Below are 57,671 nucleotides of genomic sequence, written 5' to 3'. Positions count from 1 at the left end.
GTTCCGGTACTGCACGATGGCGACCTGGTCGGCATCGTCACTTCCCGTGACGTGCGTTTCGAGAACCGTCTTGAAGTCACCGTCCGCGAAGTGATGACGCCTAAAGAGCGCCTCGTGACTGTCAAGGAAGGCGCCGACAAGAACGACGTGCGCGAACTGCTGCACAAGCACCGCATCGAGCGCGTGCTGATCGTCGACGACAAATTCGCCCTCAAAGGGATGATGACCGTCAACGACATCGAAAAAGCCAAGGCTTACCCGCTGGCCAGCAAGGATGACCAAGGTCGTCTGCGCGTCGGCGCTGCGGTCGGTACCGGCAAAGACACTGGCGACCGCGTGGCGGCCCTGGTGGCTGCCGGCGTTGACGTGGTAGTGGTCGACACTGCCCACGGCCACTCCAAAGGCGTGATCGACCGCGTGCGTTGGGTCAAGCAGAACTTCCCTGAGGTGCAGGTGATCGGCGGCAATATTGCCACCGGCGCTGCCGCCAAGGCCCTGGCCGAAGCCGGTGCCGATGCGGTCAAGGTCGGTATCGGCCCTGGCTCGATCTGCACCACGCGTATCGTTGCCGGTGTGGGCGTGCCGCAAATCAGCGCCATCGCCAACGTCGCCGCGGCCCTTGAAGGCACTGGCGTACCGTTGATCGCCGACGGCGGCATCCGTTTCTCCGGTGACCTGTCCAAGGCCATCGTTGCCGGTGCTTCCTGCGTGATGATGGGCTCGATGTTCGCCGGTACCGAAGAAGCGCCGGGCGAGATCGAACTGTTCCAGGGCCGTTCCTACAAGGCTTACCGCGGCATGGGTTCGCTGGGCGCCATGTCCCAGGCTCAAGGCTCGTCCGACCGTTACTTCCAGGACTCCTCGGCAGGCGCCGAGAAGCTCGTGCCGGAAGGCATCGAAGGCCGTGTGCCGTACAAGGGCACCCTGAGCGCCATCATCCATCAACTGATGGGCGGCCTGCGTTCCTCGATGGGCTACACCGGCAGCGCCGACATCGAAGAAATGCGCACCAAGCCAGAGTTCGTACGGATCACCGGCGCAGGCATGGCTGAATCCCATGTCCACGACGTGCAGATCACCAAGGAAGCGCCAAACTACCGCGTAGGTTGAGGCTTCCAGCAAAATGTTAAGTAACCGGGGCTGTTCTTCAGCCCCGAGTTGTTTCTGATTCATTAGACGAGACTGACTTCATGGCCCTCGACATTCACGCCCACCGCATCCTGATCCTCGACTTCGGTTCCCAGTACACCCAACTGATCGCCCGCCGCGTGCGTGAAATCGGCGTGTACTGCGAACTGCACCCGTTCGACATGGATGACGAAGCGATCCGCGAATTCGCACCGAAAGGCGTCATCCTCGCCGGTGGCCCCGAGTCCGTGCACGAAGCCAACAGCCCGCGTTGCCCGCAAGCCGTGTTCGACCTGGGCGTGCCGGTCTTCGGAATTTGCTACGGCATGCAGACCATGGCCGAGCAACTGGGCGGCAAGGTTGAAGGTTCCGAGCTGCGTGAATTCGGTTATGCCCGTGTCGACGTGGTCGGCAAGAGCCGCCTGCTGGACGGCATCGAAGACCACATCGACGCCGATGGCCTGTTCGGCCTCGACGTATGGATGAGCCACGGTGACAAGGTCACCAGGATGCCGGAAGACTTCCACATCCTGGCCAGCACCCCGAGCTGCCCGATCGCCGGCATGTTCAGCGACGAGCGTCGTTACTACGGCGTGCAGTTCCACCCGGAAGTGACCCACACCAAGCAAGGCGGGCGCATCCTGTCGCGCTTCATCCTCGACATCTGCGAGTGTGAAGCCCTGTGGACCCCGTCGAAAATCGCTGAAGACGCGATCGCCAACGTACGCGCCCAGGTCGGCACCGACAACGTGCTGCTCGGTCTGTCCGGCGGCGTTGACTCCTCCGTGGTCGCTGCGCTGCTGCACAAGGCCATCGGCGACCAACTGACCTGCGTGTTCGTCGACAACGGCCTGCTGCGCCTGCATGAAGGCGAGCAGGTAATGGCCATGTTCGCCGAGAACATGGGCGTCAAGGTGATCCGCGCCAACGCCGAAGAGCAGTTCTTGAACAACCTGGCCGGCGAATCCGACCCGGAGAAGAAGCGCAAGATCATCGGCCGCACTTTCATCGACGTATTCGATGCCCAGTCCAACAAGCTGGACAACATCAAGTACCTCGCCCAGGGCACCATCTACCCCGACGTGATCGAGTCGGCCGGTGCCAAGAGCGGCAAGGCCCACGTGATCAAGTCCCACCACAACGTGGGTGGCCTGCCTGAGGAGATGAACCTCAAGCTGGTAGAACCACTGCGCGAACTGTTCAAGGACGAAGTCCGCCGTCTTGGCCTGGAACTGGGCCTGCCGTACGACATGGTCTACCGCCACCCATTCCCCGGCCCGGGCCTGGGCGTGCGCATCCTCGGTGAAGTGAAAAAGGAATACGCCGACCTGCTGCGCCGTGCCGACCACATCTTCATCGAAGAACTGCGCAAGGCCGACTGGTACCACAAGGTCAGCCAGGCGTTCGTGGTGTTCCAGCCGGTTAAGTCCGTAGGCGTTGTAGGCGATGGCCGTCGTTACGCCTGGGTCGTGGCCCTGCGTGCCGTGGAAACCATCGACTTCATGACCGCCCGTTGGGCACACCTGCCGTACGAACTGCTGGAAACCGTCAGCGGCCGTATCATCAATGAGATCGAAGGTATTTCGCGCGTTACTTATGACGTGTCGAGCAAGCCGCCGGCGACGATTGAGTGGGAATAAGCAAGGCGAGCCTGAATGGCCTGCGTTGAGTGAGTAAAAAACCTGGCCTCGGCCAGGTTTTTTATTGCCTGTCAGGCAGGAAGCCGACTTTGCAGGCTCATGCCCATATTGGTAAGGGCGCTGGACAGCTGTTCCAGCGTGGGGAACCGTATGTCATGCACGCCTGCCCAGGCCGGGCGGTCGATGTAAAAGCTGCCGTCGGCCAGTCGATTGATGGGGGTCGCAACGATGCCCCTGTCTCTGCTGTGGTGCCGCAGGGTGTAGTTGCCCTGGTTTTTGTCGATCAGGTACATGCCCTTGCGAAACAGCAGTCGCTGCTGTTGCTCCAGCGTCCTGTGCACCGGCGGGGCTTCCACTTGTACGCGTAGGTCGGCATTCAAGGTGTCGAAGCTGTCGCCGACGCTTTCATGACTGGGGGCGTTGTCGCGATCAATGGCGATGCCGGGGTCGATACGCACCTCGTTGCCTTGCCCCGGAAAGACCTCTTCTATACGCAGCCCGATACCTCCTTCCAGTTCACTGAGACCGGCGAATCCATTAAAGGTATTGATGTTTCTGGCCCCGGTCAGTACCAGCCATTTACCGCCGCCGTTCAGCGCTATGTCGGCTTGGATAAGGAGGTGGGCGAGGTAATTGCTCATCACCTGCTCTGAAAGATCGGCGATAGGGGTGGGGTATTTGTAATGGGCTGCGCAATCGATAGCCTGCACGCGTATGCCATTGGCCCTGGCGGTCTTGACCAGTTCCAGTTCATTGAACTGCCCGGATGGATCGGTGCCCAGCTTGCCAAGGTAGCTTTCCAGGTCCTCCGGCATCTTGCCGGTCTGGAAGTAGTGGTTCAGATCATCCTGGGCGAAGTCGTTGAGCAGGCGCCGCATATACAGGGTTTTCACGCCCTTGCGCGCGAAGAGCGGCATGTTGTTGATCAGCAGGCGGGTGCTGCTGATACGGTCCAGGGTTTCGCCGATGACGTAGCCCGGTAGGTCTTCGGGCAGGCGTTCGAGGACTTCTTCGAAGGCCGTTGTCGGTTCAAAGGTGGGGATGTCCGGACGAGGTGGCAGGCGGGTCCAGGACAGTTCCTTGTAGAAGTCTTGCGCCGATTGCAGCAGTTTGCGGTGCGTTTCGCCGAAGTAGTAGGTGAAGCGGTCAATACGGCCGAAGCGGCTGTGAACATGGGTTTCAGTGAGGCCCATTGCCCAGCGTTTCACTTCCGGGCGGGTGGATGGCGGGGTATCGAAGGGGCTGGTCACCCTGCGCAGCGAGTGGGGTGGCGTGGTCATCGCTTGTGGCGGTGGCGGGACCCGCGAGGGGGCCGGCCCCCGGGCGCTTTTGCTGGAGTTTCCCCCGCCGCCTTTCAACCCGTTGCTGTGGGGCACAGGTTCCCATTCGTTGAGTTCGTTCAGGCGCACCGGCAGCGCGCCGGAAAAGCCATGGGGGTTGTTCGGGTCGACAATCGCCCAATGCCCACGACCGTTGGGGGCGGCTTCGTAGCGCACGTAATAGGCTTGATCGTTCATCAGGATGGCTTGCTGAGGCATGCCGTCGGAGGTCCGCAGGCTATAGACCTGCTGGAATTTTCCGGGGGCGGTATCCAGGTGTTCTCCTTCCAGTATCAGGTTGGCCTGGTAGGTGGCAGGTACCGCAGGCTCAGGCACCGGCGGTGCGCTGGCGGGCGCTGTGGGCGGCGTCAACTCAATGGGCTCCACTGCGAGGGTGTCGGCCGCTTCGGCGATATCGGGCATGACCCCGTCGGCTTTCAACAGTGCCAGGTTAAACAGCGTATCGATGGCACTGAATACCGCGCCCAGCTCCCCGGCGTGGCGTTCGGCCGGGGTCTTGCCGTTGATGGCCTGGTCGATGTTCAGGCCAAGATTTGCCGCACTGGCCCCCACGACCACCAACGCCACCGGTCAGCCGACCACGGCCATCGGGCCAAAGGTTTTGCCAAAGGCGTTCAGGTAGCCGATCCAGAGTTTCTTGCGCAGGTCGCCATTGCTGCGCAGGGAAAAATCCGCGTCATTGCGCATGCGCGTCTGACTCGATTGCGCCAGCCAGGTAAAGGCATCGTCCTCGATGGCCTGGTCGGCTTGATTGATCAGGCGGTGGTCCCAGGTGCCCCAGTCGACAAACAACTGGTCGAGTTGGTGGGACAGGCCCTTGTCCACCCAGTCCGGCGGCAGGGTACCCGCCAGGGCCTGGGCGGTGCGATAGATCAGCACGGGGGTGAGCAGCATCTGTTTCCACGTCACGGCAGCGGTGTCGTCCTGCTGGATCTGCGCCGACAGCGGGAAATGGGCCATGAAGCGGGCGCGGTTATCCGGGTGGCTGGTCTGGTTCAGCAGCCAGAAATGCAGGTCGGCAGGGGTCTCGAAACAGTGGAAGGCCTGTGACTCGCCCGGTACATAAAGGATTTGCCGCCCATCGCCGTCGACGATGCGCAGGATATCCGTGGCGGTATGTCCACCGATATCCAGCGCCGCCACACGCAGCCCGCCGGCTGAAGTGGCCTTGGCCTGCAGGTTGGACAGGGTTGGGGGCCAGCACAGATTGCTGGCCAGGGCCCGAATCACCGTCTGCAACTGCGACGTGGTGAGATCCCCGGCTTGTCGTGCTTGCAGGGCCTCGGCCAGGCAGTTGACCTTGGCCAGGGTGCGAAAATCATCGAAGTGAGCGCTCCAGAATGCATCCATGCGCGTGGTGTAGCGATCGCTGAAATTGATCGCCCAGAAGTCCTTGAGCACCGCGCTGGCGGACAGCCGCACTTCGTTATGCTGATCGAATAACCGCGCCTCGGCACCCTCGCGATAAAAGCCACCATCACCGTCGAGCAGGTCGGCATTGTCCTGGTCATGTACCTCGAAGCGGTGAATGACCAGCTGCGTCAGCGTCATCGACGCCTGGGGTTTTTCGTTGTGGCTCCAGCCCGTAAACGTCGCCGGGTCACCGACACCGCCGGTGAAGCGGTGCCAGTGCACGTGATCGGGATCCAGGGTCGCCAGACCGTGTTTTGCGAGAATCTCGCGGGCGGCCTCGATGGCCATCCTCTGCATGTTCGGGCACGCATCCAGCACGATGGGCGCCAGGGCCCTGAGTTGTTGCTGAGCGGCGGGGGAGGTGTCGGCAAGCGGCATGCTGCTCTCCTTAAGGGGGAAGAGCCGAGCATGCCAAGCCGTTTAGACGGGCGATGGGTAGATAGTTAGCGCCTGGCGATATCGGAGAAGTAAAACTTATCCAACGTATGCCGCGACTCGGTGTACTCGAACTGTCGCCCGTCCTGCAAAAACGTCTGGTTGCTCACCACGATCACATGGCTTTGCCCTTCGAGGTCCAGGTGCGTCTGGTCGTCCTTGCTGCGGGGCAGGGCTTCGATGGTGCGCTGGGCGTAGCTGATCTGCAGTTGCAAGGTCTGCTCGATGAAGGCGTAGATCGACTGTTCGGCGATCGCCTGGTCCAGGCCTGGGATCAGGTCGGCGACGAAGTGGTTGATGTCGAGGATCACCCGTTTGCCGCCGATGCGCCGTACCCGTTTGATGCGTGTGATGAGGCTGCCGGGTTCGGCCTCGATGTGTTGCAACAATGGGCCTTCCAGGGGGAGCTGGGTGAATTCGACCACTTCGGTGCGTACGTCATCGCCCAGGTCGGCGTGGGTTTCGTGGAAGCTGACGATGCCGCCGAGTTGGAACTCAATCGGGTTGGGCGAGAGCACGAAGGTGCCCTTGCCGTGGATCTTTTGCGCAAACCCACGTTCCTGCAGTTGCTCGATGGCGCGACGCACGGTGCCTCGGCTGGCCTGGTAGCTGTCCATCAATTCGGTTTCGGAGGGCAGGCGCGTGCCGCGTTGCAGGCGTTCGGTGGTGATGCTGGCAAGCAGATCGGTATAGATCTGGTTGTATTTGCTCATGGATAGGGCTCTGTGCCGCGTTGGCGTTCAAGGCAGGAACCTTAGAGGCAGAGCGGGAGTTTGTCCATTAGACCCATGGATTTCTGCGGCTTGCAGTGCAGCGGTGTCCTGCAGGGAATAAACAAAATCAAACTCGTACAGACGAGTTGTTGCTTTAACTCGTCTGTACGAGTACTTTTGCCTTCGGCGTGCTGCCAATGACTGCCCCCAATAAAAAAAATCAAAGTGGAAACCAAGCATGAGCCACGACTATTCCAACATTGCCCGCGAGATCCTCGAGCACCTCGGGGGCAGCGACAACCTTGAGCAAGCTGCCCACTGCGTGACCCGCCTGCGCCTGGCGCTCAAGGATCCGAGCCTGGTCAACAACAGCGCGTTGAACCAGGTCGAACTGGTCAAGGGCTCGTTCTTCACCGGCGGTTTGTTCCAGGTGGTGATCGGCCCCGGCGAAGTGGAAAAGGTCTACGCCGCCCTGCGCGAACAGACCGGCCTCGCCGCCGCCACCATCGCCGATGTGAAGAAGAAGGGCGCCGACAAGACCAACGCCATGCAGCGCCTGGTACGGGTGTTCTCCGATGTGTTCATGCCGATCCTGCCCGCGTTGATCATCGCCGGCCTGCTGATGGGCGTGAACAACCTGATGGGCGCCAAGGGCATGTTCATCGAGGGCCAGACGCTGCTGGAGGCGTATCCGAACCTGGATGGCCTGTGGAGCCTGATCAACCTGATGGCCAACACCTCGTTCGTGTTCCTGCCGGCGTTGGTGGGTTGGTCGGCGGCCAAGCGCTTTGGCGGCAGTGAAATCCTCGGCATCGTGCTCGGCCTGATGCTGGTGCATCCCGATCTGCTCAATGCCTGGAACTACGGCAAGGCGGTCGCCGGGCTCGACGGCCAGAGCCTGCCGTACTTCGATATTTTCGGTTGGTTCAAGATCGAGAAAGTCGGCTACCAGGGGCAGATCCTGCCGATCCTGATGGCGGCGTATGTCATGAGCGTCATCGAGAAATGGCTGCGCGCTCGTGTGCCCAACGCCATTCAATTGCTGGTCGTGCCAATCACCACCATCGTCGTCACCGGCGTGCTCGCGTTGGCGATCATCGGCCCGGTGACCCGTCACCTCGGCATCCTGATCACCGAAGGCGTGGTCACCCTGTTTGACCTGGCGCCGATGGTTGGCGGAGCGATTTTCGGGCTGCTGTACGCGCCGCTGGTGATCACCGGCATGCACCACATGTTCCTCGCCGTGGACCTGCAACTGATCTCCACCCAGGGCGGCACGTTTATCTGGCCGATGATCGTGATGTCCAACCTGGCCCAGGGCAGCGCCGCGCTCGCGGTGTTCTACACCACCCGCAATGCGCGGGATAAAAGCATGGCCTCGACCTCAGCGATTTCCGCGTACTTCGGCATCACGGAACCGGCGATGTTCGGGGTGAACCTGCGCTTCAAGTTTCCGTTTTACGCGGCCCTGGTGGGCTCGGCGCTGGGCAGCATTTTCCTGTCGCTGAACAAGGTGCAGGCCTCGGCCATCGGCGTCGGTGGTTTACCTGGGTTTATCTCGATCGTGCCGCAATCCATCGCGATGTTTGTGATCGGGATGGTCATCGCGATGGTCGTGCCGTTTGTACTGACCTGTGCGTTGAGCATGAAGATTGTTCGGCCGGGTTATCGCGTCGCCTGATCAATCGCCATCGAGGCCCGAGAGGCCAGCACAAAACTCTACTGAAGGAACCCACCATGCAAGACTGGCAACACTCGGTGATCTACCAGATCTACCCCAAGAGCTTCCACAGCCACGCGGGTAACGCCACCGGTGACCTGCTGGGCATCGTGGACAAACTCGACTACCTCAAATGGCTGGGCGTGGATTGCCTGTGGATCACCCCGTTCCTGCGCTCGCCGCAACGGGACAACGGCTACGACATCAGCGACTACTACGCCATCGATCCCAGCTACGGGACCATGGCCGACTGCGACCTGCTGATCAGCGAAGCGGCCAAGCGTGGCATCAAGCTGATGCTCGACATTGTGGTCAACCACACCTCCATCGAGCATGAGTGGTTCCAGCAGGCGCGCAGCAGCCTCGACAACCCCTACCGCGACTTCTACATCTGGCGCGACCAGCCGAACAACTGGGAGTCCAAGTTCGGCGGTTCGGCCTGGGAATACGAGGCGCAAACCGGCCAGTACTTCCTGCACCTGTTCGACCACACCCAGGCCGACCTCAATTGGGACAACCCCCAGGTGCGTGCCGAGGTGTTCAAGTTGATGCGCTTCTGGCGCGACAAGGGCGTGGGCGGTTTCCGCCTGGATGTGATCAACCTGATCTCCAAGCCCGCCGACTTCCCCGAAGACAGCAGCGACGGCCGCCGCTTCTACACCGACGGCCCGAACGTGCATGAATACCTGCAGGAGATGCACCGCGAAGTCTTTGAAGGCCATGACCTGATCAACGTCGGCGAGATGTCGTCCACCAGCCTTGAGCATTGCATTCGCTACTCGCGGCCAGAGTCGAAAGAGCTGTCGATGACCTTCAACTTTCATCACCTGAAAGTCGATTACCCGAACCTGCAGAAGTGGGTGAAGGCTGACTTCGACTTCCTGCAACTCAAGCAGATCCTCTCCGACTGGCAACTGGGCATGCAGGCCGGTGGCGGCTGGAACGCGCTGTTCTGGTGTAACCACGATCAACCCCGGGTGGTCTCGCGGTTTGGTGACGACGGTGAGCATCGCGTGGTCTCGGCCAAGATGCTCGCCACCGCGCTGCACTTCCTCCAGGGCACGCCGTTCGTGTACCAGGGCGAAGAACTGGGCATGACCAATCCGGGCTTTGACAGCATCGATCAGTACCGCGATGTGGAGACCCTGAACATCTTCCGCCTCAAGCGCGATGCCGGTGAATCCGAAGCGGCGAGCATGGCGGCGATCATGCAGAAGTCCCGCGACAACGGCCGTACGCCGATGCAGTGGAACGCGCAGCCGAATGCGGGTTTCAGTAGCGGCGAGCCCTGGATCGGCCTCCCGGCGAATGCCGCGCAGATCAACGTTGAACACCAGCGCGACGATCCCGACTCCGTGCTGCATCACTACCGCGCACTGATCGCCCTGCGCCGTCACGAACCGCTGATTCAAGAGGGGGTTTACCGCCAACTGCTGCAAGACCATTTGCAGGTCTGGGCGTACCTGCGCGAAGGCCACGGCGAGCGCCTGCTGGTGCTGAACAACTTCTACGGCCAGCCCTGTGAGGTCCAGCTGCCTGGCGACGTGATCGAGGCCGCGACCGAGCAACGCCTGCTGATCAGCAACTACCCCGACTGCCCGCGACGCTCGGCCACGGTCGTCTTGCGTCCCTACGAATCGTTCGTGCTGCACCTGATTGATTGATACGCCCCCTGTAGGAGCGAGCTTGCTCGCGAAAAACCTGAGAGCGCCGCGTTAAACCAGTATCGCTGCGTAATCGTTGGCGTTCTTCGCGAGCAAGCTCGCTCCTACAGGGAATCGTGTCGTGCAAGGACAGTAATAAAACAATAAAAATAGAAGGAGCATTCATGAAAACAACAATAAAGCTGGGCCTCGTTGCATCCTGCCTGAGCCTGCCATTCGGCGCACAGGCCCTGGAATTTGCCGGTTACTTGCGCAGCGGCGCGGGGACGTCGACAGGCAGTGGCAAGCAGCAATGTTTCCAGTTGCCGGGGGCGCAAACCAAATACCGACTGGGCAACGAATGCGAGCAGTACGCCGAACTGGAACTGCGTCAGGACCTGCTGACCCTCGACGATGGCTCGGTGCTCAGCGTCGACGCCATGGCGTCGCTGTACAACCAATACGACCGCGCCCTTAAATTCCAGGGCGAAGACAACGGCTCGGCGCGCATGCCGCAGATGTATGCGCAGTGGTCGAACCTGCCTGCCCTCAATGGCGGTTCGCTGTGGGCCGGTCGGCGTTACTACAAACGCAATGACATCCATATTTCCGACTTCTACTACTGGAACCAGAGCGGCACCGGCGGCGGTATCGAGGACGTGCTGATCGGCGACCTCAAGTACAGCTACGCCATTTCGCGCAAGGACAACCTGTACCAGAAGGAATACGCCACCCGTCACGACTTCAACGTCGCGGGCTTCAAGACCAACCCCGGCGGCGAGCTGGAGCTGGGCTTGAGCCATATCGAAAAGGCCGGCGGGCGCGACACCCACAGCGGCTGGGCGCTCACCGCGCAGCATGTGCAAAAAAACTTCCTGGGCGGCAAGAACAAATTCGCTTTGCAGTACGGCGAAGGCCCCGGCACCGGCCTGGGCTACACCGGCAATACCTTCCTGGATAACAGCAGCAAAAGTTATCGCGCCGTGGAGTTCTTCGACTGGCAGGTGACCCCGCGTTTTGGTGGGCAGATCGAGGCGGTGTACCAGAAGGATATTCGCCCCGGCAGCCAGGACCAGACCTGGATGTCCATCGGCGTGCGCCCTGCGTATGCGATCAGCGAACAATTCAAGTTGGTCACCGAGCTTGGGCATGATCAGGTCGATGCCACCGGCGGCACGCGCAAGCTGAGCAAATTTACCTTTGCCCCGACCTGGTCGCCCAACGGCCCGGATTTCTGGGCGCGGCCGGAAGTGCGTTTGTACTACACCTATGCGACCTGGAACGAAGCGGCCAAGCGTGCAGCGAATGAACTGGCGGCGGGCTCGGCGTTGTCCGACACCGGCGCCTATGGCACCGCGCGGCATGGGTCGAACGTTGGCGTGCAGGTTGAATACTGGTGGAAATAAGTCATCCATGGGATAGGCATCCACCCAAGGATCTTTACAGAACAAAACAGCAGGTGACGTCATGACCGCAACTCAACCCCTGGAACTGCTGGCGCCCTTGTCCGGCGTGCTGCTGGCACTGGACAAGGTGCCTGACCCGGTGTTCGCCAGCCGCATGATCGGCGACGGCCTGTGCATCGATCCCACCTCGCAGACCCTGTGCGCCCCCCTGGCCGGGGTGATCAGCAATATCCAGGACAGTGGGCATGCGGTCAGCGTCACCGACGACAACGGCGTGCAGGTGCTGATGCATATCGGCCTGGACACCGTGAGCCTGGCCGGCAAGGGCTTCACCCGCCTGGTCGAGGAAGGCCAGCGGGTAGAAGCCGGGCAAGCCTTGATCGAATTCGATGCCGACTATGTGGCACTCCACGCACGCAGTTTGCTGACCTTGATGCTGGTGGTCAGCGGCGAGCCGTTCACGCCGTTGGCAAGCGGCCTGGTGGAACGGGGCCAGCCGGTGTTGCAGGTAGCGCCCGGCAACCGGGTAGAGGAGGCCGATGAGGAGGAGGGCGATGCACGCTTCTCAAAGCCGTTGACCTTACCCAACGCCAACGGTTTACACGCGCGCCCGGCCGCCGTGTTTGCACAAGCCGCGAAAGGTTTTAACGCGAGCATTTACCTGCACAAGCAAACCCAGAGTGCCAACGCCAAGTCGCTGGTGGCGATCATGGCGCTGCAAACCGTGCAGGGCGATACCTTGCAAGTGAGTGCGGCCGGTGACGATGCCGAGGCGGCGATCCAAGCTTTGGTCGCGCTGTTGCTTGAAGGCTGCGGCGAGGCCATTGCGGCGCCGGCTGCACAGCTTGAAGCGCCCGTGCCGGTATCGTCGGCGACGCTGCTGCGAGGCGTTTGCGCATCGCCGGGATCGGCGTTTGGCCAGGTGGTCCAGATTGCTGAGCCCGAGCTGAAGGTGACTGAACAGGGCGCTGGCGAGGCGTTCGAGCGCGGCGCTTTGGACCGTGGCTTGCTGGCTGCAACCGAAGCGCTGCAAGCCCTGCAAACCCAGGCGGCAGGCAGTGCCCAGGCGGAGATTTTCCGCGCCCATCAGGAATTGCTCGAAGACCCGACGCTGCTGGAACAAGCCCACGGCCTGCTGGCCGAAGGCAAGAGCGCCGCATTTGCCTGGAACAGCGCCACGGTCGCCACTGCCCAGCTGTTCCAGAACCTGGGCAATGCCCTGTTGGCCGAACGTGCGGCGGACCTCGCGGATGTCGGCCAGCGTGTGCTGAAGCTGATCCTCGGAATTCAAGACCGCGCCTGGGACCTGCCCGACCGCGCGATCCTGGTCGCCGAGCAACTGACGCCTTCGCAAACCGCCAGCCTCGATCCCCAAAAGGTGCTGGGGTTTGTCACCGTCGGCGGCGGGGCGACCAGCCATGTGGCGATCCTCGCCCGTGCCTTGGGCTTGCCGGCGATCTGCGGGGTGCCGGAGCAGGTCTTGGCGCTGGCGAATGGCAAGCAGGTGCTGCTGGATGCCGATAAAGGCGAGCTGCATCTGGCGCCGAACCTGGCTGAAATCGAACGCTTGGAAGTGGCTCGCCAACAACAGGTGCAGCGGCATCAGCGCGATGTGGCGCAGGCTGCGTTGCCCGCCATCACCCGCGATGGTCATCACGTCGAGGTCACGGCCAACGTCGCTTCGCTTCAGGAGGTGGAGCAATCCCTGACCCTAGGGGGTGAAGGCGTGGGCCTGCTGCGCTCGGAATTCCTCTACCTCGACCGTAACCGCGCGCCGAGCCCCGAGGAACAGGCCACCACTTACAGCGCCATCGCCCGTGCCCTGGGTACTGAACGCAACCTGGTGGTGCGCACCCTGGACGTGGGCGGCGACAAACCGTTGGCCTACGTGCCGATGGAAGCGGAGACCAACCCATTCCTGGGTTTGCGCGGGATTCGCCTGTGCCTGGAGCGTCCACAGCTACTGCGCGAGCAGTTGCGCGCCATCCTCGCCAGTGCCGGCCTGACGCGGCTGCATATCATGTTACCGATGGTCAGCCTGTTGTCGGAGCTGCACCTGGCGCGCAAGATCCTTGAAGAAGAGGCGCTGGCGCTGGGGCTTGTCGAGCTGCCGAAGCTGGGCATCATGATCGAAGTGCCGTCCGCCGCCTTGATGGCCGACGTGTTTGCGCCCCATGTGGATTTTTTCTCCATCGGCACCAACGACCTGACCCAATACACCCTGGCCATGGACCGTGACCATCCACGGCTGGCCAGCCAGGCCGACAGCTTTCACCCGGCGGTATTGCGCCTGATTGCCACCACCGTCAAGGCCGCTCATGCCCACGGCAAATGGGTGGGCGTCTGCGGCGCGTTGGCGTCGGAAGCGCTGGCCGTGCCGTTGTTGATCGGGTTGGGGGTCGATGAGTTGTCGGTCAGCGTGCCGTTGATCCCGACCATCAAGGCCACCGTGCGCGAGTTGGACCTGGTCGACTGCCAGAGCATCGCCCGCCAGGTGCTGGGCCTGGAAGAAGCCGCCCAAGTGCGCGAGGCCCTGCGCGACTATCAAACAGCCACCGTTGTGCTGGAGAACTGAGCATGTTGGATAAATTGAAGCAGGCGTTCTGGAAGGCTCTGACGCCGGACTTGATTGCCGAGACCGTAGCGGCGCCGGGTTTGTTGTCGGCTGAGGTGCTGAGCGCGTTGGGTGGGGCGGATAATCTCAAGTCGCAGCGGCGGGTGGCGCTGACGCGGGTGAGGGTGCAATTGCAGGATGCGGGGCGGCTGGATGAGGCGGCTTTGAAAGCGGCAGGTGTGCCGGGTGTGATGGTGTTGGCGGGAGGAGTGGTACACCTGATCACCGGCCTCTGAAACCGGTGGAGATCCAAATGTGGGAGGGGGCTTGCTCCCGATGGCGGTGTATCAGTCAGCCTATGCAGTGGCTGACACTGTGCCATCGGGAGCAAGCCCCCTCCCACATTTTAGTTTTTTCAGTGTTCTTATAGCTGCGGGGTGTCTTCCGGCGGCTTGGTTTTATCCACACCCGGCACATGCAGATTACCTTCCACCACCTGGTTACCCTCCAGCTGGGGCTGGGTCACCCAGGTCAGGATGTCGTAGTAGCGCCGGATGTTCGCCACGAAGTGCACCGGCTCGCCGCCTCGGGCGTAGCCGTAGCGGGTCTTGCTGTACCACTGCTTCTGCGACAGGCGCGGCAGCATCTTCTTCACATCCAGCCACTTGTTCGGGTTCAGGCCTTCCTTCTTCGCCAGGATGCGCGCGTCGTCCAGATGGCCGGTGCCGACGTTATAAGCAGCGAGGGCGAACCAGGTGCGGTCGGGCTCGGCGATCTTGTCGTCCAGCTCGTCCTTGATCTTGGCCAGGTACTTGGCGCCGCCCATGATGCTTTGCCTGGCATCCAGGCGGTTGGACACGCCCATGGCCTGGGCGGTGTTCTGGGTCAGCATCATCAGGCCGCGCACGCCGGTCTTTGAGGTGACCGCCGGTTGCCACAGCGATTCCTGATAACCGATAGCCGCAAGCAGGCGCCAATCGACTTTTTCTTCCTTGGCGTAGGCGCGAAAGTGTTTCTCGTATTTGGGCAGCCGCTGCTGCAAATGCTGGGCGAAGGTGTAGGCGCCGACATAGCCGAGTACATCGACGTGCCCGTAATAGCGGTCTTTAAGGCGTTGCAGGGTGCCGTTCTTTTCCACCTTGTCCAGGTAGCTGTTGATCTCGTTGAGCAGGCTGTTGTCGTCGCCGGCCGCCACGGCCCAGCTCTGGTTGCTGGCATTGCCGAGGTCGAACGCCACCCGTACGTTGGGGAAGTACACTTGGTTCATCGCCACTTCGTTGGAGTCCACCAGGGTCAGGTCGATTTGCCCCTCGTCCACCATGCGCAGCAGGTCGACCACCTCGACAGCATCGGATTCTTCGTATTCGATGGCCGGGTTCTGCTTTTTAAGCGCCGCCAGCTGTTCGGCGTGGGTGCTGCCCTTGAGCACCATGATCTTCTTGCCCACCAGGTCCGCCGCGTTCGTCGGGCGTGACTGGCCGTTGCGGTAGATGATCTGCGGGGTGACTTCCAGGTAAGGATGGGAGAAACGCACCTGTTGCTGGCGCTGCTCGCTGCTGACCAGGCCGGCGGCGGCGAGCACCGGGCCGTTGGGTTTGCCCAACTGGCCGAACAGGTCATCGAGGTTGTCGGCGGTCTCTATTTCCAGCTTCACGCCCAGGTCATCGGCAAAACGCTTGACCAGTTCGTATTCGAAACCGGTTTCACCGTTGCGGTCCTGGAAGTAAGTCGCCGGGCTGTTTCGGGTAATCACCCGCAATACGCCATCCTCCTTGATTCGCTCGAGCGTGCTGGGTTTATCAACACAGGCGCTGAGCATCAGGAAGAGTCCGGTGACGATGAGCCATCTGGCGCATCGCGGGCGCAAAGCAGTTGGGGAGAACATCTGCGCAGTATACGCAAACGGCCCACGGCGCCATATCTCGACAGCGGCGGACTTGTCTGCTAGCGCCGCCAAAACTGTGCTGCAACCCGCAGAAACGTGGCTTGGCGCCCGATTGTGACGGTTAAAATAACTGCGCGGAATGCCTTGGATAACGCCCCGATAGCGTGCAAACCGTGCCAACTGACGTTCGGCAGCCGCCAGCGGTGCCGTTTCGGGTGCCGTTGGCGATGGTTTACGCTAGAATGCACGGCCTCAAAGCACACCCCTTCCCGAGGCTGTCCCGAAGATGTTGATCCTGCGCGGCGCTCCTGCCCTTTCTGCCTTTCGCCACAGCAAACTCCTTGAACAACTGAGCCAGAAGGTTCCAGCGGTTACAGGCCTGTATGCTGAATTTGCTCACTTCGCCGACGTTACCGGCGTCTTGACCGCCGACGAACAGCAAGTGCTCGCACGCCTTCTGAAGTACGGCCCAAGCGTTCCCGTTCAAGAGCCGACCGGCCGCTTGTTCCTGGTTCTGCCACGGTTCGGCACCATCTCGCCCTGGTCGAGCAAGGCTAGCGACATCGCCCGCAACTGCGGCCTGGCGAGCATCCAGCGCCTGGAGCGCGGTATTGCCTTCTACGTTGCCGGCCAGTTCAGCGACGCCGAGGCCGAGCTGATCGCCAGCAGCCTGCACGACCGCATGACCCAGATCATCGTCAGCCAGTTGGAACAAGCTGCCGGCCTGTTCAGCCACGCCGAGCCCAAGCCGCTGACCGCGATTGACGTGCTGGGCGGTGGACGCGCTGCGCTGGAGAAGGCCAACACCGAGCTGGGCCTGGCCCTGGCCGAAGACGAGATCGACTACCTGGTCAACGCCTTCACCGGTCTCAAGCGCAACCCCCACGACATCGAACTGATGATGTTCGCCCAGGCCAACTCCGAGCACTGCCGTCACAAGATCTTCAACGCCAGTTGGGACATCGACGGCGAAAGCCAGGAAAAAAGCCTGTTCGGCATGATCAAGAACACCTACGTGATGCACAGCGAAGGCGTTCTGTCGGCTTATAAGGACAACGCCTCGGTCATCGTCGGCTCGGTTGCCGGCCGCTTCTTCCCGGACCCTGAAACCCGCCAGTACGGCGCGGTGCAGGAGCCGGTGCACATCCTGATGAAGGTCGAGACCCACAACCACCCGACCGCGATTGCCCCGTTCCCGGGCGCGGCCACCGGTTCCGGCGGCGAGATCCGCGACGAAGGTGCCACCGGCCGTGGCGCCAAGCCAAAGGCCGGCCTCACCGGTTTCACCGTGTCCAACCTGCAGATCCCAGGCTTCGAGCAGCCGTGGGAAGTGCCGTACGGCAAGCCTGAGCGCATCGTCACCGCACTCGACATCATGATCGAAGGCCCGCTGGGCGGCGCCGCGTTCAACAACGAATTCGGGCGCCCGGCGCTGACCGGCTACTTCCGTACCTTCGAACAGTCCATCACCACCCCCCGTGGTGATGAAGTGCGCGGTTACCACAAGCCGATCATGTTGGCCGGCGGCATGGGCAACATCCGTGAAGAACACGTCAAGAAAGGCGAGATCCTGGTCGGCTCCAAGCTGATCGTGCTCGGCGGCCCGGCGATGCTGATCGGCCTGGGCGGCGGCGCGGCTTCCTCCATGGCCACCGGCACCAGCTCGGCCGACCTGGACTTCGCTTCCGTACAGCGCGAAAACCCAGAGATGGAACGTCGCTGCCAGGAAGTCATCGACCGTTGCTGGCAGTTGGGTGACAAGAACCCGATCAGCTTCATCCACGACGTCGGCGCCGGTGGTTTGTCCAACGCCTTCCCGGAACTGGTCAACGATGGTGACCGTGGTGGCCGTTTCGAACTGCGCAACATTCCAAACGACGAGCCGGGCATGGCCCCGCACGAAATCTGGAGCAACGAATCCCAGGAACGTTACGTACTGGCGGTCGGCCCTGAAGACTTCGCGCGCTTCCAGGCCATCTGCGAACGCGAGCGTTGCCCGTTTGCCGTGGTCGGCGAAGCCACTGCCGAGCCGCAGTTGACGGTGACCGACAGCCACTTCGGCAACAACCCAGTGGACATGCCACTCGAAGTGCTGCTGGGCAAAGCCCCGCGCATGCACCGTTCGGCGGTGCGTGAAGCCGAGCTGGGCGATGATTTCGACCCAAGCGCCCTGGACCTGGCCGACAGCATCGAACGTGTGCTGCACCACCCGGCCGTGGCGAGCAAAAGCTTCCTGATCACCATCGGCGACCGCACCATCACCGGCCTGGTGGCCCGTGACCAGATGGTCGGCCCATGGCAGGTGCCGGTGGCCGACGTTGCCGTCACCGCTACCAGCTTCGACGTCTACACCGGTGAAGCCATGGCCATGGGCGAGCGTACGCCGCTGGCCCTGCTGGACGCCCCGGCGTCGGGCCGCATGGCCATTGGTGAAACCCTCACCAACATCGCCGCGTCGCGCATCGGCAAGCTGTCCGACATCAAATTGTCGGCCAACTGGATGTCCGCTGCCGGTCACCCCGGTGAAGACGCGCGTCTGTACGACACCGTGAAAGCGGTCGGCATGGAGCTGTGCCCGGAGCTGGGCATCACCATTCCGGTGGGCAAGGACTCCATGTCCATGGCCACCCGTTGGAACGATGAAGGCGTGGACAAGAGCGTCACCTCGCCGCTGTCGCTGATCGTCACCGGCTTTGCGCCGGTCACCGACATCCGCCAGACCCTGACCCCGCAACTGCGCATGGACAAGGGCACCACCGACCTGATCCTGATCGACCTGGGCCGTGGCCAGAACCGCATGGGCGCCTCGATCCTCGCGCAAACCCACGGCAAGCTCGGCAAACAGGCGCCGGACGTGGATGACGCCGAAGACCTCAAGGCCTTCTTCGCCGTGATCCAGGGCCTCAATGCCGACGGCCACCTGCTGGCCTACCACGACCGTTCCGACGGTGGTCTGCTGACCAGCGTGGTCGAGATGGCCTTCGCCGGTCACTGCGGCCTGAACATCGTGCTCGACAGCGTTGCCGAGGACGCCTCTGAAATCAACGGCATCCTCTTCAACGAAGAGTTGGGCGCGGTGATCCAGGTGCGCCAGGACGCCACGCCGGACGTCCTCGCACAATTCAGCGCCGCTGGCCTGGACGACTGCGTGGCGGTGATCGGCCAGCCGATCAACAACGGTGAAATCAACATCTCGTTCAACGGCGACACCGTGTTTGCCGGCCAGCGCCGCTTGCTGCAACGCCAGTGGGCCGAGACCAGTTACCAGATCCAACGCCTGCGTGACAACGCCGACTGCGCCGAGCAGGAATTCGACGTGATCCTGGAAGAAGACAACCCGGGCTTGAGCACCAAGCTCAGCTTCGACGTCAACCAGGACATCGCCGCGCCGTACATCAAGAAAGGCATCCGCCCACAAGTTGCCGTGCTGCGTGAGCAGGGCGTCAACGGCCAGGTGGAAATGGCGGCCGCGTTCGACCGCGCCGGCTTCAATGCGATCGACGTGCACATGAGCGACATCCTCGCCGGTCGCGTTGACCTCAATGAGTTCAAGGGCCTGGTGGCCTGCGGTGGTTTCTCCTACGGCGACGTACTGGGTGCCGGTGAAGGCTGGGCCAAGTCGGCGCTGTTCAACAGCCGTGCCCGCGACGCGTTCCAAGGTTTCTTCGAGCGCAACGACAGTTTCACCCTGGGTGTGTGCAACGGTTGCCAGATGATGTCCAACCTCCACGAGCTGATCCCGGGCAGCGAGTTCTGGCCGCACTTCGTGCGTAACCGTTCCGAGCAGTTCGAAGCCCGCGTCGCCATGGTGCAGGTGCAGGAATCCAACTCGATCTTCCTGCAGGGCATGGCCGGTTCGCGCATGCCAATCGCCATCGCCCACGGTGAAGGCCATGCCGAGTTCGAAAGCGAAGAGGCGTTGCTCGAGGCCGATCTGTCCGGCTGCGTGGCCATGCGTTTCGTCGACAACCACGGCAAGGTCACCGAAAGCTACCCGGCCAACCCGAACGGCTCGCCGCGCGGGATCACCGGCCTCACCAGCCGCGACGGTCGCGTGACCATCATGATGCCGCACCCGGAGCGCGTGTTCCGCGCCGTGCAGAACTCCTGGCGCCCGGAAGAATGGAACGAAGACGGTGCCTGGATGCGCATGTTCCGCAACGCCCGCGTGTGGGTGAACTAAGACCGTGTACAAGCTCGCCTTCTTCGTGCCCGACAGCCATGTGGAGACGGTGAAAACCGCCGTCTTCGCTGCTGGCGGCGGACGCATCGGCGACTACGACCGCTGCGCCTGGCAAGTGCTGGGCCAGGGCCAGTTTCGCGCGTTGGACGGCAGCCAGCCGTTTATCGGGCAGGTTGGCCAGGTTGAAGTGGTTGAAGAGTGGAAGGTCGAGTTGGTGGTGGCCGATGAGTGGGTCAAGGCGGTTGTCGCGGCCTTGAAGCTCAGCCACCCCTACGAGACACCGGCGTATGAAGTGTGGCAGTTGGCAGATTTCTGATCGGCTGGCTGTTAAAACAAGAAACCCGCTGGGCCAGTTTGGCCAGCGGGTTTTTTGTTGGCTGTCATGCAATCAGGGCCAGGCCTTCAACGACTCAGGGCGCGGGGGTCAGCCCGACTTCCACCCGCAGTGCACTGATCAAGGTGCTTTCGTAGCTGAAGCGCTTGCCCTGCATCGGTTCCCAGCGGTCGACGTAATACAGGCCGTCAGCATTGACCTTGATGGGCGTCGACACAATTTCCCCGGTGCGCGAACGGTGCAGCACATTGTTCTGCGCCGGTGTTGGGCGTTCGATCAGGAAATGGCCGGGTCTTTTCAGCCGAGACCGGTCGACCGGAACGAACGGCGCTGGCGCCGTTAAGCCTTCCACACCGGCCTCCAGAACTAAGTCGCTACGCAAGGCCCTGGCATCGAGGTCTATGCCTTCGGAAAATGTCTCCCAGGTGCCGGGGCGAATGTTTCGCGCCAACGCGGGGGGCGTGTCCCTGACATGCAGGCTGACGGCACCTTGCAGTTCCGCCAGTCCGGGCACCCCCAGGTTGTTGTTGGTGTGAGTGCTGCCGATGAACGCGACCCACTTGTGTGGCCCATGCGCCGCCTGGTCGGCCTTGATCACATTGGAGGCGAAGTAGCTGAATATTTGGTTGCGCGTTACAGACATGTCCCCACCCAGCCCTTTGAGGTGATAACTGGCGGCGCAGTCCAGGGCGCGGACGCGCAAGCCGTGCTTGCCGGCTGCCTGGACGACTTCCGTGTACGTATCGCGGCCTTTGTAGCCGCGCATTTGCCCCTGGTCCAGATAGTTCAGGTAGCGCTTGAGGGTGTCCGGCAGGTGTTGGGTGCGCAGGAAGGCATCCAGCTCTGCCTGATGCAAATCGGTCATCAGGTGTTCTACGTACAGGGTCTTGAACCCCTGCGCCTTGAGGTGCCCCATGTGCTCGCGCAACAACCGTTTGCTGGACTCCGCCCGGTGCCCTTCACCGATCACCAGTCCGGTGAACTCGCTGTGACGGATGCTTTCCAGCAGCGCCTCTGGGGTTTTCGGCGAGCCCAGAACCGAAGGGTCGGGCCTGGTGGGCGGCACGTGGCTGGCCATATAGGTTTGTGCCTCGGTGCTCAGGCGTTCCCTGGTGTTCTGGAACGCCTGGAGTGCCTCGCGATGATCGGGGGCCGTCGAGTAGTAACGTGTATTGAGCCCATATCGCGTAGTAGCCTGTTGAGCGATGCTGGCGCGCAACGGCGGCGCGATGTCGTAGTCGCTGAAGTGGTTGGCGACAGCGACTGACGCAGCACCGGATGGCGTTACCGGCTCGGGCGCCGCATAGGCTGTGTGAAGGGTCAGCCGGTAGTCAGCGTGGGCCAGTGGATCGCCGACGATGGCGCCCGGCTCGTCGATCCAGATGCCCACCGGCTGGCCTGGGCCGACATCGTCCACCCGCAAGGCCACCGCGTCGTGCAAGTCGGCCAGGCCCGGCGTTTTATCGAAGGTACGCAGGCGCGAGGAATCCACTAACGCGATCCAGCGAGCGTCGGGCTCGTCGATGGCGTCGGTCTCGATGGTCTTGTGGGAATAGAAGTTCCTGGCCGCGTTATCCCGCGGCGTCGTCGCCGGTGTGTCGCCCATTTGCAGGGCATCCTCCAGTTGATACGAGGTCGAGGCGTCGAGGGCTCTGAGTTTCAAGCCCTTTTTTTGCGCCTGGCGCACCAGGGCGACAAACGAATACTCGGCGTCTTCGGCGAAGCCAAACGCCTGGTCAATCGTCTTCAGGTGGCGTTCGATGTGCTGCCAGGATTTACCGGTGTTGAGCTTCTGCAGTTTTGTGCGGAATAAATCGGCAGGCAGGTGCTCGATGTACAGGTACTTGAAGCCTTTGCTCAGCAAGCTGTCCATTTGCGTTATCAGGAGTTCTTTACTGGCGATGGAGCCTGGTGCCGCGCCGATGACCAAGTGCCGGTTTGCGGCCAAGGCATCGCTGGCCAGTAGTTGCGTAAATGAGGCGTCGGCGTCGATGGCCGGGACGTCGGCGCGGGCCGGCAACGGATCAAGGTGTTTGAAGAACTCTTCGGCGTCACTCGTCAAGCGTTCGGCCTGTTGCAAATAAGTGGTGCGCAGGGAGTGCAACTCGCTGGCGACGTGCCCCAGCGCGCCCTCCCGCGAGCCGAACTCCCATTCAGTCCGCTGCACGATGCTGGCCCGCACATCCGGATTGATCGCCAGTTCCAGTTTGCTCGCGTACTTCACCGGTATTTCATAGGGCTTGAGCGGCTCCGGTGTGTCGGGCAGTTTTTCATATTTAGGTGCGCCGCCGGTGATCCCGGTGCGGCTCCAGACGCCTTGCGCATCCGGGGCTGCCACGCGTGTGGTGGAGACCAGTTTGCCACTGGCCGGGTCCAGTCGGTAGAGCAGGTAGCGGCCGATGGGGTCCGGGGTTTTCTTCGCCCACAGCGCTTGGCCATCGAAGAGTACCGCTTGCATGTCTTCCAGGGCCAAGGGCTTGGGTTGCAGAGGCTGGACAAGTTTCAAGGCTTCGCTGGGGACGGCAGTGCGCCTGGCGATCGGGCTCACGGCGGGTCGGGCAAGCTGCCTGAGGGACACTAGGGCCGGGCGCAGATCGGTGAATGCGGCGCCGGCACTGTTGAGCATGTAGCCGATCAAGTGCTCCAGTGCGGCGCCGGTATCGCCCTGCTGGTAAGCGTGCAAGGCCAGCATGCCGTCCTTGAACGCCAGCAGCATGCCCAGGCTCAGGCTGAGGACGGGGAAGGGCGCGGTGGCAATCGCAGTGACCCACTCCACGCAGGTCCACAGAATACCGGTGATCATCTTGAGTCGATTGACCGTGGTGCCTTCAACATCGTCGATCTTGCGCTGCAGCTTCATGTTGTAAAGCGCTTGGCGCAGGTCCGGCAGGGGCACGCGGGTGGCGTCGTAGCGCGCAAGGCTGACGGAGGTCTTGTTCAGGTCCTCGGGTAATTGCGCCTTGGCGTTTTCCAGGAAAGTCCGTACTCGTGTCTGCGACTGGGCCCCTACCCGCAGGGTCAAATAGCCGACCATGCCGGGAATTTTTTTCAGCAGGTAATTGAACTGCCGGGCCTCGCGAAAGCTGATGCCATCCGGTGCGTTGGGGGTGTAGAGCAACGTCGGGAAGCCGCTGTGGCTGAACAGGAAGGTGTCGATGACCCACTCCCCGTCGACCAGCAGTCGATGGATGGCATAGGTGCCGCGCTGGTCGGTGGCGGTACTGCCCATGCTGGCGATACTGCGTTCAAGCCACTCCCAATCGACCCCGGCGATATGCCCTTGCAGGCGGCACTCCAAGGCAGCGTTCTGCATCTGGCGTTGGGTGATGCTCAGGGTTGCATTGCGCCGCAACTCGTAATCCGCGCTGCCGACATTCAATAGGCGGGCCCTGACCTCGTTGATGTAGCGCTGGCCGATCCACACACCGGTGACCGAGCGGGCGACCTTTTCTGCGGTCAGCGGGCTCAGGTCAATGCCGTTGGGACCTTTGAAGCGGGCCGCCCGCGAAAACTTTTCGTCGAGAAAACCCACGCCGTCCGCGTAGCCGTCACGGTACAGCTGGGTGTAGGTCAGCGGTTTCGGCGTCCAGGCGCCGAGCAGTGCCGGCGGCGAGAAGGCCCAGACGGTATCGGGGTCGACATCGTTCTGGTGACGTCCCAGCAGCTCGTTCAGGCGCTTTTTTGCCTGCTCATGCAGAAAGTCGGGGAAGCTGGGGAAGTGCGCATCGGACAGCGCAAAGACGTTGTAGGCATGCAGTGCACCCTCGGCGTCGTCAGCAAGTTTCAAAAGCTTCTGGCGGTTGGCGTTACTGGTGGAGCGGTACCAGTCCGGTGTGCTGAAGGCATAGTCGTCGACCCGTGTCGCCAGCACATGGGCCGACATGGCCTTGAGGCAATGAGCATGGTTGCCGATGTTGCCAAAGCGGACCTCTTTGTATTCCTCGGCATGAGGCTTGAAACTCAGGCCAGTCAAGACCTGCTTCATCGCTGCACGAAAGCGCAAGGCGACCCGCGTGATCAGGTAATCGGTGAGGGTGCCGGGCGGTTGTTTCGAACCGTTGTCCAGGCTCCAGCCAAGGATGTGCTGCTGGCAGGCAACCTCATCGTCGAATGCCTGGAATTGCTGCCGCCCAGGTGCCTCAGGGGTACACAGCAGCAGGCGTATGACCTTGCCGTTGCCGTCGCTCTGGCGCAGCACCCACATATCCTGCAACTGGGCCTCATGCAGAGACAGGGTTGCGGCGCTCAGGCGGGCGTCGGTGCCTTGGCGCAGGGTCTGCACCAATTGGAAGTCGTCTTCACTGAGATGGCCCTCGAGCACGGCGGTATAGGCCAGCGCGTTGATCCTTTGGTCGAGCATCTGTTCGATCGCGAGGCTGGTTTCGGGTTTTGCATGCATCTGTTGTTGCGCAGCGGCGAAGTCGAGGCGCGGTTGCAGGGTGCTAAGCGTCTGTACCAGCCAGGTCACGGTGAGGTCCTTGTATGCCTCTGGCAGTGGCGCCTCTTGATAGGTGAGCGTGGTTTTTTTCAGGAAGTCCGAGCCCGTCTGCTCGTCACCTTCGTGCAGCCCGCGCAGGGTCAGGTCGATCAGGTTGCGGTCGTGTTCGTACTCGCCGATGGGGGAGACGTAGCGACGGGTATTGATCACCAGGCGTTCCGGTTCCAGGTCGTGGATATCCAGGTCTTCGCTCAGCCGCTCCAGCAGTTGATAGCGGGCCAGTGTTGCAGGCGTGGTGACCGGGCCCAGCAGTTCAAGCAGGTGTTGGCGGGCGGTGTTGTAGTCTGCCAGGTGCCTGGCCAATTCGGCCCGGCGGGTTTCGCTGGCGCTCCGGTACCAGTCCGGGGCGCTCTGGCGCAGGTAGCGCTCCAGCACGCGCTGGGCACGCCATGCCAGGCGTGCGGCCAGGTCGGGCAGGGACGCGACGATGGCCTGGTCCAGTGCGCTGATCAGGGTGTCCACGGCCTGCTCGGGGTTATTCACCAGGCTCAGGGCATGATCAATGTCTGCGTTGCGCTTATCGATCAGGGCGTTGTAGGTGTGTTCGAACAGCGGCCGGTCATTGATGGGCGTCAGTGCCAGCGGCCAGATCGCGCCGGGGCTGATGTGGTGGTAGCGCACCGGCAGCAGGTGCATGAAGTCGCGGCGTTGCGCGGCGTCATCCATGCCGCGCTGCAAATGCGCGTTCAGTTGAGGCAGGGAGCCAAAGGTTTCAATCCCGCGCGTGGGGGTGAACAGCATCACTTCGCCCACGGCCGGCATGGAGGAAAGGTCGGTGACGACCGGGCTGGTGCGTTCGGTCAGGACAAAGGCCCCGGCCAGTTCGATGGTTTGTGCTTGATAGTCCAGGGTCAACGCATAGAAACCAGGCCGCAGTGTGCTGCCCAGCGGCACACGCTCCAGCATGGCCTGTTGTTGCGGGTGCAGCAGACGGTCCTGGGCGCTCAGGGCGGTTTCGTTGGCAAGGGCAGTGAAACCGGCTTCAAAGGTCATGAAGGATTTACGCGGTTTTCCGTCGATCTGCTCGTAACGGTCGAGGTGTTCCAGATGGGTGTTGAGTGTGGCCTTGAGCGTGACCAGTTGTTGGGGCAGGTCAGCCTGTTTCAGCGATTGGTAAAGCGTTCGGCTCTTGTGCAGGAACTGCTGCCGGTAGCTCGCCAGGATTGCGTTGGTTTTTTCCAGATAGGCCTGTTCGGCTGAGGGTTTGTGTTCTGGCAACAGCGGTGCTTCGACATTGAGCAGGTGATGACCGATCTGATTGAGGTTGCTTTCGATGCCTTCAAAGGCCTGGGATGGTGTGTTCACAGGCGCGCTCTCCATGCTGATGATAGGAACCTCAGCATGGAGCGCTGCACCGTTGGCAAGGCGGTAGATAAGTCGCGATGTCAGGCGCTGGTGTGCACCGGATCACGGTTGGCCAGGGCCTTGAGCGCGCTGCTCAAGCCCTGGGCCGATTCACCCACCAGCAAGTGCCAGATGCCGTCGTCGAGCTGGCGGATTCCCTGGCAACCCAAGGCTGTGAGCTGCTGCTCGGACAGCGCTTGGTCATCAGCCAGCTTCAAGCGAATGCGGCTCATGGCCACGCACTCCAACTGCAACACATTACGCGCACCGCCCAGTGCATTCAGCCATTGTTCGGCGTGTGGCGGGGTGACAGCGCCGGCCTCGGGTTGAGCGGGGGCCGAGGGCGACGATGGCTGGCCGGACGTGGGCATGGCCAAGCGAATCTCGTCGGCAATGCTGTCCGCCAGCGGGCCCACCACCACCTGCAAGCTGCCGCCGTTACCGGGGCGCACCACGGCCATCGCGCCCAGGGCTTTGAGCTCTGCATCCACGGCCTTGTTGCGATCGACCATGTCCAGGCGCAGGCGTGTGGTGCACGCGCCGACACTCAGCAGGTTGTCAGCGCCGCCCAGCGCACGGATGTAGGCGCTGGCCCGTTGATGGTCGGTCATGACTTCGGTCGGGGCGGCCTGGATATCTTCCCGGCCCGGTGTCTTGAGGTTGAAGCGACGGATGCAGTAGCTGAACACGCTGTAGTAGATCACGGCATAGGCCAGGCCCACCGGCACCATCAGCCAGCCATTGGTGGACTTGCCCCAGCCCAGCACCATGTCGATAAACCCACCGGAGAAGGTAAAGCCCAGGTGGATGTTCAGCAGATTGGTGACGGCCATCGACAGGCCTGTGAGCAGCGCGTGCAGCAGGTAAAGGAACGGCGCGAGGAACATGAACGCGAATTCGATGGGTTCGGTCACGCCGGTCAGGAAGGAGGTCAGCGCCATCGACAGGAAGATCCCGCCCATGACTTTGCGCCGCTCCGGCAGGGCGTTGCGGTACATCGCCAGGCAGGCAGCGGGCAGGCCGAACAGCATCACCGGGAACATCCCCGTCATGAACTGGCCGCCCTTGGGGTCGCCGGCGAAGTAGCGGGTCAGGTCGCCAGTGACCACCGCACCGGTCAGCGGGTCGGTGAAACTGCCGAACACAAACCACGCCATGTTGTTAAGGATATGGTGCAGGCCGGTGACGATCAGCAGGCGGTTGAACACGCCAAACACGAACGCGCCGAGGCTGCCGCTTTCCATCAGCAATACGCCGAAGCTGTTGATCCCGTGCTGGATCGGCGGCCAGATCAAGCCAAAAATCACCCCCAGCGCCACCGCTGAAAACCCGGTGACAATCGGCACAAACCGCCGCCCGCCGAAGAACGCCAGGTACTCCGGCAGCTTGATGTCCTTGAAGCGGTTATACAGCGCACCGGCCATCAAGCCGCTGGCGATACCGGCGAGCATGCCCATGTTGATGGTAGTGTCCATCACCTTGAGCGTGGAGATCATCACCAGGTAACCAATTGCCCCGGCCAGGCCTGCGGTGCCGTTATTGTCACGGGCAAAACCCACGGCAATACCGATGGCGAAGATCAGCGCCAGGTTGGCGAAGATCGCCTGCCCGGCATCGTGCATCACCGCGATGTTGAGCAAGTCGGTGTCGCCCAGGCGCAGCAAGAGACCGGCGATCGGCAAGATCGCGATCGGCAGCATCAGCGCACGGCCCAGGCGTTGCAGGCCTTCAATAAAGTGTTGGTACATGGCGTGTCTCCTTTTTTCTTGTTGTTGTCAGCTCAGCGGCCAGTGGTGTTGACAGGCTTGGCGAACCGCCCTGGCGCTGCTCAGGTCGAGCAGGCCGAGGCTCAGTTGCCGGCATTGCGCCGCGTCCAGGTGGCGGACGCGGTCCTTGATTTCGCCGATCTGCGGCGGGCTGACCGACAGCTCGCTGACCCCCAGGCCGACCAGTACCGGCGTGGCCAGCGGGTCGCTGGCCAAGGCCCCGCAGACACCGACCCAGCGGCCATGCCTGGCCGCGCCGGCGCAGGTCTGGGCGATCAGCCGCAGCAATGCCGGATGCAGCGCATCGACCCGCGCAGCCAGGCCGGCGTGGTCGCGGTCCATCGCCAGGGTGTACTGGGACAGGTCATTGGTGCCGATGGATAAGAAGTCCGCGTGCTCGGCCAACTGCTCGGCCATCAGCGCGGCGGCGGGCACTTCGATCATCACCCCCAGCTCCGGGCGCTGGGTCAGTTCCAGCTCGGCGCACAATTGATCCAGGCGTTGGCGAATGTGCAGCAGTTCGTCGACTTCGCTGACCATCGGCAGCAGGATGCGGCAGCGCTCCAAGGGGCACACTTGCAGCAGCGCACGCAGTTGCTGATCCAGCAGCTGCGGGCGTACCTGCGCCAGGCGAATACCGCGCAGGCCCAAGACCGGGTTGGCCTCGACGGGCAGCGGCAGGTAGTCGAGTTGTTTGTCGCCGCCCACATCGATGGTGCGGATGATCACCGACTTGTCGCCCATAGCATCCATCACAGCTTGATAGGCTTGGCGCTGCTCCTGTTCATCCGGCGCCGTGCGGCGGTCGACGAAGAGGAATTCGGTGCGCAGCAGGCCGACACCGTCAGCGCCATTTTCAAAGGCCACCTGGGCCTCGGCGCTGGAGGCGACATTGGCGGCCACTTCGATGTTCACGCCATCGCGGGTTTGCGCCGGTTGTTGGGCCTGGGCCTGTTGCTGCCGGCGACGCAGTATCTGCGCGTCGCGGATCCGGTGGACTTCGGCATGACGCGCCTCGCTGGGGGCCAGTTCCAGGCGGCCGTTGCCGGCGTCGAGCACCACGCGCTGGCCGTGCGGCACATCGAGCACCTCAGCGCCCAACGCGACGACACATGGCAAGCCTTTGCCCCGCGCCAGGATGGCGACATGGGACGTGGCGCCACCTTCGGCCATGCAGATCCCGGCAGCCTGTTGCGCGCTCAGTTGCAGCAAATCCGAAGGGGTCAGTTCATGGGCGCTGACAATCGCTCCCGCAGGCAATTCGAAATGCCAGGCTTCACCCAACAGTGCGCGCAGGACCCGTTGTTGCAGGTCGCGCAGGTCGTTGGCGCGTTCGGCGAACAGCGGCTTGCCCAGGGCCAGCAATACCGCGCACTGCGCCTGGATCGCATCACGCCAGGCATGGGTGGCGGCGCTGCCGTGTTCGATAGCTTCGGTGGCGGCGTCCAGCAGGGCGGGGTCTTCGAGCAGGGCCAGGTGGGCGGCGAAGATCTCTTCTTCTTCGACGGCCTTGCGTTGGCGAGCCTGGTCCAGGGTGCTGCGGATTTCACCGCGCACCTGCTCCAGGGCTGCGTCCAGGCGTTGCAGTTGTTCGTCAGTGACGTGATGGCCGGGGTCCGACGGCAACTCGATACCCGCCAGCCGAAACAACGGCCCGCAGACCAGTCCCGGTGCCGCGCACACGCCCTGCAACACATCAACTTCCGTGGTTGCCCGGCGCGGCATGGCGACGACCGGTGCGTGGGGTTCAGCCTTGACGGCGGCGGACAAGGCCGCGACCAGCGCCTGCAGCGCGGCTTCGGCGTCCTTGCCGCGACAGGTCACGCGCACCTCGTCGCCTTCGCCAATGCCCAGCCCCATCAGACCGATCAGGCTGTCGCAGGCGGCCGACCTGGCGCCGAAGTGCACCTGCGCCTGGCTGCTGAAACCCTGGGCGGTCTTGCGAATCAACGCCGCCGGTCGTGCGTGCAGGCCGCCACGGTGCGTCACGTGCACGCTGGCGCTGGCTTCGGCGACGGCGTAATCCACAGCCGTTTGCTGCGCTGCGTTCGCACGCGGCACAACCTGCACCAAGGGGTCGCCCTGCTTGACGGTTTTCGCGGCCAGCGGGCGCATTTCAAAGTGTTCGCCATTGGTGAGGATGATCAGGCTGACCAGGCTTTTGCACTGGCGGGCAATACGGTCCAGGTCAAAGCGCACCAGCGCCTGGCCATTGCTGACCCGGGCGCCTTCCTTGACCAGCAGGGCAAACCCTTCGCCGTTCAATTCGACCGTGTCGACGCCGATGTGCAGCAACACTTCGGCGCCGTTGTCGGCGCGTATCGTCAAGGCGTGGCCGGTGCGGGCGACGTGGATGACCACGCCATCGCACGGCGCATGCAGGCAATCGTTGAGCGGGTCGATCGCCATGCCGTCGCCCAGGGCGCCGCTGGCGAACACGTCGTCAGGCACGTTGCCCAGGGCCAGTAACGGCCCGCTGAGGGGGGCGTTGAGGGTCAGTTCATTATTGTTGTTGGGCATGGGCACGGTACTCATCAGGAAAGCGCGACTCAGTGAGTGCGGGTAACTTTGCTCAGGTGGCGCGGCTGGTCCGGGTCCATGCCTCGGGCGACGGACAGGCCGGCCGCCATGACATAGAAACTCTGGATCGCCAGGATCGGGTCCAGGCTCGGGTGTTCGGCGCGGCTCAGGGTCAAGTCGCGTTCGGCGATATCGTCCGGTGCTGCGAGCAGCACGCGGGCACCGCGTTGGCGCATATCGGCGGCCAGGCTCAACAAGCCGGCTTGCTCGGCACCCCGTGGTGCGAAGACCAGCAGCGGGTAGTCCGCGCCGATCAAGGCCATCGGCCCGTGGCGCACCTCAGCGCTGCTGAAGGCTTCGGCCTGGATCGCCGAGGTTTCCTTGAGCTTGAGCGCGGCTTCCTGGGCGATGGCAAACCCGGCGCCACGGCCGATCACCATCAGTTGCTGGCAGCCGCGCAGCGCCTCGATGGCGGGCGTCCAGTCCTGCCCGGCGGCTTCACGCAGGCCTTCGGGCAGGGCCTGGCAGGCTTGCAGCAAGTCGGGCTCCTGGTTCCAGTGGCCGATCAACAGCGCGCTGGCGCTGAGGGTGGCGATAAAGCTCTTGGTCGCGGCCACGCTGAGTTCCGGCCCGGCGCACAGGGGTACATGGAATTCGCAGGCGGCTTCCAGCGGCGAGTCTTCGGCGTTGACCAGCGAGATGCTCAAGGCGCCACGCTTGCGCAGCAGGCGCAAGCTGTTGACCAGGTCCGGGCTTTGCCCCGACTGGGAGAAACCGAACGCTACCTGGCCGCTGACTTTCATGGGTGCTTGCAACAAGGTCACCACCGACATCGGCAACGACGCCACCGGGATGCCGACATGCTGCATGGCCAGGTAGGCGAAGTAGCTGGCGGCGTGGTCCGAGCTGCCCCGCGCAATGGTCATCGCCACCTGCGGCGGCTGGCGGCGCAGGCGGCCGGCGACTTCTTCCAGCAGTGGGCCCAGGCGTTGCAGTTGTGCCGCGACGGCGTCAGCGGAGGCCAAGGCCTCTTCAAGCATTTTTGAAGACAATGGTTTCTCCTTCGACCATGACGTCGGTGAGGTGCAGGGAGCGGTCCAGGCGCACGCAGTCGGCAAAGCTGCCCGGTTGCAGGCGGCCGCGTTCTTCCAGGCCCAGGTAATCCGCCGGAAATTGCGACAGGCGTTGTGAGGCTTCGCTGATCGGCAGGCCGATCTTCACCAGGTTGCGCAGCGCCTGGTCCATGGTCAGCGTACTGCCGGCCAGGGTGCCGTCGGCCAGGCGTACACCGCCTAGGCATTTGGTCACGGTGTGGCTGCCCAGCTTGTATTCGCCATCGGGCATGCCGGCGGCGGCGGTGGAATCGGTGACGCAATACAGGCACGGGATCGCCCGCAGGGCTACGCGCATGGCACCGGGGTGCACATGCAGCAGGTCCGGAATCAATTCTGCGTACTTGGCGTGGGCCAGCGCGGCGCCGACGATGCCCGGCTCACGGTGATGCAACGGGCTCATGGCGTTGTACAAATGGGTAAAGCTGGTGGCGCCGGCGGCGAGGGCGGCGACGCCTTCTTCATAGCTGCCCAGGGTGTGGCCGATCTGCATGCGCACGCCGCGCTCGCTGAGGGCGCGGATCAGGGCGTCGTGGCCGGCGATTTCCGGGGCGATGGTGATCACCCGGATCGGCGCCAGGCGCAGGTAGGCTTCGACTTCGGCCATCAAGGCGGTGTGGGCGAAGTTGGGCTGCGCGCCGAGTTTTCCCGGGTTGATGTAGGGGCCTTCCAGGTGCACGCCGAGTACCCGGGCGCTGCCCGTAGGACGCTGCTCGCAGAAGCGCCCGAGTTGGCCGAGCACGCTGGAGATTTCATCCACCGGCGCGGTCATGGTGGTGGCCAACAGCGACGTCGTACCAAAACGCACATGAGTGCGGGTGATGGTCTCGAAAGCGTCGGCGCCTTCCATGATGTCTTTACCGCCGCCGCCGTGGACGTGCAGGTCGATAAAACCCGGCAGCAGGTAGGGCAAGTCGTTTTCAGCCGGGTCGCAAGGTTCGCCCTCGATGGCGATGACCTTGCCGTGCTGGTGCACCAGGCGGCCGCGCATCCAGCCGTGGGGCGTGAGGATATTGTCTTCGGACATGGGCAGTTCTCTAAGGCCGCAACTCGGCGGCAAAGTCGTAGCGGCGCAGTTCTGCGACGAAGTCGTAGTAGTCGTTGCGGCAGTAGGTGTCGGTGATTTCGATCGGCGTGTTGTCGGCGGTGTAGCCCACGCGAGTCATCAACAGCATGGCGGTGCCGGGGGCGATGCCCACCAGTCTGGCGAATTCGTCCGAGGCGTTGATCGCCTGGATGTGTTGCAGGGCGCGCACGATGGGCTTGCCGATGCTTTCGAGGTATTCGTACAACGAATTGCCGATGGCTTGCGGCTGCGGGAGTACCGAGGCGGGCATGGCCGTCATCTCGATGGCCATTACCGTGTCATCGGCTTTACGCAGGCGTTTGAGGCGCGCCACCTTGTCGGTGGGCGACAGGCACAGGCGGATCAGCTCTTCGTGGGTCGGCGGCGTGATCTCGCGCTCCAGCCATTGGGAGCTGGGCACAAAGCCCTTGAGGCGCAACATCTCGCTGAACCCCGACAGGCGTGACAGCGGCTGTTCCAGGCGTGGCGTGATAAAGGTGCCGGAACCCTGGCTGCGGCGGATCAGGCCTTGGGCGAACAACACTTCCAGCGCTTTACGGGCGGTCACCCGCGAAATGCTCAGCTGTTCGCTGAGGGCGCGCTCCGAGGGCAGGGCCTGTTCGGATTTCCACTGGCCGGCATGGATCGCCGCTTCCAGGTTGCGGGCCAATTGCAGGTACAGCGGCGTGGATTGTTTGTCGTCGGGACGCAGCGTCAGGATGGGGTTCATCTATGAGGTTTCCGATGCGGTTATTGGAGTGTTGTCGCCCGGTATTGGCCGGAAGCTAATACCACTTAAATACCATGTCAATGCTGCCAAAACGGTGCGAGTACCGGTTTCAGGGCGCCTTAATGGTGCCCGGTATCAAGTGGTATTAGAGAGGTCTTTATCGCGCGCAGAAGTGCGCAGCCCGCGCGGTGAACTGGTATTCACCGGCAGGCGTGGGAGGGGGAGGGAAATATTTTTAATTAAATTACGAACGGTCGAAGATTTACGGGCGGATCTCGATCAGCGTGCCGTCCTTGACCAGGTTCCAGACTTCGCGCATGTCGACGTTGCGCATGCCGATGCAGCCGTCGGTCCAGTCCAGGGTGTGGAACCACTGCTCCGGGTACTCTTCGGTGTCGGGCGTGCCGTGGATCATGATCATGCTGCCGGGCTTCACCCCTTCGCGGCGGGCGCGGGCGGCATCGCTGATATTCGGGTAGGAGATGTGCATGGACAGGTAGTAGCGGTCGCTGGTCTTGCGCCAGTCGATCCAGTACAGGCCTTCCGGGGTGCGGCGGTCGCCCTCGATCAGCTTGTGGCCCTTGGGGTTTTTGCCCAGGGAAATCCGATAGGTCTTGAGGGGCTTGCCGTCGTTGATCAACTGCAATTGGTGGGCGGACTTGAGCACCAGGACTTTTTCGACCGTCTTGCCGCCCAGGGTTTCCACGGTAGAGGCCGGCGAAAGCGTGGCGAACGACAGGCAGATCAGAGCAAGCAACCAACGCATTAAAACGGTATCCCTGTGGCGACGAGCTGCCGAATGGTTATTGGGCGGGCTTTGAAGAAAGAGGTGGCACGGCTTCGCTGCGCACCGGGAAGGACTGCTGGCGGCGGTCGGCGAAAAAGTATTCTAGGGTACGCCCGACCGTGCGGAAAGCCAGCTCGGACCAAGGGATGTCCGCCTCGTCGAACAGCTGCACTTCGAGGCTTTCGGGGCCGGCGGCGAAGTCCAGGTCGACCAGTTCGGCGCGGTAGAAGATATGCACCTGGCTGATATGCGGCACGTCGATCAGCGTATAGATCGCCAGGTTGCGCACGCGGGCGCAGGCTTCCTCCAGGGTTTCGCGCGTGGCGGCCTGTTCGACGGTCTCGCCGTTTTCCATAAAACCGGCGGGCAGGGTCCAGTAACCCAGGCGCGGCTCGATGGCACGACGGCACAGCAGCACTTTATCGCCCCACACTGGCACGGTACCGGCGACGATATTGGGGTTCTGATAGTGGATGGTGGAGCAGTGATCACACACAAAACGCAGGCGCCCGTCGCCTTCGGGAATGCGTTGGGTCACCGGTTTACCGCACTGGCTACAGAAATTCATGCTGGGGTTCCTGGAAAGTGCGCCTATCTTGGCGTGGCGGGCGGGGGCCTGCAAGTTGTCGTTTAGCGACACCTGCCGGGTTTTGGGGTTGGGCACCCGCACGCTTTGGTGCATGATGCAAGGTAGCCAACAGACCGAGATGACTCATGCTGGACGAGCTACTTCGCCGGGTAAGCAATCACACCCCCCACACGCTGGAAACCGACGGGCGTTTCCCCGAGGCCGCGGTGCTGGTGCCGATTACCCGCAGTGACGAACCTGAGCTGATCCTGACCCTGCGCGCCAGCGGCCTGTCGACCCATGGTGGCGAAGTGGCCTTTCCCGGCGGGCGCCGCGACCCCGAAGACCCGGACCTGATCTTCACCGCCCTGCGTGAAGCCGAAGAAGAAATCGGCCTGCCCCCCGGCCTGGTGGAAATCATCGGCCCACTGAGCCCGCTGATCTCCCTGCACGGCATCCGGGTCACGCCCTATGTGGGGGTGATCCCCGACTACGTCGAGTATCTGGCCAACGATGCTGAAATCGCTGCCGTCTTCAGCGTTCCCCTGGACTTTTTCCGACAGGATCCACGCGAACATACCCACCGAATCGATTACCAGGGTCGCAGTTGGTACGTGCCCAGTTATCGCTTCGGCGAATACAAGATCTGGGGCCTGACGGCAATCATGATCGTCGAGTTGATCAATCTGCTTTATGACGACGCCCAGATAAGCCTGCACCAGCCGCCCAAGAGCTTCATCAATACCTAAGCCGTCGTTTGAACGGCCAGCCGTGAGGGAACAGCATGAAATACCGCCTGGGCGATGCCCGCGTCGAGACCCATCCACACAGCTGGGTGGCGCCGAATGCCACGCTGGTGGGCAAGGTCAAGCTGGAGGAGGGCGCCAACGTCTGGTTCAACGCGGTGCTGCGTGGCGACAACGAGCTGATCCTGATCGGCAAGAACAGCAACGTCCAGGACGGCAGCGTGATGCACACCGATATGGGCTACCCGCTGACCCTGGGCACCGGCGTGACCATCGGCCATAACGCCATGCTGCATGGCTGCACGGTCGACGATTACAGCCTGATCGGTATCAACGCGGTGATCCTCAACGGCGCCAAGATCGGCAAGCACTGCATCATCGGCGCCAACGCGTTGATCGGCGAAGGCAAGGAAATTCCCGATGGCTCCCTGGTGATGGGCTCGCCGGGCAAAGTCGTGCGTGAGTTGACCGACGCACAGAAGCGGATGCTGGAAGCCAGCGCCGCGCACTATGTGCATAACGCCCAGCGTTACGCGCGGGACCTGGTTGAGCAGGAAGAATGAACCCGATTGAACGCCCCGTCGCCTCGCCGTGCGTGAGCATTTGTGCGCTGGACGATGACGATATCTGCACCGGCTGCCAGCGCACCGTGGATGAGATTACGCGTTGGAGCCGCATGGACAACGCCGAGCGCCGGGTGGTGTTGGGGTTGTGCCATGAGCGGGCGGTGGCGAGTGGGTTGGTGTTTATGGTTTCTGGGAAATCCGGTGCCTGATAGACCGCCATCGGGGCAAGCCCCCTCCCACACTTGACCGCGTTTGATCTGTAAGAATGCGGTCAACATGTGGGAGGGGGCTTGCCCCCGATGAGGCCCTCCCGGACGACATATTTCAAAATGTGAAGTACCCTGTGCCCCTTGTTCACAGGTCCCTCGCCCCATGCTCTTCCTGATCGCCTACATCAGCAGCGTCGTGCTGATCAACTTCGCCTTCTCCACTGCCCCGCACCTGGACGTCATCTGGTCGGCCTGGGGCGGCCTGGTGTTTATTCTGCGCGACATGGTGCAAACCCGCTTCGGCCACGGGGCGATCATCGCCATGCTGGCGGCGCTGGTGTTGTCGTATATCACTTCGGACCCGTCCATCGCCCTGGCCAGCGCCACGGCATTCGCGGTGTCGGAATGCATTGACTGGCTGGTGTTCAGCATCACCAAGCGCCCGCTCCACGACCGCCTGTGGATAAGTTCGGCGCTCAGCATTCCCCTTGATACCTTTATCTTCTTCGGCCTGATCGGTGCGCTCACCCCTGCCGTGGTGGGCACCGCCTTGGCGTCGAAGTTCGCCGGGGTCACGGCGGTGTGGCTGATCATGGCCTGGCGCATCCGCAAGCGGGCCGTCGCCAACTGAGGCCAATTTTTACAGTTCATGTAAAATGCCGGCCTTTCTCCCCATGATCCGCTCCCCTGAGGACCTGAGATGACCCGAATCGGAACTCCATTGTCGCCAACCGCGACCCGCGTTTTGCTGTGTGGCTGCGGTGAGCTGGGCAAGGAAGTGGTGATTGAACTGCAACGCCTGGGCGTTGAAGTGATTGCCGTGGATCGCTACGCCAATGCGCCGGCCATGCAGGTTGCCCATCGCAGCCATGTGATCAACATGCTCGACGGCGCCGCCCTGCGTGCGGTGATCGAAGCGGAAAAACCGCACTTCATCGTGCCGGAAATCGAAGCCATCGCCACCGCGACGCTGGTTGAGCTGGAAGCCGAAGGCTTCACCGTGATCCCGACTGCGCGCGCCACGTCGCTGACCATGAACCGTGAAGGCATCCGTCGCCTGGCCGCCGAAGAACTGGACCTGCCGACCTCGCCGTACCATTTCGCCGACACCTTCGAGGACTACAGCAAGGCCGTCCAGGACCTGGGTTTCCCCTGCGTGGTCAAGCCGGTGATGAGTTCGTCGGGCAAGGGCCAGAGCCTGCTGCGCAGCGCTGACGACGTGCGCAAAGCCTGGGATTACGCCCAGGAAGGCGGACGTGCAGGCAAGGGCCGAGTGATCATCGAAGGTTTTATCGACTTCGACTACGAAATCACCCTGCTGACCGTGCGCCACATCGGCGGCACCACCTTCTGCGCGCCGGTCGGCCACCGTCAGGAGAAAGGCGACTATCAGGAATCCTGGCAGCCACAGGCCATGAGCCCGGTTGCGCTGGCAGAGTCCGAGCGCGTCGCCAAAGCCGTGACCGAAGCCTTGGGTGGCCGTGGTCTGTTTGGCGTGGAACTGTTCATCAAGGGTGATCAGGTGTGGTTCAGCGAAGTGTCGCCACGCCCGCACGACACGGGTTTGGTGACGTTGATTTCCCAGGACCTGTCGCAGTTTGCCCTGCATGCGCGTGCCATCCTGGGCTTGCCAATCCCGTTGATCCGTCAGTTCGGGCCTTCGGCGTCGGCGGTGATTCTGGTGGAAGGGCAGTCGACCCAGACCGCGTTTGCCAACCTCGGCGCTGCACTGAGCGAGCCGGACACGGCGTTGCGTCTGTTTGGTAAGCCAGAAGTGAATGGCCAGCGCCGCATGGGCGTGGCGTTGGCGCGGGATGAATCGATTGAAGCGGCTCGGGCCAAGGCGACCCGTGCTTCCCAGGCGGTTGTGGTAGAGCTTTAAAGCATCGGGAGCAAGCCCCCTTCCACATTTTGATCGCATTGTTCCAGTAGAAATGCGGTCAAAATGTGGGAGGGGGCTTGCTCCCGATAGCTGTTTATCAGACGACCTTGTTCAAATCGTTATCCCGCGTCTCTTTCAGGCACAGCACAGCAATCAAGCTGAGCAACGCTGCCGCCGACACATACCCACCGACATAACTCAGCCCACCCATCGCCACCAGCTTGGTCGCGAAGAACGGTGCAGCCGAAGCGCCCACAATCCCACCCAGGTTATACGCTGCCGAAGCACCGGTATAACGCACGCGGGTCGGGAACAGTTCCGGCAGCATGGCGCCCATCGGCGCGAAGGTTACGCCCATCAGGAACAGCTCCAGCGCCAGGAACAATGCCACGGCCCAGGTCGAACCGTGGGTCAGCAGGGGCTCCATGGTGAAGCCGGACAGGATCGCCAGGATTGCGCCGACGATCAGCACCGGCCTGCGTCCGTAGCGATCACTGGCCAAGGCGGCCAAAGGCGTGGCAAGGCCCATGAACAATACGGCAAAGCACAGCAGCCCAAGGAATGTCTCGCGGCTGTAGCCCAAGGTCGACACGCCGTAGCTCAGGGAAAACGCAGTGGTGATGTAAAACAGCGCGTAGCACACCACCATCGACGCGGCGCCCAGCAGCACCGGCAGCCAATGCTGGCTGAATAACTCCACCAGCGGCACTTTCACCGGCTTTTCCTTGGCCACGGCGTTGGCGAACACCGGAGTTTCGTGCAGTTTCAAGCGTGCATACAGGCCGACCATCACCAGCGCCGCGCTGAGGATGAACGGAATACGCCAGCCCCAACTGCGGAACTGCTCGTCGTTGAGGCTCATGGCCAGGATCAGGAACAGGCCGTTGGCGGCCAGGAACCCGATGGAGGGGCCCAGTTGCGGAAACATGCCGAACCAGGCGCGTTTGCCTTTGGGCGCGTTCTCGGTGGCCAGCAAGGCGGCGCCGCCCCATTCCCCGCCCAACCCAAGGCCCTGGCCGAAACGCAGCACGCACAACAGGATCGGCGCCCAGGCCCCGATGCTGTCATAGCCGGGCAGCAAACCGATCAGCGTGGTGCACACGCCCATTAGCAGCAACGAGGCCACCAGCGTGGATTTTCGGCCGATACGGTCGCCAAAGTGGCCAAACAATGCCGAGCCCAGCGGACGCGCGATAAAGGCGATGCCAAAGGTCAGGAATGACGCCAGCATCTGCGCAGTGCCGGAGGTCTGCGGGAAGAACACCGGGCCGATCACCAGGGCTGCGGCGGTGGCGTAAATATAGAAGTCGTAGAACTCGATGGCGGTGCCGACGATGCTCGCGGTGGCGACTCGTGCAGTCGAGTTGGTCGGGGCGGCGGTCGCAGCCTCGTTATAGGTGGTGCTCATTGAGTTATCCCTGACAGTCGTTGCGCGTTTGGACGCGGATTATTATTGGGTCGAACCCCCTTGGATCAGGGTAGTGCGCGGGGCGGCTCGGGATGGGAGCGAACACCGGTCAGACACGATGCAGCGGAGCCTGGACGCGCGGAGTGCGGGTAGCACGCGGTCGGGCGGGGCTTGGGTAAGCCGCAGGGATTATAGGAAGGGGTGTGTGGATCCAACAAGGGGCTGACACGCTGCAAATCCAAATGTGGGAGGGGGCTTGCTCCCGATGGCAGTGGGTCAGTCCCCGAATGCAGCGAATGGCACACCGCTATCGGGAGCAAGCCCCCTCCCACATTGGATTTTGGTTTGTCAGGAGAGCTACGCGGCGACAGGCACTCGGCTGGTGTGCCAGATCAGCACTTTCGCTACGCGGTTGTCTTCGGTCTCGAGGATTTCCAGGCGATAGCGCCCGATCTTCAGGCACACCGCGCAATCCGGAATGGTTTCCAGCGCTTCGGTCACCAGGCCGTTGAGGGTCTTTGGGCCGTCGCTGGGCAGGTGCCAGCCCAGGCTCTTGTTCAGTTCGCGGATCGAGGCGGCGCCATCAATGATGTAGCGGCCGTCGGTCTGGGCTTCGATGTGCGGGTTGTCGGTGCTTTGCTCACTTTCGAATTCACCGACGATTTCTTCGAGGATGTCTTCCAGGGTGACGATGCCCAGCACTTCGCCGTACTCATCCACGACCATGCCCAGGCGCCGCTGCTGTTTGTGGAAGTTCAGCAGTTGCAGTTGCAGTGGGGTGCTTTCCGGGACGAAGTAGGGTTCGTGGCAGGCGGCGAGCAATGCGTCCTTGGTCAGGCTGGCATCGGGCAGCAGGTGCTGGACCTGGCGGGTATTGAGCACGGCCTGGACCTGGTTGATATCACTGTGGAACACCGGCAGGCGGGTGCGCGGGGAGGTGCGCAGTTGTTCGATGATGTCTTCAATCGAGTCGTCGAGGTTGATGCCGTCCACTTCACTGCGTGGCACCAGGATGTCATTGACCGTGATGTTGTCCAGCGCGTGGATGCCAGGCATGCCGGGGGTGCGGTCGGCGTCGGCATCAGGCTCGGGTTCGTCATCGTGGTCGGGTAGCGGTTCATCGCTCTTTTTAACCACCCCGGATTTGCGCGCAAACGGGCGCAATAACAGCAGGCTGATGCCGTTGAGCAGCCAGGCCAGGGGATAGAGGATTTTCAGCGGTACGCCCAGCAGCGTATTGCCAAAGCCCAGGATCGCTTGCGGATAACGGGTGGCCAGGGCGCGCGGCAGGTAGTCGGCCAGCACCAGCAGGAGTGCACAGGACATCAGCCAGCCGAGCCAAGGGCCGTTCTGTGCCCAAGCATAGATCGCCAGCAGGGTGCAGAGAATCACCACGGCGGCGCGACACAGGCTGTTGCACAGGATCAGGCTGTGACGCGGGAAATTCAGGCGGGCGGCCGCTTTGTCTCCCTGGCGAGTGCCGGGGCGCAGGGCCAGCAGGTGCTGTTGTGCGGCTTCGATGGCGGTAAACAGCCCGGCCCATAACACCAGCAAGGCGATTACCGCGAGCATCGGCCCCAGGGGCAAGTTGTCCATGATTGCTGCCCGTCAGATATGCAGGATGTATTCGCGAACCAGCTTGCTGCCGAAATAGGCCAGCATCAGCAGGCAGAAACCGGCCAGGGTCCAGCGGATCGCTTTATGCCCGCGCCAGCCGAGGCGGTTGCGGCCCCACAGCAGCACGCTGAACACGATCCAGGCCAGGCAGGCCAGCAGGGTCTTGTGCACCAGGTGCTGGGCAAACAGGTTTTCGACGAACAGCCAGCCGGAGATCAGCGACAGCGAAAGCAGGGTCCAGCCGGCCCACAGGAAACCGAACAGCAGGCTTTCCATTGTTTGCAGCGGTGGGAAGTTCTTGATCAGGCCGGAAGGGTGCTTGTGCTTGAGTTGGTGGTCCTGCAACAGCAGGAGCAGGGCCTGGAACACCGCGATGGTGAACATGCCATAGGCCAGGATCGACAACAGGATATGCGCGAGGATGCCGGGCTCTTCGTCAATCACCTGTACGGTGCCGGTGGGGGCGAACTGCGCCAGCAGCACCGTCAGCACGCCCAGGGGAAAGAGCAGGACCAGCAGGTTCTCGACGGGGATCCGGTAGCAGGCCAGCAATGTCAGCGCGATGACTGCTGCAGCGATCAGGCTGGCGGCGCTGAAAAAGTCCAGGCCCAGGCCCACCGGGGTCATCAGGTGGGTGAACAGGCTCGCGGCGTGGGCCAGCAGGGCGAGGACGCCCAGGCCGACCAGCAGGCGTTTGTCCGCCTTGGTGCCTTGGGCAAGACGAGTGCCCTGATAGAGGGTCGCAGCGGCATAAAGGAGTGCGGCGGCGAGGCTGGGTAGCAAACTGGGTGACAAGGGGACCATAAATCCTGATAGACAAGCCCGAAAGGCGCTGAGTTTGGCATACACCTGCGTTCCACGAAAGACTCCCGGACCAGACAGCGGGTGTGCATGGACGCAGTCTTCGCTATAATCCGCGACCTGCCCACGCCGCAGGCTCGCCGAGCGCTGTGTTTAATAGCGATTTACCACAGCCTGGGCTGCCATTACCTCGGTCTACCAATGCATTTCGATGATTAGGGCCTGAAAGGATCGCGCATGTTTGAAAACCTGACTGACCGTCTCTCGCAGACGCTGCGCCATGTAACCGGCAAGGCCAAGCTGACCGAGGACAATATTAAAGACACCCTGCGCGAAGTGCGCATGGCGTTGCTGGAAGCCGACGTGGCCTTGCCAGTGGTGAAGGACTTCGTCAACTCGGTCAAAGAGCGCGCAGTGGGCACTGAAGTGTCCCGCAGCCTGACGCCGGGCCAGGCCTTTGTGAAGATCGTCCAGGCCGAACTCGAAAGCCTGATGGGTGCGGCCAACGAAGATTTGAACCTCAGTGCCGTGCCACCGGCCGTCGTGTTGATGGCCGGCCTGCAAGGTGCGGGCAAGACCACCACCGCCGGCAAGCTGGCGCGCTTCCTTAAAGAGCGCAAGAAGAAGTCCGTGATGGTGGTATCGGCCGACGTGTACCGTCCGGCGGCCATCAAGCAGCTGGAAATGCTCGCGGGCGAAGTGGGCGTGACCTTCTTCCCGTCCGACCTGAGCCAGAAGCCGGTCGACATCGCCAACGCCGCTATTAAAGAAGCAAGGCTCAAGTTCATCGACGTGGTCATCGTCGATACCGCCGGTCGCCTGCACATCGATGAAGAGATGATGGGCGAGATCAAGGCGCTGCATGCCGCGATCAACCCGGTCGAGACGCTGTTCGTGGTCGACGCCATGACCGGCCAGGATGCGGCCAATACCGCCAAGGCCTTCGGCGATGCGCTGCCGCTGACCGGCGTGATCCTCACCAAGGTCGACGGCGACGCCCGTGGCGGTGCCGCGCTGTCGGTGCGTGCCATCACCGGCAAGCCGATCAAGTTCATCGGTATGGGCGAGAAGAGCGAAGCGCTCGAACCGTTCCACCCTGAGCGTATCGCCTCGCGTATCCTCGGCATGGGCGACGTGCTCAGCCTGATCGAACAGGCTGAAGCGACGCTCGACAAGGACAAAGCCGATAAGCTTGCTAAAAAGTTGAAGAAGGGCAAGGGCTTCGACCTCGAAGACTTCCGCGACCAACTGCAACAAATGAAGAGCATGGGCGGCCTTGGCGGCCTGATGGACAAGCTGCCGAACATCGGCGGTGTGAACCTGGCGCAAATGGGCAATGCCCAGGGCGCGGCAGAGAAGCAGTTCAAGCAGATGGAAGCCATCATCAACTCCATGACCCCGGCCGAGCGCCGCGACCCTGAGCTGATCAGCGGTTCGCGCAAGCGTCGGATCGCCATGGGTTCCGGCACCCAGGTGCAGGACATCGGTCGCTTGATCAAGCAGCACAAGCAGATGCAGAAGATGATGAAGAAATTCTCCGCCAAGGGCGGAATGGCCAAGATGATGCGCGGCATGGGCGGTATGTTGCCCGGCGGCGGCATGCCGAAAATGTAAAGTATTCGAGCGGGAGTTCACTCCTGCTCCGACCCACAGGGATGTGGGATCTCCAGCAAACCCGCCGTTGGCGGGGGCTGACCTGCCGTTTTAACCGACGGCTCTCTAGCAGATCTGAATGGCCCGCTGATAGGCGCCAGAAAAAGACATTTGCAAAAGTCCGGATATTCCTTAGAATATGCGGCCTTTCGGGCACCTATGCCCGCTGTGCATTTAGATTTGCAGCACCGACTACAGGAACGATGTTCACATGCTAACAATCCGTCTTGCCCTTGGCGGCTCCAAAAAGCGCCCGTTTTACCACTTGACCGTAACTGACAGCCGCAACCCACGTGACGGCTCTCACAAGGAACAAGTAGGTTTCTTCAACCCGATCGCTCGTGGTCAAGAAGTCCGCCTGTCCGTGAACCAAGAGCGCGTAGCCTACTGGCTGAGCGTTGGTGCACAACCGTCTGAGCGTGTTGCCAAGTTGTTGAAGGACTCGGCTAAGGCCGCAGCCTGAGCAATATGAACGCGACGCCAGCTGTTGCTGATGATTTGATCGTTATCGGCAAGATTTATTCTGTTCATGGCGTTCGCGGCGAAGTGAAGGTGTATTCCTTTACTGATCCGACTGAAAACCTGTTGCAGTACAAGACCTGGACGCTCAAGCGCGAAGGTAGTGTGAAACAGGTCGAGCTGGTCAGTGGGCGCGGGAGCGATAAGTTCCTGGTCGCAAAGCTCAAGGGTCTTGATGACCGTGAAGAAGCTCGTCTTCTGGCCGGTTATGAGATCTGCGTGCCGCGCAACCTGTTCCCTGAATTGACCGACGGCGAGTACTACTGGTACCAGCTGGAAGGTCTGAAGGTCATCGATCAACTCGGGCAATTGTTCGGGAAAATCGATCATCTTCTGGAAACCGGCGCCAATGATGTAATGGTGGTCAAGCCTTGCGCTGGCAGCCTGGATGATCGCGAACGCCTGTTGCCCTATACCGAGCAATGCGTGTTGGCTGTCGACCTGGCCGCAGGCGAGATGAAGGTGGAATGGGACGCGGACTTCTAAGCGTGGCTAATTTGCGCATTGAAGTGATCAGTTTGTTTCCCGAGATGTTCTCCGCCATCAGCGAGTACGGCATCACCAGTCGGGCGGTGAAACAGGGGCTGTTGCAGCTTACCTGTTGGAACCCGCGAGACTACACGACGGATCGACATCACACTGTGGACGATCGCCCATTTGGCGGTGGCCCGGGCATGGTGATGAAGATCAAGCCCCTGGAAGACGCGTTGGCTCAGGCCAAGGCAGCCGCCGGGGAGAAGGCGAAGGTTATTTACCTGTCCCCTCAAGGCCGCCAGCTGAAACAGGCTGGGGTCCGCGAACTGGCGAATGAGGAAGCACTGATCCTGATTGCCGGTCGCTATGAAGGCATTGACGAGCGTTTTATTGATGCTCATGTCGATGAAGAGTGGTCGATTGGGGACTATGTCCTGTCTGGCGGCGAGCTGCCGGCGATGGTCCTGATAGATGCGGTTACACGACTGCTGCCTGGAGCTTTAGGGCATGCGGACTCCGCGGAGGAAGACTCCTTCACGGACGGTTTGCTGGATTGCCCGCACTACACCCGACCGGAGGTGTATGCGGATCAGCGTGTTCCCGACGTATTGCTAAGTGGCAATCACGCACACATCCGGCGTTGGCGTTTACAGCAGTCCCTTGGTCGGACCTATGAACGACGCGCCGATCTTCTGGAAAGCCGCTCGCTTTCTGGAGAAGAGAAGAAGCTGCTCGAGGAATACATCCTCGCGCGGGACGATAGTTAACAACGTATCGATGGTAGGTCCATTGACTTACCTTAGGAGCACAGCATGACTAACAAAATCATCCTTGCACTCGAAGCAGAGCAGATGACCAAAGAGATCCCTACCTTTGCCCCGGGCGACACTATTGTCGTCCAGGTGAAAGTGAAGGAAGGCGACCGTTCGCGTCTGCAAGCGTTCGAAGGCGTGGTAATCGCCAAGCGTAACCGTGGTGTGAACAGTGCTTTCACTGTTCGTAAAATCTCCAACGGTGTTGGCGTAGAGCGTACTTTCCAGACCTACAGCCCGCAAATCGACAGCATGGCCGTCAAGCGTCGCGGTGACGTACGTAAAGCCAAGCTGTACTACCTGCGTGACCTGTCCGGTAAAGCAGCTCGCATCAAGGAAAAACTGGCTTAAGTCCAGCTTCCCGATGCAGAAAAAAGCAGCCTACGGGCTGCTTTTTTGTGCCCGCGATTTGAGGTCCGGGATAGGATCTACCTGATTCCGCCATTTTTCTGTTCGAGTCCCTATGCCCGCCATCGACCACCCCCTGATCGACCGTTTCCTCGATGCCCTATGGCTGGAAAAAGGCCTGTCAGATAACACCCGCCAGGCCTACCGCAGCGACCTGGCGCTGTTCAACGGCTGGCTGCAGGAGAAACACCTGGAACTGATCAATGCCGGCCGCGAGCTGATCCTCGATCACCTGGCCTGGCGTCTGGAGCAGAACTACAAACCCCGTTCCACTGCACGATTTCTCTCCGGTGTGCGTGGCTTTTATCGCTATTTGCTCAGGGAGAAACTGATTACCCTCGATCCGACCCTGCAAATCGATATGCCGCAACTGGGCAGGCCCTTGCCCAAATCCCTGTCGGAAGCCGACGTCGATGCCTTGCTCGCTGCGCCCGACCTCAGCGAAGCCATCGGCCAGCGTGACCGCGCCATGCTGGAAGTGTTGTATGCCTGTGGCCTGCGGGTCACGGAGCTGATCAGCCTGACTCTGGAGCAAGTCAATCTGCGCCAGGGGGTGCTGCGGGTAATGGGCAAGGGCAGCAAGGAGCGGCTGGTGCCGATGGGGGAGGAAGCGATTGTGTGGGTCGAGCGCTACATGCGCGATGCCCGTAGCGAGCTGCTTGGCGGGCGGCCCAGCGATGTGCTGTTTCCCAGCCAACGCGGCGAACAGATGACCCGCCAGACGTTCTGGCATCGCATCAAACACCAGGCCAAGGTCGCGGGGATCGGCAAGAGCCTGTCGCCCCACACTTTGCGCCATGCATTCGCCACCCATTTGCTCAACCACGGTGCGGATTTGCGCGTGGTGCAAATGCTGCTCGGGCACAGCGACTTATCCACCACCCAGATTTACACCCACGTGGCGCGTGCGCGATTGCAGGATATGCACGCCAAGCACCACCCGCGAGGCTGAAAACCGCCAATTTATCCCGCCACGGGCTGCCCTGCGGCCCAACTGTGGTAGGCTTTGCCGGTTAGCAAAGGGGACGGCCCGCACCCGTGTTTGCGTATCGGCGTACCTGCACCCGTCCCTGCATCTGCCTTCAGGAGTTTCCATGCGCTTGACCCAGATTATTGCCGCCGCAGCCATTGCGTTGGTTTCCACCTTTGCCGTCGCCGATGACGCTGCCGAGCAGACCATCCGCAAGAGCCTGGCCAACCTGCAGCTCGACACCCCGATCGAAAGCATCAGCGCCAGCCCGATGGCCGGCCTGTATGAAGTCAAGCTCAAGGGCAGCCGCGTGCTGTACGCCAGTGCAGACGGTCAGTACATCGTCCAGGGCTACCTGTTCCAGCTCAAGGACGGCAAGCCGGTCAACCTCACCGAGAAAGCCGAGCGCCTGGGCGTGTCCAAGCTGATCAACGGCATTCCAGTGGCTGAAACCGTGGTTTACCCGGCCATCGGCGAGACCAAGACCCATATCACCGTGTTTACCGACACCACCTGCCCGTACTGCCATAAGTTGCACGCCGAAGTGCCTGCGCTGAACAAGCTCGGCGTGGAAGTGCGCTACGTAGCGTTCCCGCGCCAGGGCCTGGGTTCGCCGGGCGACGAGCAGCTGCAAGCCGTATGGTGCTCGGCCGACAAGAAGGCGGCCATGGACAAGATGGTTGATGGCAAGGAAATCAAGGCGGCCAAATGTGCCAACCCGGTTTCCAAGCAGTTCGCCCTGGGCCAGTCCATCGGCGTAAACGGCACACCGGCCATCGTTTTAGCTGACGGCCAGGTGATTCCGGGCTACCAGCCGGCACCACAAGTTGCCAAACTGGCGCTGAGTGCCAAATAAACCAGCATTGTCGAACCTTTGACGATGCTGGCCCGTGGATAAGTCGGCGGGCCATTAATTGAAAGCCGCAGTTGTGCGGCTGTTTTTCACGGCCGACCTAGCGTCGGCCGTTTCATGGGGAGTTCTTCAGTGAAACCGGTCAAAGTAGGCATCTGTGGGTTAGGGACCGTCGGTGGCGGCACCTTCAACGTACTTCAGCGTAATGCTGAAGAAATTTCCCGCCGTGCAGGGCGTGGGATTGAAGTGGCGCAAATTGCCACGCGTTCGCCAAAGCCTCAGTTCCAAACGACCGGTATTGCGATTACCAACGATGTCTTCGCCGTGGCCACCAACCCTGAAATCGATATCGTCATCGAGCTGGTGGGCGGTTACACCGTGGCTCGCGAGCTGGTGCTCAAGGCGATCGAAAACGGCAAGCACGTGGTCACCGCCAACAAGGCGCTGATCGCCGTACACGGCAACGAGATCTTCGCCAAGGCCCGCGAGAAAGGCGTGATCGTGGCGTTCGAAGCCGCGGTTGCCGGCGGTATCCCCGTGATCAAGGCGATCCGTGAAGGCCTGTCCGCCAACCGCATTAACTGGGTGGCCGGCATCATCAACGGCACCGGTAACTTCATCCTCACCGAAATGCGCGAGAAGGGCCGTACCTTCGAAGACGTACTGACCGAAGCCCAGGCCCTGGGGTATGCCGAAGCCGACCCGACATTCGACGTGGAAGGCATCGACGCGGCGCACAAGCTGACCATCCTGGCGTCCATCGCCTTTGGTATCCCGCTGCAGTTCGACAAGGCCTACACCGAAGGCATCACCCAGTTGACCACTGCCGACGTGAACTACGCCGAAGCCCTGGGCTACCGCATCAAGCACCTCGGTGTCGCGCGCAGCACCCCGGCGGGTATCGAGTTGCGTGTGCACCCGACGCTGATCCCGGCCGACCGCTTGATCGCCAACGTCAATGGGGTGATGAACGCCGTGATGGTCAACGGTGATGCCGCTGGTTCCACGCTGTTCTACGGCGCCGGTGCCGGCATGGAGCCGACCGCTTCGTCGGTGATCGCCGACCTCGTGGACGTGGTGCGCGCCATGACCAGCGACCCGGAAAACCGCGTGCCGCACCTGGCCTTCCAGCCGGATTCGCTGTCGGCCCACCCGATCCTGCCGATCGAGGCATGCGAAAGCGCCTACTACCTGCGCATCCAGGCCAAGGATCACCCGGGCGTGTTGGCCCAGGTGGCCAGCATCCTGTCGGAGCGCGGTATCAACATCGAGTCGATCATGCAGAAGGAAGTCGAGGAGCAGAACGGCCAGGTGCCGATGATCCTGCTGACCCACCGGGTGCTCGAGCAGCACATCAACGATGCCATCCAGTCCCTGGAAGCTCTCCAGGGTGTGGTTGGGCCGGTAGTACGGATTCGCGTCGAACATTTGAATTAATCCAGCTGCAAGCTATTGGCTGCAAGCTGCAAGTAAAAGCCGATCAGCTTTAACTTGCCGCTTGTAGCTTGAAGCTTGAAGCTCAAACCAAAGGTTTGCTTTTATGCGCTACATCAGCACCCGCGGCCAGGCACCGGCCCTGAATTTCGAAGACGTCTTGCTGGCAGGCCTTGCCACTGACGGCGGCCTGTACGTGCCGGAAAACCTGCCACGCTTTACCCAGGAAGAAATGGCTTCGTGGGCCGGCCTGCCGTACCACGAGCTGGCGTTCCGGGTGATGCGCCCGTTCGTCACCGGCAGCATCCCCGATGCGGATTTCAAAAAGATTCTGGAAGAGACCTACGGCGTGTTTTCCCACAGCGCCATCGCGCCTCTGCGCCAGCTCAACGGCAACGAATGGGTGCTCGAGCTGTTCCATGGCCCGACCCTGGCGTTCAAGGACTTCGCCCTGCAACTGCTGGGTCGCCTGCTGGACTACGTGCTGGAGAAGCGCGGCGAGCGCGTGGTGATCATCGGCGCCACCTCGGGTGATACCGGTTCGGCCGCCATCGAAGGCTGCAAGCACTGCGAAAACGTCGACATCTTCATCCTGCACCCGCACAAGCGTGTCTCGGAAGTACAGCGCCGCCAGATGACCACCATCTTCGGCGAGAACATCCATAACATCGCCATCGAAGGCAACTTCGACGACTGCCAGGAAATGGTCAAGAACAGCTTCGCCGACCAGGGCTTCCTCAAAGGCACACGCCTGGTGGCGGTGAACTCGATCAACTGGGCGCGGATCATGGCCCAGATCGTCTACTACTTCCACGCCTCGCTGCAGTTGGGTGGCCCGGCGCGCTCGGTGTCGTTCTCGGTGCCGACCGGCAATTTCGGCGACATCTTCGCCGGCTACCTGGCCCGTAACATGGGCCTGCCGGTCAACCAGTTGATCGTCGCCACCAACCGTAACGACATCCTGCACCGCTTCATGAGCGGCAACCAATACGTCAAGGAAACCCTGCACGCCACCTTGTCGCCGTCCATGGACATCATGGTGTCGTCGAACTTCGAACGCCTGCTGTTCGACATGCACGGTCGCAACGGCGCAGCCATCGCCGGCTTGATGGACACCTTCAAGAGCGGCGGCGGTTTCAGCGTTGATGAAGAGCGCTGGACCGAAACCCGCAAGCTGTTCGACTCCCTGGCCGTGGACGACGCGCAGACCTGTGAAACCATCGCCGAGGTCTACGCCCAGACCGGCGAGCTGCTCGACCCGCACACCGCCATTGGGGTGAAGGCCGCCCGCGAATGCCGTCGTAGCCTGGATATCCCGATGGTGATCCTAGGCACCGCCCATCCAGTGAAATTCCCGGAAGCGGTGGAGAAGGCGGGTGTCGGCAAGGCGCTGGAACTGCCGGTGCACCTGACAGACCTGTTCGAGCGTGAAGAGCGTTGCACGGTGCTGCCGAATGACTTGAAGGCGATGCAGGCGTTTGTCAGCCAGCATGGCAATCGTGGCAAGCCTTTGTAAGGCAGGTCACCAAGACAAAAACGCCGCTTTCCCTTCCTTGGGTCAGCGGCGTTTTTTGTTTCTGGCAGGCCCGACAGCGTGCCGTTTACAAGAGCAACTTAATCGCTACTCCAGTAATCGAAGCAATCGTTGCGACCACGGCCATTGCTACGCCCATGGGGTACCAGAAAGTTTCACAGTTTATTTTCAGGGATTCCGATCTGAGCTTGTCTTGCTCAGCCTGCATGCGTGATATTTCTGCGTAAATGCGCCTTACATCGGCATGCATTTTCTCCATCGTCGCCAGTCGCTCATCGTTTTCCACCATCGCATTCCTCCTTCGCAATAAGGGCCTTTGGCATACGCTTTACCCACGTGGCACTGTGATCAGCGCTCATCGAGTATAGGATTCACCCATGGCCTGCGCGGCAGGGGAAGCCCAAAACAGCAGCCCATTGCGTAAGCATTTATGTGCCGCCGTTTTTTGCCTGTCATGTTGCAAGCGCATGCTGGAAACGTCATCCCCCGACAACCCCGCATAAACGAAAAAGCGAACTTTCCTACGTCACAACCAGTCACTTAGGATAGATGCAGCTCCCGTTTACAAGAATGTTTGCGAACTATTGAGTGGTGATCGAGATGGAAAGTATCAGCCTATTGCTCGAAGAGGCACTGAGCCCTTATCAGGTGACGTTGACCACCGCAGGTGTGCAGGAAGAGTGCCTGGTAACCGTGAAGAACCCCGCCGGTGCGATCATGGTCGAGCGTGAAGTCGACCGGGCGCAATTGCTCGATAAGCGCCTATTGGTGGATGTGGTGGATTGCCTGCTGCGTGATCTCAAGATCGCTGAAGGACGCCTGGAACCCTCGGTCATCGCGGCCTTGCGCAACGCCGCCCAGACCCGCAGCGCTGCCGTTGCATGAAGAATTGTTTATAGATGGAAACTTCCCACGTCATGGCCGGTCAGATTTCGTAACAGCAAGAGCAAACATTGTGCTCCGGTGTTTGTGCCTTGTTGTACTGGTCTTTGTAGGCCACGTTTAACCCCGAAGTGTCTCCCCACTCTTCGGGGTTTCTTTTTGCCTGGGATTTGTCACGGCGCCGGCGAGTCCTGGAAAAAGCTCGGGTTGTCTCGCAGGTAATGTTCACGCATGACAGGGTCCAGCCAGGCGGCATAGGACTGTTGTACTTGTGCCAGCGGGAGGCTGGGCAGAACCCGGTTGATCCGTTCCATGGCTTCGCGCCCCTCAGGTGTATCCGAGCAGCCGATATGCGTGCGCTGGTAAGGCGCTGTGCCCTTGATGGGGTAGAAGCTGAGGTCGTCGGCTGCGATCCCCTGTTGCATCGCGTGGTAGCGGATTTCCGGCCAATAGCCCAGCACTGCCTCCAGCCGGCCCAGGCGCTGCATCTGCAGCAAGCTGCCAAGGGCATCGTTGCCGTAGTGCAGTGCCAGTTTGTGTGTGTCGGCCTGTTTCAGTCGCTCATCGATAACGGCGCCGTAGCTGCGTTCCGCGATCGCGCCTACCCTTGCCTTAGGGGCGTCGAAGAAGGCCTGCAGGTCAAATTGGCCGTCTACGATAAACGCCGCCAGGGCGCCCTGCTGGCTGCGTCGGATCGTGATGCCATTACTGGCGACCACAAACGCCTGCCTGGAAAATACGATGTACCTGGCCCGCTCGGCCGTCCACAGCAAGGATGGATCGCAGGTGAGCGTGGGTTCGCGCAGCATCTGCATGCCGCGCGCGCGATTGACGTGCATTACCTGGTGGCGATATTCCGGCAAGTGTCCGATCAGTATCGGCAGCAACTGGTCCAGGGCACCCTGGCCTTTGCCTGGCCCTTCGAAGATGGTCAGCGGCGGCAAGTCGCGCAATAACCAGATCAACGTGCCCTCTGCGCTCGCCGGTACGGGCCAGCCGCCGGCCAGCATGGCGGCCAGGTACAGCGCAATGAGCCAGTGTTTGCAGCCGTGGGGCATCAGATTGCACCTTGCTCACGCAGGCGGACAATGGCAGCGGCGTCGTATCCCAGCTCGCCCAACACCACGCCGTTGTGTTCACCCAGTTGCGGCCCCACCCATTCGCAACTGCCCGGTGTGTCCGACAGCTTGGGCACGATGCCCGGCATCTTGAAGTCCTTGCCGCCGGGAAGCCGGGCCTTGAGGAACATCTCGCGCGCGAGGAATTGCGGGTCGCCCAGCATGTCCTCGGCGCTGTAGATACGGCTGGCGGGCACTTCAGCCTTGTTGAGTTGCTCCACCACCTGCTCCAGCGGCAGCGAGTTCACCCAGCGATCAATCACGCCATAGAGTTCATCGCGACGGCTATCGCGCCCGTCATTGCTGGCCAGTTGTGGATCGTTCGCCAGGTCTTCCCGGCCGATGGCACTCATGAAGCGTTTGAAGATGGCATCGCCGTTGGCACCGATCTGTACGTGCTTGCCGTCCGCGCTGGTGTGGATCGACGACGGCGTGATGCCGGGCATGATGTTGCCGGTACGTTCGCGAATAAACCCGAATACGTCGAACTCGGGGATCATGCTTTCCATCATGGCGAAGATGGCTTCATACAGCGCCACATCGACCACCTGGCCCACACCGCCGTTAACCTCGCGATGACGCAGCGCCATCAAGGCGCCGATGACCGCCCACAGCGCGGCGATGGAGTCACCAATGGAGATTCCGGTGCGCACCGGCGGGCGATCTTCGAAACCGGTGATATAGCGCAGCCCGCCCATGGACTCGCCCACTGCGCCAAACCCGGGCTGGTCTTTCATCGGCCCGGTCTGGCCAAAACCCGAGAGGCGCACCATCACCAGTTTCGGATTCAGCCCATGCAGGGTTTCCCAGCTCAGGCCAAGCTTCTCCAGTACGCCGGGACGGAAGTTTTCGATCAGGATGTCGGCGTCTGCCAGCAGTTGCTTGAGAATCGCCAGCCCGTCCGGGTGCTTGAGGTTCAACGTCAGGGACTTTTTGTTGCGCGCCTGCACAAACCACCATAACGAGGTGCCTTCATACAGCTTGCGCCATTTGCGCAACGGGTCGCCGCCGTCCGGGGATTCGACCTTGACCACCTCGGCACCGAATTCAGCACAAATGCGTGAGGCGAAGGGCCCGGCGATCAGGGTGCCGAGTTCGATGACTTTCAGGCCGGCAAGCGGTTTGGCATTAAACGACATGGGGATCCTTGTCTGCGCAGAACGGTGATGTGAAGCCTTTTAACATAGGCGAGCAGGCCAGGGATAAGGATGATGCAGCGCAGGATTCGTTGAATGGCCTCGCCATCGGTTAGACTGGCCGCCTTTCCCTGTCTCTAGAAGCCCGTTCATGGCCCAGCCGTCCACGACCTACAAATTCGAACTCAACCTCACCGACCTCGACCGTTCGGTGTACGAGAGCGTCAAGCAGACCATCGCTCGCCACCCCTCGGAAACTGAAGAACGCATGACCGTGCGTCTGCTGGCCTACGCCCTTTTTTACAACGAACAGTTGGCGTTCGGTCGTGGCCTGTCAGATGTAGACGAGCCAGCCCTGTGGGAAAAAAGCCTGGATGATCGGGTTTTGCATTGGATCGAAGTCGGCCAGCCGGATGCCGACCGCCTGACCTGGTGCTCGCGCCGCACCGAGCGCACCAGCCTGCTGGCATACGGCAGCTTGCGCGTTTGGGAGGGCAAAGTGGTGCCGGTGGCGAACAACCTGAAGAATGTACACATCGCAGCAGTGCCCCAGGAGATTCTGGAGGTCCTGGCCAAGGACATGCCCCGCGTGATCAAGTGGGACGTGATGATCAGTGAAGGCACGATCTTCGTCACCGACGACCGTGGCCAGCACGAAGTGCAACTGCAATGGCTGGTCGGCGAACGCGGTTGAATTGGAGCTGCAAGCTACAAGCTACAAGCTTGAAGCTTGCAGCTTGCAGCTAATATCCCCCTACAGAGAACTCCCCAACGTCCCATGCGTATCGATCCCCGCCCGTTGCCCGCCGTCTTGCCCTTCCTGGGTGAATTGCCACCGCTATTGACCCGTCTCTACGCCGCTCGTGGCGTGCAGTCCGAGGCCGAGCTGGACAAGAGCCTGGCGCGGTTGATTCCCTATCAGCAGCTCAAGGGCATCGACGCGGCGGTGGACTTGCTGGTGACGGCATTGGAGCAGCGCCAGCGCATCCTCATCGTCGGTGACTTCGACGCCGATGGTGCCACCGCCAGCACCGTAGGTACCCTGGGCCTGCGTTTGCTCGGTGCGGCCCATGTCGATTACCTGGTGCCCAACCGCTTCGAATACGGCTATGGGCTGACCCCGGAAATCGTCGCTGTGGCCCTGCAGCGCGAGCCGCAGTTGCTGATCACCGTGGACAATGGCATCTCCAGTGTCGAAGGCGTGGCGGCGGCGAAAGCGGCGGGGTTGCAGGTATTGGTGACCGATCACCACTTGCCTGGTGATGAGCTGCCGGCGGCGGATGCCATCGTCAACCCGAACCAGCCGGGCTGTGAGTTCCCGAGCAAGGCCCTGGCCGGCGTGGGCGTGATCTTCTACGTACTGATGGCCCTGCGCGCGCGTTTGCGCAGTTTGGGCTGGTATGAAAACAAGCCTCAACCCAACATTGGCGAGCTGCTCGACCTGGTCGCCCTGGGCAGCGTCGCCGACGTGGTTCCCCTGGACGCCAATAATCGCATCCTCGTGCATCAGGGCCTGGAGCGTATTCGTGCCGGTCGCGCACGGCCGGGGATCAAGGCGATCCTCGAAGTGGCCAAGCGGGATGCAGCGCGCATCACCTCCACCGACCTCGGCTTTATCCTCGGGCCACGCTTGAACGCCGCCGGGCGCCTGGACGATATGAGCCTGGGCATCGAATGCCTGCTCACCACGGATTTCGCCGCGGCACGGGAAATGGCCGCACAACTGGACGGCATGAACCAGGACCGCAAATCCATCGAGCAGGGCATGCAGCGCGAAGCCCTGGCTCAGCTCAAGGACTTGCCGGTGGACTCAATGCCCTACGGCTTGTGCCTGTTTGATCCGGACTGGCACCAAGGTGTGATCGGCATTCTTGCGTCGCGCATGAAGGAGCGGTACTTCCGCCCCACCATTGCCTTCGCCGATGCAGGCGATGGGCTGCTCAAGGGCTCAGGGCGCTCTGTGCAAGGCTTCCACATCCGCGATGCCCTGGCGGTGGTCGCGAGCCAGCACCCCAACCTGATCAGCAAATATGGCGGCCACGCCATGGCGGCGGGGTTGACCTTGCCCGAGGAAAACTTCCCACTGTTTGCCGAGGCCTTTGACGCCGAAGTGCGTCGGCAGCTGCGCGAAGAAGACCTCACCGGGCGCCTGCTGTCCGATGGCACCCTGGCGGTGGAAGAGTTTCACCTGGAACTGGCGCGCGCATTGCGCCACGCCGGGCCGTGGGGGCAGCACTTTCCCGAGCCGTTGTTCCATGGCGTGTTCCAACTGGTCGAGCAGCGGGTAGTAGGGGAGCGGCACCTGAAAGTGGTGCTCAAGAGCGAATGCGGGTCGGTGAAGCTCGATGGCATTGCCTTCGGCGTCGACCGGGAAGTCTGGCCGAACCCGACCGTGCGTTGGGTGGAGTTGGCCTACAAGCTGGATGTGAACGAGTTTCGTGGCAATGAAACCGTGCAATTGATGATCGCGCATATCGAACCGCGTTAAATCTCACTGACACCACAAACAACTGTGGGAGGGGGCTTGCCCCGATAGCGGTGTTTCAGTCAGCTTACCTCTAGCTGACCCACCGTCATCGGGGTGTAGAACCGTAGACATCGTTTACATCTGAAACCGGGGACATCGTTTACACATTTGAGGCCTGGACGCGGGTCATACCTCGTCCAAGCCTCCCCAAGGGATAATCACACAGGTACAAATCCCAAGCTTCATCTTCAGCTTCTTTGAGCCCTATCCTTTCCCCGGACAGCGCCTCGCTGATAAATACCAACTTGCCGTTCCACTTGATCGATCCGTCCTGCCTGACGCTTCGAACTTTCATTTCTGCCGGATATTCCACATCGGGCAAGCATCCTGGATAAATTCGGGTGGACGGCACATACAAGTCTCCCGGACGTTTCATGCCGAGCGCTTCGTGAGGGCGTACGTAATTAAACTCATGCCTGAAATGCTCCAGCAAAAGCTGCTGCTCGACTAAGTTTTTCCCTAAGGGCAACTCAAGTTTCAAGCTACGGTGCATTCGTTCATGGCGACCATTCTGGGCGGGTCTTCCCGGCATGGTTCGCTCGGGATAAATACCCAGCCGAATCCACCAAACTGCCAGTGTGGATATTCTTGCCAGGCCAGGAGAGGCGAACGGTACCCCGTTGTCCGAACGGATAACTTCCGGCATGCCGTACTCCTGAAAAAGCCTCTCAAAGGCCTGTTTTACAGGCTGGGTCATGATCTTGGGATGGGCCCTGCACGCTAAAATCAGCCGCGACGCATGGTCTGTGACGGTCAAAGGGAAGCACATCTGAGCATTAAGCATCTTGAACTGCCCTTTGTAGTCAGCACACCACGTCTTGTTAGGTTCGTCGGCCTTTCGCATTTGTGCGTGGGAAATGCTGTGTCGGCGTTTGAAGCGCCGCTTTTTGACGAGCCCAAGTCGGTCAAGCCATTGACCGGCCGTACTTGGAGAGGGCCAGGTGACGGAGGGATCTTCCAGCCGTAATAGCTCGAGAAGCTTTTTCGGCCCCCATTTATCGTGAGCCTCCTTCATCGCGACTACACGGGCCAAAATCTCGTCGTCGGTTTTATTTGGGCTGTTGTGAGGTCGCCGGGACAGTTCGGATAAAGACCTCAAATCGCCGTCGTGCCGGGCAATCCACTTATCGACGGTAGGTCGGCTAACGTCAAAGCGGCGTGCCAACTGGCTTTTGGTGAAGTTGCCAGAAAGCCAATCAGCTACCAGCTTGATTCTTTGATTCATGGGGGACTCTTGGTTCCAGGGCATGATCAGTTACCTCCTGATCATGCGTATTAGCCTGTAAACCATGTCCCCGGTTAGAAATGTAAACGATGTCCCCGGTTTGTACCGGGGC

At 61.6% G+C, this 57,671-nt stretch carries 45 protein-coding genes (1 of these 45 running past the window's edge); 26 read left to right on the top strand and 19 right to left on the bottom strand.

The genetic code is table 11. The features are described 5' to 3' along the window. Together guaB and guaA are read left to right on the top strand one after the other, a co-directional pair. Nucleotides 1-1,110: the 3' portion of an IMP dehydrogenase gene (guaB, locus tag BFQ01_RS07815; protein ID WP_017478674.1), read on the top strand. The gene continues 360 nt to the left of window position 1, outside the view; the window shows 1,110 of its 1,470 coding nt (coding positions 361-1,470); its start codon lies beyond the left edge, outside the window; it ends in the stop codon at nucleotides 1,108-1,110. Nucleotides 1,111-1,190: 80 nt separating this feature from the next. Further along, nucleotides 1,191-2,768: a glutamine-hydrolyzing GMP synthase gene (gene guaA, locus BFQ01_RS07810; protein ID WP_027605430.1), complete on the top strand. Its 1,578-nt coding sequence runs from the start codon at nucleotides 1,191-1,193 to the stop codon at nucleotides 2,766-2,768. 71 nt (nucleotides 2,769-2,839) lie between these two features. Here guaA and BFQ01_RS31240 read toward each other — a convergent pair whose 3' ends face one another. From BFQ01_RS31240 to treR, 3 genes are all read right to left on the bottom strand, one after another. Beyond that, complete coding sequence (locus BFQ01_RS31240) at nucleotides 2,840-4,675, bottom strand: membrane-targeted effector domain-containing toxin (RefSeq protein WP_083244855.1); 1,836 nt, start codon at nucleotides 4,673-4,675, stop codon at nucleotides 2,840-2,842. Between the two features lie 3 nt (nucleotides 4,676-4,678). Continuing rightward, nucleotides 4,679-5,899 (bottom strand): dermonecrotic toxin domain-containing protein, encoded by a 1,221-nt coding sequence (locus BFQ01_RS31235; RefSeq protein WP_083244854.1) that lies wholly within the window; start codon nucleotides 5,897-5,899, stop codon nucleotides 4,679-4,681. 65 nt (nucleotides 5,900-5,964) lie between these two features. Then, nucleotides 5,965-6,669 (bottom strand): trehalose operon repressor, encoded by a 705-nt coding sequence (gene treR / locus BFQ01_RS07800; RefSeq protein ID WP_027605432.1) that lies wholly within the window; start codon nucleotides 6,667-6,669, stop codon nucleotides 5,965-5,967. Nucleotides 6,670-6,907: 238 nt separating this feature from the next. Between treR and treP the strand changes: the two genes are divergently transcribed. The 5 genes from treP to BFQ01_RS07775 all read left to right on the top strand — a co-directional run bounded on the left by treP (nucleotide 6,908) and on the right by BFQ01_RS07775 (nucleotide 14,288). Continuing rightward, a complete protein-coding gene (gene treP / locus BFQ01_RS07795; RefSeq protein WP_065924853.1) occupies nucleotides 6,908-8,350 on the top strand; it encodes a PTS system trehalose-specific EIIBC component in 1,443 nt (480 codons plus the stop codon). 56 nt (nucleotides 8,351-8,406) lie between these two features. Then, nucleotides 8,407-10,053, top strand: coding sequence for an alpha,alpha-phosphotrehalase (gene treC, locus BFQ01_RS07790; protein ID WP_065924852.1), 1,647 nt, complete (start codon nucleotides 8,407-8,409; stop codon nucleotides 10,051-10,053). Between the two features lie 164 nt (nucleotides 10,054-10,217). Next, a complete protein-coding gene (locus BFQ01_RS07785) occupies nucleotides 10,218-11,438 on the top strand; it encodes a maltoporin (RefSeq protein ID WP_065924851.1) in 1,221 nt (406 codons plus the stop codon). A gap of 61 nt (nucleotides 11,439-11,499) precedes the next feature. Continuing rightward, complete coding sequence (gene ptsP, locus BFQ01_RS07780) at nucleotides 11,500-14,013, top strand: phosphoenolpyruvate--protein phosphotransferase (RefSeq protein ID WP_065924850.1); 2,514 nt, start codon at nucleotides 11,500-11,502, stop codon at nucleotides 14,011-14,013. Nucleotides 14,014-14,015: 2 nt separating this feature from the next. Beyond that, nucleotides 14,016-14,288 (top strand): PTS transporter subunit EIIB, encoded by a 273-nt coding sequence (locus tag BFQ01_RS07775; protein ID WP_065924849.1) that lies wholly within the window; start codon nucleotides 14,016-14,018, stop codon nucleotides 14,286-14,288. 128 nt (nucleotides 14,289-14,416) lie between these two features. On the opposite strand, the gene mltF is transcribed toward BFQ01_RS07775, so the two are convergent. Then, on the bottom strand, nucleotides 14,417-15,877 hold the full coding sequence (mltF, locus tag BFQ01_RS07770) for a membrane-bound lytic murein transglycosylase MltF (RefSeq protein WP_027605438.1): 1,461 nt from the start codon (nucleotides 15,875-15,877) through the stop codon (nucleotides 14,417-14,419). A 286-nt stretch (nucleotides 15,878-16,163) separates the two neighbouring features. Between mltF and purL the strand changes: the two genes are divergently transcribed. After that, complete coding sequence (gene purL, locus BFQ01_RS07765; protein ID WP_065924848.1) at nucleotides 16,164-20,060, top strand: phosphoribosylformylglycinamidine synthase; 3,897 nt, start codon at nucleotides 16,164-16,166, stop codon at nucleotides 20,058-20,060. A 4-nt stretch (nucleotides 20,061-20,064) separates the two neighbouring features. Beyond that, nucleotides 20,065-20,376 carry an NGG1p interacting factor NIF3 gene (locus BFQ01_RS07760; protein ID WP_065924847.1) on the top strand — a complete coding sequence of 104 codons (312 nt, stop codon included), beginning with the start codon at nucleotides 20,065-20,067 and terminating at the stop codon, nucleotides 20,374-20,376. A gap of 94 nt (nucleotides 20,377-20,470) precedes the next feature. On the opposite strand, the gene BFQ01_RS07755 is transcribed toward BFQ01_RS07760, so the two are convergent. From BFQ01_RS07755 to BFQ01_RS07720, 8 genes are all read right to left on the bottom strand, one after another. Next, nucleotides 20,471-26,197, bottom strand: a complete 5,727-nt coding sequence (locus tag BFQ01_RS07755) for a membrane-targeted effector domain-containing toxin (RefSeq protein ID WP_141691255.1) — start codon at nucleotides 26,195-26,197, stop codon at nucleotides 20,471-20,473. An 80-nt stretch (nucleotides 26,198-26,277) separates the two neighbouring features. Beyond that, a complete protein-coding gene (gene nagE / locus BFQ01_RS07750; protein WP_065924845.1) occupies nucleotides 26,278-27,984 on the bottom strand; it encodes an N-acetylglucosamine-specific PTS transporter subunit IIBC in 1,707 nt (568 codons plus the stop codon). Nucleotides 27,985-28,011: 27 nt separating this feature from the next. Further along, nucleotides 28,012-30,522 (bottom strand): phosphoenolpyruvate--protein phosphotransferase, encoded by a 2,511-nt coding sequence (gene ptsP / locus BFQ01_RS07745; protein WP_065924844.1) that lies wholly within the window; start codon nucleotides 30,520-30,522, stop codon nucleotides 28,012-28,014. Between the two features lie 29 nt (nucleotides 30,523-30,551). Continuing rightward, on the bottom strand, nucleotides 30,552-31,574 hold the full coding sequence (locus BFQ01_RS07740; protein WP_141690797.1) for an SIS domain-containing protein: 1,023 nt from the start codon (nucleotides 31,572-31,574) through the stop codon (nucleotides 30,552-30,554). Continuing rightward, nucleotides 31,555-32,661, bottom strand: coding sequence for an N-acetylglucosamine-6-phosphate deacetylase (gene nagA / locus BFQ01_RS07735; RefSeq protein ID WP_065924842.1), 1,107 nt, complete (start codon nucleotides 32,659-32,661; stop codon nucleotides 31,555-31,557). Before nagA ends, BFQ01_RS07740 begins: the two co-directional genes overlap by 20 nt. Nucleotides 32,662-32,671: 10 nt before the next feature. Next, the gene (locus BFQ01_RS07730) at nucleotides 32,672-33,430 is read right to left on the bottom strand and encodes a GntR family transcriptional regulator (RefSeq protein ID WP_065924841.1); all 759 of its coding nucleotides are present in this window, start codon (nucleotides 33,428-33,430) and stop codon (nucleotides 32,672-32,674) included. Between the two features lie 262 nt (nucleotides 33,431-33,692). Then, the gene (locus BFQ01_RS07725) at nucleotides 33,693-34,196 is read right to left on the bottom strand and encodes a L,D-transpeptidase family protein (protein ID WP_027605448.1); all 504 of its coding nucleotides are present in this window, start codon (nucleotides 34,194-34,196) and stop codon (nucleotides 33,693-33,695) included. 37 nt (nucleotides 34,197-34,233) lie between these two features. Continuing rightward, entirely contained in the window at nucleotides 34,234-34,785 is a 552-nt protein-coding gene (locus BFQ01_RS07720; RefSeq protein WP_065924840.1) for an NUDIX hydrolase, read from the bottom strand. Between the two features lie 146 nt (nucleotides 34,786-34,931). Between BFQ01_RS07720 and BFQ01_RS07715 the strand changes: the two genes are divergently transcribed. The 5 genes from BFQ01_RS07715 to purT all read left to right on the top strand — a co-directional run bounded on the left by BFQ01_RS07715 (nucleotide 34,932) and on the right by purT (nucleotide 38,188). After that, nucleotides 34,932-35,534, top strand: a complete 603-nt coding sequence (locus tag BFQ01_RS07715; protein WP_065924839.1) for a CoA pyrophosphatase — start codon at nucleotides 34,932-34,934, stop codon at nucleotides 35,532-35,534. A 35-nt stretch (nucleotides 35,535-35,569) separates the two neighbouring features. Next, nucleotides 35,570-36,094 carry a gamma carbonic anhydrase family protein gene (locus BFQ01_RS07710; RefSeq protein ID WP_065924838.1) on the top strand — a complete coding sequence of 175 codons (525 nt, stop codon included), beginning with the start codon at nucleotides 35,570-35,572 and terminating at the stop codon, nucleotides 36,092-36,094. Beyond that, nucleotides 36,091-36,306 (top strand): DUF1289 domain-containing protein, encoded by a 216-nt coding sequence (locus tag BFQ01_RS07705; protein ID WP_065924837.1) that lies wholly within the window; start codon nucleotides 36,091-36,093, stop codon nucleotides 36,304-36,306. The genes BFQ01_RS07710 and BFQ01_RS07705 overlap by 4 nt, the downstream gene beginning before the upstream one ends. Before the next feature lie 163 nt (nucleotides 36,307-36,469). Next, nucleotides 36,470-36,937 carry a VUT family protein gene (locus BFQ01_RS07700; RefSeq protein WP_065924836.1) on the top strand — a complete coding sequence of 156 codons (468 nt, stop codon included), beginning with the start codon at nucleotides 36,470-36,472 and terminating at the stop codon, nucleotides 36,935-36,937. A 69-nt stretch (nucleotides 36,938-37,006) separates the two neighbouring features. Further along, complete coding sequence (gene purT / locus BFQ01_RS07695; protein WP_065924835.1) at nucleotides 37,007-38,188, top strand: formate-dependent phosphoribosylglycinamide formyltransferase; 1,182 nt, start codon at nucleotides 37,007-37,009, stop codon at nucleotides 38,186-38,188. A gap of 97 nt (nucleotides 38,189-38,285) precedes the next feature. On the opposite strand, the gene BFQ01_RS07690 is transcribed toward purT, so the two are convergent. From BFQ01_RS07690 to BFQ01_RS07680, 3 genes are all read right to left on the bottom strand, one after another. After that, complete coding sequence (locus BFQ01_RS07690; protein ID WP_065924834.1) at nucleotides 38,286-39,596, bottom strand: MFS transporter; 1,311 nt, start codon at nucleotides 39,594-39,596, stop codon at nucleotides 38,286-38,288. A gap of 357 nt (nucleotides 39,597-39,953) precedes the next feature. After that, the gene (locus tag BFQ01_RS07685; RefSeq protein ID WP_065924833.1) at nucleotides 39,954-41,192 is read right to left on the bottom strand and encodes a transporter associated domain-containing protein; all 1,239 of its coding nucleotides are present in this window, start codon (nucleotides 41,190-41,192) and stop codon (nucleotides 39,954-39,956) included. 12 nt (nucleotides 41,193-41,204) lie between these two features. Then, nucleotides 41,205-42,017, bottom strand: a complete 813-nt coding sequence (locus BFQ01_RS07680) for a cytochrome C assembly family protein (RefSeq protein ID WP_065924832.1) — start codon at nucleotides 42,015-42,017, stop codon at nucleotides 41,205-41,207. Between the two features lie 234 nt (nucleotides 42,018-42,251). Between BFQ01_RS07680 and ffh the strand changes: the two genes are divergently transcribed. The 9 genes from ffh to thrC all read left to right on the top strand — a co-directional run bounded on the left by ffh (nucleotide 42,252) and on the right by thrC (nucleotide 50,653). Next, nucleotides 42,252-43,628 carry a signal recognition particle protein gene (gene ffh, locus BFQ01_RS07675; RefSeq protein WP_065924831.1) on the top strand — a complete coding sequence of 459 codons (1,377 nt, stop codon included), beginning with the start codon at nucleotides 42,252-42,254 and terminating at the stop codon, nucleotides 43,626-43,628. A gap of 250 nt (nucleotides 43,629-43,878) precedes the next feature. Beyond that, complete coding sequence (rpsP, locus tag BFQ01_RS07670) at nucleotides 43,879-44,130, top strand: 30S ribosomal protein S16 (protein WP_003238923.1); 252 nt, start codon at nucleotides 43,879-43,881, stop codon at nucleotides 44,128-44,130. Nucleotides 44,131-44,135: 5 nt separating this feature from the next. Further along, the gene (rimM, locus tag BFQ01_RS07665) at nucleotides 44,136-44,672 is read left to right on the top strand and encodes a ribosome maturation factor RimM (RefSeq protein WP_053135622.1); all 537 of its coding nucleotides are present in this window, start codon (nucleotides 44,136-44,138) and stop codon (nucleotides 44,670-44,672) included. Beyond that, nucleotides 44,654-45,427 carry a tRNA (guanosine(37)-N1)-methyltransferase TrmD gene (trmD, locus tag BFQ01_RS07660; protein WP_172681501.1) on the top strand — a complete coding sequence of 258 codons (774 nt, stop codon included), beginning with the start codon at nucleotides 44,654-44,656 and terminating at the stop codon, nucleotides 45,425-45,427. The genes rimM and trmD overlap by 19 nt, the downstream gene beginning before the upstream one ends. A gap of 45 nt (nucleotides 45,428-45,472) precedes the next feature. Further along, entirely contained in the window at nucleotides 45,473-45,823 is a 351-nt protein-coding gene (rplS, locus tag BFQ01_RS07655; RefSeq protein ID WP_003175895.1) for a 50S ribosomal protein L19, read from the top strand. A gap of 112 nt (nucleotides 45,824-45,935) precedes the next feature. Next, nucleotides 45,936-46,832, top strand: coding sequence for a site-specific tyrosine recombinase XerD (gene xerD / locus BFQ01_RS07650; protein ID WP_065924830.1), 897 nt, complete (start codon nucleotides 45,936-45,938; stop codon nucleotides 46,830-46,832). A 142-nt stretch (nucleotides 46,833-46,974) separates the two neighbouring features. After that, nucleotides 46,975-47,706: a thioredoxin fold domain-containing protein gene (locus BFQ01_RS07645; RefSeq protein WP_003175893.1), complete on the top strand. Its 732-nt coding sequence runs from the start codon at nucleotides 46,975-46,977 to the stop codon at nucleotides 47,704-47,706. 129 nt (nucleotides 47,707-47,835) lie between these two features. Further along, complete coding sequence (locus BFQ01_RS07640; protein WP_065924829.1) at nucleotides 47,836-49,140, top strand: homoserine dehydrogenase; 1,305 nt, start codon at nucleotides 47,836-47,838, stop codon at nucleotides 49,138-49,140. A 103-nt stretch (nucleotides 49,141-49,243) separates the two neighbouring features. Continuing rightward, nucleotides 49,244-50,653 (top strand): threonine synthase, encoded by a 1,410-nt coding sequence (gene thrC / locus BFQ01_RS07635; RefSeq protein ID WP_065924828.1) that lies wholly within the window; start codon nucleotides 49,244-49,246, stop codon nucleotides 50,651-50,653. An 85-nt stretch (nucleotides 50,654-50,738) separates the two neighbouring features. Here the strand turns inward: thrC and BFQ01_RS07630 are convergent, their stop codons facing one another. Continuing rightward, nucleotides 50,739-50,960: a hypothetical protein gene (locus tag BFQ01_RS07630; protein ID WP_027605463.1), complete on the bottom strand. Its 222-nt coding sequence runs from the start codon at nucleotides 50,958-50,960 to the stop codon at nucleotides 50,739-50,741. Between the two features lie 311 nt (nucleotides 50,961-51,271). On the opposite strand from BFQ01_RS07630, the gene BFQ01_RS07625 reads away from it, so the two are divergent. Further along, nucleotides 51,272-51,556: a DUF3509 domain-containing protein gene (locus BFQ01_RS07625; RefSeq protein WP_065924827.1), complete on the top strand. Its 285-nt coding sequence runs from the start codon at nucleotides 51,272-51,274 to the stop codon at nucleotides 51,554-51,556. A gap of 170 nt (nucleotides 51,557-51,726) precedes the next feature. On the opposite strand, the gene BFQ01_RS07620 is transcribed toward BFQ01_RS07625, so the two are convergent. Continuing rightward, nucleotides 51,727-52,611 carry a TIGR02285 family protein gene (locus BFQ01_RS07620; protein WP_065924826.1) on the bottom strand — a complete coding sequence of 295 codons (885 nt, stop codon included), beginning with the start codon at nucleotides 52,609-52,611 and terminating at the stop codon, nucleotides 51,727-51,729. Beyond that, on the bottom strand, nucleotides 52,611-53,810 hold the full coding sequence (locus tag BFQ01_RS07615; protein ID WP_027605466.1) for a CaiB/BaiF CoA transferase family protein: 1,200 nt from the start codon (nucleotides 53,808-53,810) through the stop codon (nucleotides 52,611-52,613). The genes BFQ01_RS07620 and BFQ01_RS07615 overlap by 1 nt, the downstream gene beginning before the upstream one ends. Nucleotides 53,811-53,958: 148 nt before the next feature. Between BFQ01_RS07615 and BFQ01_RS07610 the strand changes: the two genes are divergently transcribed. Beyond that, on the top strand, nucleotides 53,959-54,501 hold the full coding sequence (locus tag BFQ01_RS07610; RefSeq protein ID WP_032890801.1) for a YaeQ family protein: 543 nt from the start codon (nucleotides 53,959-53,961) through the stop codon (nucleotides 54,499-54,501). A gap of 84 nt (nucleotides 54,502-54,585) precedes the next feature. Then, a complete protein-coding gene (gene recJ, locus BFQ01_RS07605; protein ID WP_065924825.1) occupies nucleotides 54,586-56,295 on the top strand; it encodes a single-stranded-DNA-specific exonuclease RecJ in 1,710 nt (569 codons plus the stop codon). A gap of 139 nt (nucleotides 56,296-56,434) precedes the next feature. Here recJ and BFQ01_RS07600 read toward each other — a convergent pair whose 3' ends face one another. Then, nucleotides 56,435-57,559 (bottom strand): integrase core domain-containing protein, encoded by a 1,125-nt coding sequence (locus BFQ01_RS07600; RefSeq protein WP_249226998.1) that lies wholly within the window; start codon nucleotides 57,557-57,559, stop codon nucleotides 56,435-56,437. Between the last annotated feature and the right edge of the window lie 112 nt (nucleotides 57,560-57,671).

Source organism: Pseudomonas sp. 8 R 14 (assembly GCF_900005955.1).
GTDB classification, from domain to species: Bacteria; Pseudomonadota; Gammaproteobacteria; order Pseudomonadales; family Pseudomonadaceae; genus Aquipseudomonas; species Aquipseudomonas marginalis.
This window is presented reverse-complemented; position numbering and strand designations above follow the sequence as displayed.

Excerpts from the sequence above, each read along its gene's own strand:
- guaA (WP_027605430.1), top strand. The coding sequence starts at position 1,191 with ATGGCCCTCGACATTCACGCCCACCGCATCCTGATCCTCGACTTCGGT.
- BFQ01_RS31235 (WP_083244854.1), bottom strand. The coding sequence starts at position 5,899 with ATGCCGCTTGCCGACACCTCCCCCGCCGCTCAGCAACAACTCAGGGCC.
- treR (WP_027605432.1), bottom strand. The coding sequence starts at position 6,669 with ATGAGCAAATACAACCAGATCTATACCGATCTGCTTGCCAGCATCACC.
- treP (WP_065924853.1), top strand. The coding sequence starts at position 6,908 with ATGAGCCACGACTATTCCAACATTGCCCGCGAGATCCTCGAGCACCTC.
- treC (WP_065924852.1), top strand. The coding sequence starts at position 8,407 with ATGCAAGACTGGCAACACTCGGTGATCTACCAGATCTACCCCAAGAGC.
- BFQ01_RS07785 (WP_065924851.1), top strand. The coding sequence starts at position 10,218 with ATGAAAACAACAATAAAGCTGGGCCTCGTTGCATCCTGCCTGAGCCTG.
- ptsP (WP_065924850.1), top strand. The coding sequence starts at position 11,500 with ATGACCGCAACTCAACCCCTGGAACTGCTGGCGCCCTTGTCCGGCGTG.
- BFQ01_RS07775 (WP_065924849.1), top strand. The coding sequence starts at position 14,016 with ATGTTGGATAAATTGAAGCAGGCGTTCTGGAAGGCTCTGACGCCGGAC.
- mltF (WP_027605438.1), bottom strand. The coding sequence starts at position 15,877 with ATGTTCTCCCCAACTGCTTTGCGCCCGCGATGCGCCAGATGGCTCATC.
- purL (WP_065924848.1), top strand. The coding sequence starts at position 16,164 with ATGTTGATCCTGCGCGGCGCTCCTGCCCTTTCTGCCTTTCGCCACAGC.
- nagE (WP_065924845.1), bottom strand. The coding sequence starts at position 27,984 with ATGTACCAACACTTTATTGAAGGCCTGCAACGCCTGGGCCGTGCGCTG.
- ptsP (WP_065924844.1), bottom strand. The coding sequence starts at position 30,522 with ATGCCCAACAACAATAATGAACTGACCCTCAACGCCCCCCTCAGCGGG.
- nagA (WP_065924842.1), bottom strand. The coding sequence starts at position 32,661 with ATGTCCGAAGACAATATCCTCACGCCCCACGGCTGGATGCGCGGCCGC.
- BFQ01_RS07730 (WP_065924841.1), bottom strand. The coding sequence starts at position 33,430 with ATGAACCCCATCCTGACGCTGCGTCCCGACGACAAACAATCCACGCCG.
- BFQ01_RS07725 (WP_027605448.1), bottom strand. The coding sequence starts at position 34,196 with ATGCGTTGGTTGCTTGCTCTGATCTGCCTGTCGTTCGCCACGCTTTCG.
- BFQ01_RS07720 (WP_065924840.1), bottom strand. The coding sequence starts at position 34,785 with ATGAATTTCTGTAGCCAGTGCGGTAAACCGGTGACCCAACGCATTCCC.
- BFQ01_RS07715 (WP_065924839.1), top strand. The coding sequence starts at position 34,932 with ATGCTGGACGAGCTACTTCGCCGGGTAAGCAATCACACCCCCCACACG.
- BFQ01_RS07710 (WP_065924838.1), top strand. The coding sequence starts at position 35,570 with ATGAAATACCGCCTGGGCGATGCCCGCGTCGAGACCCATCCACACAGC.
- BFQ01_RS07705 (WP_065924837.1), top strand. The coding sequence starts at position 36,091 with ATGAACCCGATTGAACGCCCCGTCGCCTCGCCGTGCGTGAGCATTTGT.
- BFQ01_RS07700 (WP_065924836.1), top strand. The coding sequence starts at position 36,470 with ATGCTCTTCCTGATCGCCTACATCAGCAGCGTCGTGCTGATCAACTTC.
- purT (WP_065924835.1), top strand. The coding sequence starts at position 37,007 with ATGACCCGAATCGGAACTCCATTGTCGCCAACCGCGACCCGCGTTTTG.
- BFQ01_RS07690 (WP_065924834.1), bottom strand. The coding sequence starts at position 39,596 with ATGAGCACCACCTATAACGAGGCTGCGACCGCCGCCCCGACCAACTCG.
- BFQ01_RS07685 (WP_065924833.1), bottom strand. The coding sequence starts at position 41,192 with ATGGACAACTTGCCCCTGGGGCCGATGCTCGCGGTAATCGCCTTGCTG.
- BFQ01_RS07680 (WP_065924832.1), bottom strand. The coding sequence starts at position 42,017 with ATGGTCCCCTTGTCACCCAGTTTGCTACCCAGCCTCGCCGCCGCACTC.
- ffh (WP_065924831.1), top strand. The coding sequence starts at position 42,252 with ATGTTTGAAAACCTGACTGACCGTCTCTCGCAGACGCTGCGCCATGTA.
- rpsP (WP_003238923.1), top strand. The coding sequence starts at position 43,879 with ATGCTAACAATCCGTCTTGCCCTTGGCGGCTCCAAAAAGCGCCCGTTT.
- rimM (WP_053135622.1), top strand. The coding sequence starts at position 44,136 with ATGAACGCGACGCCAGCTGTTGCTGATGATTTGATCGTTATCGGCAAG.
- trmD (WP_172681501.1), top strand. The coding sequence starts at position 44,654 with ATGGGACGCGGACTTCTAAGCGTGGCTAATTTGCGCATTGAAGTGATC.
- rplS (WP_003175895.1), top strand. The coding sequence starts at position 45,473 with ATGACTAACAAAATCATCCTTGCACTCGAAGCAGAGCAGATGACCAAA.
- xerD (WP_065924830.1), top strand. The coding sequence starts at position 45,936 with ATGCCCGCCATCGACCACCCCCTGATCGACCGTTTCCTCGATGCCCTA.
- BFQ01_RS07645 (WP_003175893.1), top strand. The coding sequence starts at position 46,975 with ATGCGCTTGACCCAGATTATTGCCGCCGCAGCCATTGCGTTGGTTTCC.
- thrC (WP_065924828.1), top strand. The coding sequence starts at position 49,244 with ATGCGCTACATCAGCACCCGCGGCCAGGCACCGGCCCTGAATTTCGAA.
- BFQ01_RS07630 (WP_027605463.1), bottom strand. The coding sequence starts at position 50,960 with ATGGTGGAAAACGATGAGCGACTGGCGACGATGGAGAAAATGCATGCC.
- BFQ01_RS07625 (WP_065924827.1), top strand. The coding sequence starts at position 51,272 with ATGGAAAGTATCAGCCTATTGCTCGAAGAGGCACTGAGCCCTTATCAG.
- BFQ01_RS07620 (WP_065924826.1), bottom strand. The coding sequence starts at position 52,611 with ATGCCCCACGGCTGCAAACACTGGCTCATTGCGCTGTACCTGGCCGCC.
- BFQ01_RS07615 (WP_027605466.1), bottom strand. The coding sequence starts at position 53,810 with ATGTCGTTTAATGCCAAACCGCTTGCCGGCCTGAAAGTCATCGAACTC.
- BFQ01_RS07610 (WP_032890801.1), top strand. The coding sequence starts at position 53,959 with ATGGCCCAGCCGTCCACGACCTACAAATTCGAACTCAACCTCACCGAC.
- recJ (WP_065924825.1), top strand. The coding sequence starts at position 54,586 with ATGCGTATCGATCCCCGCCCGTTGCCCGCCGTCTTGCCCTTCCTGGGT.
- BFQ01_RS07600 (WP_249226998.1), bottom strand. The coding sequence starts at position 57,559 with ATGAATCAAAGAATCAAGCTGGTAGCTGATTGGCTTTCTGGCAACTTC.